This is a genomic window from Streptomyces sp. NA02950 (genome assembly GCF_013364155.1).
Taxonomy (GTDB): domain Bacteria; phylum Actinomycetota; class Actinomycetes; order Streptomycetales; family Streptomycetaceae; genus Streptomyces.
This window is the reverse complement of the sequence record NZ_CP054916.1, coordinates 7,617,810-7,675,480: the sequence shown is the minus strand read 5'-3', so window position 1 is coordinate 7,675,480 and position 57,671 is coordinate 7,617,810. Positions and strand designations below refer to the sequence as shown.

The 57,671-nt window shown below is 69.4% G+C and carries 6 protein-coding genes (2 of these 6 cut by a window edge); all 6 read right to left on the bottom strand.

All coding sequences use genetic code 11. From position 1 onward, the window contains the following. Positions 1-1,178, bottom strand: partial view of a hypothetical protein gene (locus HUT19_RS33445; RefSeq protein WP_176184014.1) — the start only. It extends 1,771 nt beyond the left edge of the window; the window shows 1,178 of its 2,949 coding nt (coding positions 1-1,178); its start codon is at positions 1,176-1,178; its stop codon lies beyond the left edge, outside the window. A gap of 131 nt (positions 1,179-1,309) precedes the next feature. Next, positions 1,310-2,362 (bottom strand): type VII secretion system-associated protein, encoded by a 1,053-nt coding sequence (locus HUT19_RS33440; protein WP_176184013.1) that lies wholly within the window; start codon positions 2,360-2,362, stop codon positions 1,310-1,312. An 802-nt stretch (positions 2,363-3,164) separates the two neighbouring features. Then, the gene (locus HUT19_RS33435; protein ID WP_176184012.1) at positions 3,165-54,068 is read right to left on the bottom strand and encodes a lonely Cys domain-containing protein; all 50,904 of its coding nucleotides are present in this window, start codon (positions 54,066-54,068) and stop codon (positions 3,165-3,167) included. 145 nt (positions 54,069-54,213) lie between these two features. Next, the gene (locus tag HUT19_RS33430; RefSeq protein ID WP_176184011.1) at positions 54,214-54,555 is read right to left on the bottom strand and encodes a hypothetical protein; all 342 of its coding nucleotides are present in this window, start codon (positions 54,553-54,555) and stop codon (positions 54,214-54,216) included. 2 nt (positions 54,556-54,557) lie between these two features. Continuing rightward, positions 54,558-55,058: a YbaB/EbfC family nucleoid-associated protein gene (locus tag HUT19_RS33425; RefSeq protein ID WP_254885918.1), complete on the bottom strand. Its 501-nt coding sequence runs from the start codon at positions 55,056-55,058 to the stop codon at positions 54,558-54,560. Positions 55,059-55,140: 82 nt separating this feature from the next. Next, positions 55,141-57,671, bottom strand: the 3' portion of a protein-coding gene (locus HUT19_RS44070) for an AAWKG family protein (RefSeq protein ID WP_176184010.1). Its footprint extends 958 nt past the window's final position; only the last 2,531 of its 3,489 coding nucleotides appear in the window; its start codon lies off the right edge, out of view; it ends in the stop codon at positions 55,141-55,143.

Sequence of the window (57,671 nt, the reverse complement as noted above, 5' to 3'; positions counted from 1 at the left end):
ACCAGCAGGGTGCTCCTCGCAACGCTCTGGGGGCCGAGGCTGTCCAGGAGCCGCGAGAGCGCGGGAAGCACCGAGTCATCCAGCGCGGTTCCCGGCGTGCCGAGTTCGACGGACAGGGTGTCCGGGTCCACCGGCACCTCGCTCCGGGAGGGCGCGGGTCCGTCCTGTGCTCCCACCGCCACACCGGCCCTGGTCGCGACGGCGTACCACCGGCCGGTGAGCGGCAGGGTCCCGTCTTCGGTGCCGGTGCGTCCCGGGTTGAGCGGATGGCTGTGCAGCGGGCGGGGCTCCGGCGTCGTCCCGTCCTCGCCGGTGGGCCCGCACGCGACGGCCGTGACGTACGGCTGCCAGGTCGGCTCTCCGCCGGCGCCCACCAGGGTGGGGCGGGCGGTCGCGTCCGCCAGGGCGTTCCCGGGCAGCAGCGGCATGCCGGTGAGCACCTCCACATCGCTGTCGAGCATGTCGGCGACCGACTGGGCGAGCGGCAGCAGGTCGCGCCGCCCGCCGGGCGCGAGTTGGACGCGGGAGCGCTGTGCGGCCGGGAGTGCCGCGAGCACCGCGGCCACTTCGTCGGCCGGGACGTCCTCGGCCTGGAGAGCCCCGACCAGCAGAACGGGCCGTTCGGGATGGACAGGCATCGCGAAGCACAGGTCGTCCCCGCGGAGCTGGGACGCTTCGGCCGGGCGCATGTGGATACCTGCCGGAATCTGATCCACCACGCAGCCGCCGGCCGTGCGGGCGGGCACCCGGCCCAGCGCCCCCTGCCATTCCGGTACGGGCGCGCGGAGGCCCAAAGGCCGAGGCGGTGTGCCGGGCGCGAACCGCCACCATCCGCGCGCCGGCCCCGGGTTCCCCTGGACGAACAGCGCCCCGCCGGGGGCGATGAGTACGGCCCCGTCCGGGGCGATGACCTCCATCTCCCACGCGTCGGCGATCCGGCGCGCCAGGCAGGGCCGGTCCGGCTGGTCGTCGCCGGCACCGGACATCACCAGCCGCACGCACGACACGCCCTTGTCGCGCAGGGAGTCCAGGAGATCACCCAGACGCGCACTGTAGTCGTGGGCGTGGTGCCCGGCCTGGTCCGCCGAGCCGACCATCACCGTGACGACACCATCGTCCTCGTGGACGGCACGGGCCACCTCCGCCACGTCCGCGACACTCGGGACATCGTCCTCCAAAGACCTCAGGAGAAGGACGCCATCGATATCCTCCACGGGCACCGGCCAGATGCCGCCGTCGACCGGCCCTCCCCTGCCGTGCGCCGATCCGGACCTACGGCCTCTGCGTGAGAAGACAGAGGTCCACCGGCTCACCCTTCCGTCCCCCGGGCCGGACCGCTTCCCGCCAGGACCGATGCGACGTCGGTGCTACCGGCGCCTCCAGCACTTTCGGTGCTGCCGGTGCTTTCGGTGCTGCCGGTGCTTTCGGCGCCCTCGGTCCCTTCCGCGCCATCGGTCTCATCGGTGGCCTCGGCCTCGTCGGTCTCGTCGGTGGCCTCGGCCCCCTCGGTCTCGTCGGTGGCTGCCTCGTCGATGCCGGGCGTGGCCCGCGCTTCCTGCTCAACCTCGCCGCTGACCGTGGGCACGCTGGCCGCACTGGGTACGGAGCCATTGGCGGACTCGATCGCCGAGCGCAGGGCGTCGGGCTCCAGGGTCATGCTGACCGGGGCGGAGGGATTGAGGTAGAGCAGATGCCCTTCGGGGATCTGGTCGATGAGGTCGTCGGCGTTCACCAGCTCAAAGGCGAGACGGCCGGCGGTGTGCAGGAACACCGGTGAGGTGAACAGCGGGATGACAGCCTCACCGTCCGGGGCCGCGGCGGACAGCACGCCACCGTCCGGCTTGACCAGCACCGCCACCTCCCGGCCGACGAGGGCCTCGCCGACACCTTCCCCGGGTCCGTAGCCGGTGGCGGCGAGCTGGATGGCCTGGTCCACCTCGTCCTCGGGTTCCGGCCAGCCCATCGCGCTGGGCGAGGGCCGGTACTCGGGATTGTCCTGCCACTCCTCGATCTCGCCGTCCGCTCCGGAACGCCACTGGCCGACCAGCGCCCAGTCCGGTGGAGCGCCCTCGCCTGACCACGTGGGATCTACCATTCCCAGCCAGTGGTCCGGGGCGAGCCTGGCCGCCTCACGGATCTCGTCCGGAATGGGCGGCGGTTCGTTGTCCGCGTCGGTGGTCGTGGCGTCCGTCTGGCCGCCGTCGCCCCCGGCCGTTTCGCCATCGTCGCCCTGCGCGCCGACCGGTGTCGAGGGAATGCTCTCGTTCTGCGACTGGCTCACCGGCTCCTCAAGGGGCTCCTCATCCGGTGCTGGGGGCAGATGAACGGTGGTGGCTTTTTTGGGGGTCTTCTTGGTGGCCATTGCTGTCCTTGCCAGGTGAGTCGGATCGGCTGATCTGCGTGCTGTCCCGCGCGACGCGAGCCCTTCGCGTCTACCGGAGATGAAAGGTGTGCGTTACCCGTCGACGAACCGCGACCGATGGATCGCGCTGATTCCCGCACCTGCACGCGAAGAGCCGACAGAGCGCAACTGGGTTCCACCGCCCGCGGATGAGATATCAGCGGGCCGACGCAACCAGGTGGCCCATGTCAGCCCCTGCGCGCAAGCGAACGCGGTGCCACCGCACGAACGCACGTCGAAGAGCGCAATGAGAACTGACGCCATGACCCGGCCGTCGACATCGTGCAGGGTCACCCAGCCATCGGAGTGCCGTCCGAGGCCGACCCGTTGAGCACTGCTGGACACCTCGGCCGCACCGGGCCGGGACCAACATCGACGCCCCACTGCTCCAGATACTACCGGCCCGAGCGTGCTGCGCATAACGTCGGCCCGACCAGGTGTCCGATGAGATGGTCCGCACCGTGGGTCAGGCGTGTGGGCACCGGGCACGGGGCCGCAGAGCGTAACCGAGACGGAGACAGTCGAGGTGCTCGCCGCGCAGGCAACCGCGTCTGCGGCCACGACCCTGCACGGCACCGTTGGTCCGCCAGGGCCAGTACCGGCGGACGAGCCGTGCGGGCGGCTCCTGCGCCGGATCGATGTACGCGGCGGCCCTCGGTCATGCTCGGATCCGGAGCGGCGAGCAGTGTTTCATGCCCTGCCAGGGGTCTGCGCAGGAGCGCGTCCCGCCACCGTTCGTCCCCTCGGCTTACAGGCCACCGGTTCACGACATGATGAGCATGATGAGGCAGGGCACGTACGTGTAGCCGAGCCGCAATGCCGCGCCCAGGCGGTGGTTGCCGTCGAGGATGACGATCCTGCTTCCCGAGAGCTTGATCCTCACTGGCGGGAGTGCCGCACCGTTCCGCATGCCGGCGGCGATGTTCCGCACTCTCTCGTCGTTGTGCTCGGTGCGCCCGCTCGCCATCCCCAGAACGCGGACGTGCACCTCCACCAGATCGCCCTGGATTATTCCGTACCGGTCGAAGTCGCCCAAGGACTCGACCTTGTCCCTGCGGACATTCCCTCTTTCCGGACTGAAGTGGTAGGTCGTGTCGCTCCGTGGGGAGAAGTGGCCGGTGAGGTTCGCCTGAGCCTCGTCGGGCCCGATCTCATTCATGGCGAGTGCACTGAAGGTCCTCAGGTCCTCGTCGACCTTGATATAGCCGTAGCTGCTTTCCCGGTCGAAGAGCACGACAGCCTCGGAGCCGGCGATGCGGTAGATGGGCTCGTAGTACTCCTCCGACAGGCGCTCGTCCATGATGAGGTGAAGTCCCGGGTAGTCCGGGTCCACGTGTGTGTACTCCCCCTGATCGTCCGCGGGTTTCTCCCTGGGCCCCCGCTCCGGAACGAGGGGCATGACCACGAACGCGTCCGCCTCGGCCTCACTTTCGCTGTCGTCAGGGTTGTGCGGGGGGCTCAGGGGCGGCGGGTGCGGGCTCGCGGGCATGTGACTGGTATGCCTTCGCCGCCTGGCGGTAGAAAACCCGGTCTCCACAGGGTTCGCCCGTCCGGCTACCCCGGACGGCTCGGTGACGGGGCCGACGGGCGGTACGGGTACCGGTGTCGCCTCCTGCCGGACCTCCTCCAGCCGTACGTGCTCGTACGGCTTCCCGTCGGCGTCGTTGAGCACCCGGCGCGAGAGGACGCGGAAGTCCGCGGGCGAGGGGTAGCGCACCTGCGCCCGATCAGGATCCGGCGCGAACACCGACACATCCCGGCCCGAGGAGTTGACGACCTCGAACAGGACGCGACGCCGGCCGTCCCCGCCGAAGGTGCCCAGGCCGACGAGCGATGCCAGCGCCGCCCGCTGGTCCAGCGTCGCCTCGTGGAACTCCGGTGTGGCGATCGCGTCCAGGCCGTCCGGCTGCTGGTCCGCGTTCTGCTCGGGCAGCGCACCCGGAACCGACGCGGCCCACCACACCGGCCTGTTCATCTCGGGCAGCCGCCGCAGCGCGTCCGCGGCCATCCCCAGATGCTCGGGAATCTCCCTGCTCAGCGGCTCCGCCAGGGTGCCGGCCCGCGCTTGGAGCTGCTCCCGCAGCCCGGTCAGCTGCGCCCGGTCGGTGGCCGCGACGCTCCCTGCCTGCTCCGCCAGAGCACGGAACCGCTCATCGCGCATCAGTGACAGCGGGAACGCGAACCGGCCCGAGTCGACCTCCCGCCCGACGATCGAGCGGGCCCTTTCCGTGAGCGTGTTCCCCGGCTCGGCACCGCCCGCCACCGGCCCGCGGTCCCACAGCAGCGCGTCGGAGCCGGAGAGCAGGTACAGCGCGGTGACGTGTCCGCCCTCAAGACCGAGCACCGGTGAACCGCCGTGGCGGGCGACCCAGGCGCGGACAGCCTCCTGCCGCGCCGCCCAGCTTCCACGGGGAGCCAGTTCGTCACCGCGCGGCGCGCCCGGCGTGCCACCGGCGTTCCCGGCTTCCGCGGCCACGGCCACGACGGCGCCCCAGATCCCCTCCGGAACCAGACCGTCGCCGGTGACCTGGGGACCCAGCCAGTTCTGCCGCCCGTGGTACAGCACGTGATGTGGGGGGTTCAGACGGCTCAGCAGCTCGCGGGGCAGGTTCTTCTCCCGCGGGGCGAAGGCGGCGTCGGCCCATTCGTACAGGTGGACGGCGTCGCCGGACAGGGCCACGCGCTCGGCCGTGTCCCGGTTTCCCGTACCGGCCCTGTCCCGGATATCCATACCGACGTTGTGCGAGGCCCGGATGACCTCGAACAGCGAGTAGATCCCCTCGGGGAGCGCCCAGGCGAGCACGGCCTGCCGGAACAGCAGCTCGTCTCTTGCGGGGATGTCCCACCCCCGGTACGCGGCGAAGAGGGCGGTGAGCCGTTGAGACCCGCCTCCCACGATGCGCAGTCCGCGCTCCTGACGCAGTGTCGGTTCTTCGAAGGCGCGATGGGCAAGTGCCGGCCCCAGCAGCCCCTGGGAGGCAGCGAGCGCGGTCATCAGCTCCTGCAGGCCGGCGCCGGAACCCTCGTCCAGCAGGCGTTCGATGAAGGCGTTGACATCGGATTCAGTCGCCGGGCCGGTGCCGGGTGCGAGGAAGCTGCGCTTCGCCGCGCGGGGGCTGTGCCACACACTCAGCTGCTGGTACTGCGCCTTCACAGCCCTGCGGGCCGCGTCGATGACGGCCGGCTCCTCCGCGAGCGCCTGGCCCAGGGCCCGTTCGTACTCCTCGGTCAACCGGTCCCACCGCGGGTCGGCGTAGTGGGCGCTGAACCGCGCCGCCTGGTCCGCGAGCGGCCGGCTGCTGCCCGAGCGGGCCACCGTGCCCCGGTCCCGTGCACGGTCCTCGCTCCAGGACGGCACCGGCCTGCCCGGGGCTTGGTGGAGCTCCAGCTCCCACGGCTGATCGCTGGCTGGCCGATTCCCCAAGACCAGGGGCGCGTCGGCGCTGATGGTGCCGTGCGTACTCCAGTCGGCCACCACCTGGGCCACGGTGTGGGCGCCGCTGCGTTCGGCGCCCACAGAGCACGAGAGCATCACGAGGCGGATGTGCGCGGGCACACCGCGGCTGTCGAGCAACCGCTTGAGATAGTCGCCGACCTGCTCGGGCGTCGCCAGTCTGCGGCCGTGGCGCGACATGGTCAGCAAACCGTGCTCGTTGCCGTGCCCGAGGTAGTAGAAGACGCGGCCGTCCCATGGCAGGTCCCGGCTGCCGGCCAGATACTGTTGGGGGTTCTCCGGCGTGGGCTGCCAGATCCGGAATTTCCGTACCTCTCGCAGGTCCGAGAAGTGGCTCTGCCGGAAGTGCGCCAGACCGCTTGCGGTGTGGCTGCCGATGCCGACGTCCGCGCCCTGCGGGCTGTCCCAGGTGACGATCTCCCGGTCCCATGCCGCGCGTGGGAGCGGCGTTCGCACCTCCGTGACGGCGACCTCCACATAGGGCCGGCCGGTTGCTGCGTCGAGGACGATCCTGCGGCCGGTGACCCGGACAGACATCCGCGACGGGTAGAACACGGGGCGTTCGCGCGGCTCCCGGGCGAGCGGGGAGACGTCCCGGGCGGTGGAAGTCTCGACCTTCCACACCACCGGGTACCCGTCGCGCCGCCGTGCCCCGGGGACGGTGGCGGAGGACAGCGCCGCCTCCCGGCTCGCCGTCCCGCGGTGCAGGCGCGGCAGGGTGAGGACATGCCCCGGGGCCGTCACGGCATCCGGCTCGTTCGGCCCTCCGTCCTCCCAGGTGCCCCACCAGACCGTGCCGTACATCGGAGGGAGCAGTTCCACCGCCTCGGCGGCCATCTCCGCATGGGCCTGGAGCTCCGCCCCCAGGCGGTCGGCGAGCTCCTGGGCCCGGCGCACGAGCCGCTCGACGTCCGCCTGCGACGGCGAACCCGACCTGTTACCGCGCTCCACCGCTCGGGCCGAGTTGTTGAACCGGTAGTCGCGGTTGAAGACGCGGGGCAACGACGTGAGCGGGGCGGCGGTTTCGGCGTATCGCCGGACCAGGGCGCTCGCCTCCTCCCGCAGCCGCTGCGCCGCCGCTGCGTCGCCCGGTTCGCCGACCGAGGCCAGCAGCTGGGCGTCCGGGCCGTCGGCGAGGTACAGGGCGGCGACGTGCTCAGTGCTTATGTTGCGCAGGAAGCCGGGAGCGCGATGCCGCCAGAGCCACTCCCGCAGCGCCTCGCGCCGCTCCCGCCAGGCTTCGACGGAAACACCCGGCAGGCTGGTGTGGTGGCCGACACCGTCGACCGCGGCCTTTCCGTCCTCCAGCCCGATGAATTCCGCGATGACCTCGGCCATGGTGCCGTCCACCGACTCGCGCACGTAGAGCTCGCCGTACATCCGCCGGTGAGGCTGTGCCAGGTCCTCCCGCAGTCCGCGCTGGGTGAGTTCGTCAATCCGGCCCTGGGGGTCGAGGTAGGCGTCCGCCCAGCTGTAGAGCAGGGAGGCATCGATCGCCGACGGGTCGGGGTCCACCTCACCGCGGACCTCCGCCCGGTGCGACGCTTCCAGGAGTTCCACCAGCGAGTGCTGACCGGTGGGCAGCAGAAAGCCCATCAGCGCGTCCCGGAAGACCAGGACATCGCCGTGGGGGTCCACAGCCCGGTAGACCCGGAGCAGCCACTCCGCGCGGGCTGCCGGGCCACGGGCGGTGCGGAAGCCGCGCCGGTCGTGCATCTCGCGTTGCCACTCACCGTCCCGGTCGTGTGCGTGCACACTGCGGGGGTTCGCCCGCAGCCCCGGAACGGTGCTCGGCAGCACCTCGCGCCGGTCGCTCCACAGCTGCCTCAGCGTGTAGGGGATGTGGTTGTTGGCGTACGCGGCAAGGACGAACGCAGCCATCAGGCGGTGCAACCCGGCCCCGGGCCGGGAGCCCGATCCGGCATCCAGAAGTCCTCTCATCGCCTCGGGGCTCGCGTCCTGGCCGGGCTTGAAGAACGCCTGCCGCGCATTCTGCTCGCCGAAGTGCGCGGACAGGTATTCGTACAGCTGCCCGACGGCGCGGCGTGCCGTGTCGACCACCGCCGGATGGGCTGCCAGCGCCTGGCCGAGGGCGTGCTCATAGAGGGTGCTCAGCTCGTCCCAGCGTGCCCGGTGCTGCTCCCCGTAGAACGCGCTGAACCGCGGCCCGGTGCCGGCGTGGGCGGGCCCGCCCGCCTGCGTCCCTGCCTGGCTCGACGGCGCATTCCAGTCTTCGGGGCGGGGACGGGGCGGCTGGGCGGCGGGGATGCCGCCCGGGGCCTGGTCAGGATCCGGTTCCGGGTGGTGGGCGGCTTCGGGAGCCGGAGCCTGTGTGGCGGGCCGAAGAGGCTCGGTGTGCCGCAGCAGCGTCTCGGCCATCTGCCGTACGGAGTAGCCGCCTTGGAACAGCGACCCCAAGTCCGGGGTGACCACCGGCCGGAATCCCTGCTCCATCAGCAGCCTGTGCAGGAGCAGGTGGACGTTGACACGCCGGTTGGTGTCCTGGAAGGGGTGGATGACCTGCAGGGTACGCACCACCTTGGCGATGGCGGCGAGCTTGCCCAGGTCGTTGTGCGCCTGCGCGGCCTCGGCATAGTAGCGGTCGAAGGCCGCATCGACCAGCCTGGCCGCCTCGCCGACGGCGTAGTTGGTATGGAGGACTGCCTGCCCGTTTCTGGAGAAGGTCTCCAGCACCGTGACCGGCTTGGGCCCAGTGGATGACCAGTCGAAGGTCCTCAGGTCGAGGACGAGCGGCCGGCCGTCCAGTTCCTCGTCCAGGATGTCCGGGCTGAACTGGGTGTTGCGCAGGGGGAAACTGGTCTGACGCCCTCCTGACCAGCCGGGCTGCTTGTCCAGATGGGCACCCACCAGGTTGTGCGTATGGAGATACCCGGCGGCGTTCATCCGCTGCGCCAGCCCCTCCGGCGAGTCCAGGAGCGCGCGATAGGCGTCGACCATGCCCCGCTGGAAACCCGGGGACCGGTCCCGGTCGTAGATCTTTCCCGGATCATCCGGGTGTCGCTCGAGCGCCCGACCGTGATCCCTGGGATCGATGTAGAGCTGCCACCAGTCCTTCTCCGGCATCAGCTCCGACAACCGCGGTGCTCCGGGGCGCGGCACGGCCCCACCGTCGGCACCATGGACCCTGTTGTCCGCTGAGGGAGGCGGCGGTACCAGGACTCCCGGTGCGGTGCTGTCCCCGGCCGATGGCGATCGGCCCAGAACAGGGTCGCTTGCCCGGGCGGCATCAAGGGCGACCACCGACGCCTGCCCATCCGGCACTGGCCCGTTGGTGCCGCCGAGCAGCCGCGGGCGCTGCATGAATGACCTCTGCTGCAGCTCGTCCAGTCTCGTGGCGATGCTGTCGGCGGTGAGCCCGTGCGACCCGAGGAAGTGGTTTTCGGCCTGGGCAAGGGCGTTTTTCGCGGCGTCGAGGTCCGCCTGGAGCCGCTGCTCGACCGCCGCGGCGTCCGACGGGCCGTCCGGGCGGGTCCGGAATGCGCCGAGTTCGGCCTGCGCCGCGGTGACGTCGTGCCTGGCCCGCATGACGTCGGCCCAATCTTCCCTGCGGGCGCTGAGGGTCTCCGGGGTGTCGCCCTCGATGCGGAACACCTCGGCCCTGGCGGCCTCCTCGCGCTTCCAGATGTCGGTCATGCTCTTTGTGCCGCGGCCACCTGCCGGCTTGGGTCCCTTCCCATGACTCCTACGGCCAGGCTCTGCTCCCCGGGCCGGCGCCGGCATGCGCGTGTTCCAGTCATCCTCCGACGGGTAGCTGAAGGACACTGCGGGAACCGGCGCCTTCGGCCCCTGCTGGGGCGGGCCCATCTCCACCTTCCGCCACGGGGCGGGACTGCCGTCGGCCTGTGCTCCCAGATGGACAAGGGGTGTTCTGCCATCGTCGGCGAAGGTGACGGCGACCGGCCCGTCCGGGTAATAGACCGTCATGCCGGTGATGGCGGCCGCCCGCCGCGCCCGCTGCGCAGCGGTTCTGCCCGTGCAGGCCGCGATGAACAACTGGGTGATGCCGGACAGGTCCAGCATGGCGAGGTACTGGCCCACCTCGTGCACATCACCGCGCCGCTCCCCTCCCCCGGGCTCCGCCAGGGAGAAGGCGCTGCCCCCAGGAGTGCTGTGCGAAGCCCAGATTGCGGCTCCCATGAAGGGCATGGCCTTGATCGTCGCCCTGGGACGCCCCCTTCTGTCCAGTCGCCACTCCACGTAGTGCTTCACCCTCGGCAACTGACCGTAGGCAGCCTGGCGTCGGGCCCAATCGCGCGGGGTGAACGACGCCCAGCCGAACCGCCGGCCGTCGTACGCGATCTCATACAGCATGGTCTGTGTGTTCCACCACGTGCCGGGGCGGCCCGGGACCGGCACCGCCGGCGCGGGCTGCCCGCCACCTGACGCGTGCGGAGCCGGATTGTCCGGGGCGGCGGCGGACGACGGCAAGGCGATGACACGTCGGCGGATCTGGGGTACCGGCTCGGTCTCCTCCAGCTGGACGTACAGGTAGCGCTGCCGGGTCTCCTCGTCGTACCGGACCTCCCGGCGTCGCTTGCTCAAGACCGTCTCCGCCGGATACAGCACCTGCTGCCGGACTGGGTTCTTGGAGATGGGGGCGATGTCCCGGGCGGTGGACCTGGGCACCTCGAACAGGATCGGGTACCGGTCGCCGGACGCGGGCTCCTGGCGGAGCAGGCGGGACAGCACTTCCTCCCTGCTGCCGCTCGCCTTGTGGAACTCCGGAACGCTGACCGCGTCCAGCTCCGGCAGCCCGTTGGACAGATCCCCCGTGGTCCAGGTGCCCCACCACACTGACGCGTTCACCGGCGGAAGCGCCATCAGGGCGTCACCCGCCATCCCCAGATGCCGGGGAATCTCCGCCGCCAGCCCTGCGGCCAGCAGGTCGGCCCGCTCCAGCAGGATCCGCAGGGCCTCTGCCCGCTCACCACGGTGCCTCTCCCCCTCGGGGAGGGACCGGATAGTGGCGGCGGCTTCGTCGAAATCCGCGTCGCCCAGAAGCAGCAGCGGGAAGTCGAAGCGCCGCGTCTCCACCGCACGCCGCACCGCCGAGCGCGCCTTCTCCCGCAGCAGCGCCGTCCCGTCCGCGTCGAGCGGGTCGGTGAACCGCCCGCTGAGCAGCGCCGCGTCCGGGCCGGAGAGCAGATACAGCGGCAGGATGTCCCCACGCCGGAGGATGTCCGGCACAGAACCGCCGTGGCGCTGCTGCCAGCGCTCCAGTGCCGCACGCAGTACGTCCGGCCCGGAGCGGGGAGCCGGCGCCCCGTTCAGCCGCTGCCAGATGTCCTCGACCGCAGCCCCGGTGGCCTGTTCGGTGAGCGGCCCGGCGGTCTGGTGATACAGCGCGTGATGCGGAAGGTAGAGCGTCTCCATGAAGGCGCCCGCATTCCGGTTTTCCCGCGGCGCCAAAAGCGCGTCGATCGAGCTGTACACATGTGCCGCGTCACCCTGCAGCTCCGTGTCGCTTTCAAGAACCCCGGCCTCGTGGGAGGCGTCGATGATTTCGAACAGCGAGCGGGTGTGCGTGGGAAGGTACCAGGCGAGCAGGGCCTCGCGGAGACGCAGCATCTCCTCCTCGGACGCATAGGTGTCGTCCCGGTATGTGCGCAGCAGGTGTGCCACTTTCTCGGCCTCGCCCGTGACCAGCGGGAAACCGCGACTGCCGCGGGTTTCGCGGTACCAGTCGCTGTCCTTGTCGAGCGTCCGCTTGCGGAACTCCCGAGGATGCTCCGAGGCGACGGCGGTCCACAGGGCCCTCATGAGCTCGTCCAGCCCGGCCCCGGAGTGCGGATCCAGAAGGCGGAGCATGCCCTCAGCAGCGGTGTGCCGGGCCTCGGCCGGGAAGAACAGCCGTGCTGCCCCGCGACGGCCGAGGCGCTCGTAGTGGTCCTGCAGGGTCCTGACGGCCTGCCGGGCGGTGTCGACCACCGCCGGATCCGCAGCCAGCGTGTGACCTACGTGCTTCTCGTACGCCACCGCCAGATCCTCCCATTGGGGGTCGGCGTACGAGCCGCTGAACCGGCCGGCCTGCCTGGCAAGATCCGCGAGAGCCGAGCGGGCCTTCTCCGCGGCGAGAACACTCACATCCTGCGGCTGGAACTCCCCCCACTTCGGCTCCGGCTGACCACGGCGGCCATATTCGAGCGCGAGTTGTGGACTCCCAAACCTGGTTCCCACTACGGACGAGGAAGCGCGACTGCGACGCCCGCTCCACGTGGCCACCCGCTGAGCAGGAGCGTCCGGCCCCTCCCTGCCCGCACGACACACAATCGCCAGCACAGGGTAGCCCGCGGGAGTTCCCATACTCTCCATCAGCTGCCGCATGTAACGGCCGACCTGGGTACCGTCCACTTTCTTGTGGCCGTAGCGGGACATCACCGTAAAGACATTGCCGTCGCCGTGTGACAGGAAGAGGGCCGTGTTCCTGATCGGCCAGGGCAGCGGCCGGGTCTCTGCCGGATGGCCGGCCTGGGGTTGGTTCAGGCCGTAATGCCGCGCTTTGGGCAGAAGAGGGATAATTCCCCTGGCGCGCAGCCCGTCCGTCACGTCATGAGCGACCACTCCAAAAGAGTTGCCCTCCGTGGTGTGCACCACCCGGGCGATGATCTCACGGTCCCACTCCCTCGCAAGCGGCTGCGGGACCTCCTCGAGGGTGATGTGCACGTAACGCTTGCCGGTCGGCTCATCGAGGCGGAGCTCACGGCGAATCTCCCGCAGCGTCGTCGTGAAGGCGTACAACGCGGCGCGCTCAGCGGGCTTGCGGGCCAGCGGGGAGACGTCCCGGCTCGTGGAGTCCACCACCTCCCACAGCTCCGGGTGCCCTTCGTTCCCCTCGGTGTCCGGCCCCAGCAGGGACGCGAGCGCCGCCTTCCGGCTCGTCGTCGCCTGGTGCAGCCTCGGCACGGTCACCGTCCGCCGCTCCCCGGGCCGCGTACCGTCCAGCGGCCCGGACTCCCACGACGCCCACCACACCCGTCCACTGACCGGCGGAAGCAGCGCCACCGCCTCAGCCGCCATCTCCGCATGCGCCCGCAACTCACCCCGCAGGCCATCCACCAACTCGACGGCGCGCTCCGCGAGACGCATGCGGGCCTCCGTCCACAGGGGCCGGCGTGCGGGGTCTGCGCGGAACTCCGCGGCGCGTCGTACCAGTTTCCGTACCAGTTCCCGGAACGGCTTGTCCCGCAGGAACAGCAGCGGCAGGTACGCCATCGGATCGCCGCCCTCGGACGCCTGCCCCGCCAGGGACCACGCCTCGTCGAACAGCGCCCGCTGCCTCTGCTCGAGCGCGCCGGGGGCGTCGGGACCCGCAGTGAACCGCTCGTTGAGCAGCCGCACGTCAGCACCACTGGCCAGCTGAAGCGCCGCCGCATGCCCCGCCCCCAGGTTCCGCAGCAGCCCGAGCGTGTGATGGCGCCGCAACCACCCTGCGAGGGCCTCGCGGCGCTGCCGCCGCGCCGCCACCGCCGGACCGCTCATGTCCGTGCCGCCCAGGGAACCCCCCGGCCGGAGCAGACCCTTGATCTCCTCGGATCGGCCGTCTCCGGTGACTTCCGGGGTGAACCAGTTCGCCCGCGCGAGGTACATCCGCTCATGAGGCAGCCGCAGGGCCTTCTTCAGCTCGCTGGAGCTCGATGTGAGCCGTCCGACCGGGTTGATGGCGGCGTCCACCCATGCGTAGAGACGGGAGGCCTCGACGTCCGTCTCGGGCTCGGTCTCGTCGTGCACCCCGGCCCGGCGCGAGGCCAGCCAGATCTCCACCAGCGTGTGATCGTTGTTTTCGGTCAGCATCCACCCCAGCAGCGCTTCCCGGAACCAAAGCACCTCACCATCGGGCACCTCCAGCGACTGGTAGACCCCGAGCAGCCACTCGGCATCCTCGGCCGGGCCCGGCCCCACCGGGAAACCGCGCCGGTTGTGCATCTCCTCCCACGCGTCCAGGTCATGCGGCCGCACATCCCTCGGCTTGCGGGGCAGGAGTCGCGAGTTCAGCCCGGGATGCTCCCTCCACAGCTGACCCAGCGTGGTCCTCCCCGAACCGGTAGCGGTGCGCAGGAAGGCATCCATCAGCTCCCGCAGCCCGGCCCCACCCGCGGGGTCCAGCAGGCTGTCCATCGCGGCCCGCGGGTCACTTGCATCAGGAAGGAACGTCGCCGCCACATCCTCCTGCAGGTAATACCTGCTCAGCAGGTTGTACAGACGCTCGACCGCCCGCCGCGCCTCCGCGATCGCCTTCGGGTCGGCGGCCAGCACCCGCCCGAGGGCACGCTCGTACTCGCTACTCAGCTTCTTCCACCGCTTATCGGTGTAGAAGACGCCGAACCGCGGCGGATGGGAGTCTCCGTCCCTCTGGGGCGAAGGCCCGGTATTCCTGCCCGTGGACCCCTCGGCCATCGACGGCGGCGCAGTGGAGGCACCTTCGAGGGCAGAGGCCTGGAGCGCCGGGGAAACGGTCTCCTCCTGGGGATCCGGCGAAGTCTCGGTCTCGACAGCGCCGTGCGGCACCGCGGGGACGGCGGGCGCGGGCTCGTGGGCAAGCGGCCGGTAGGCGTGCTCCACCTGGTCCCAGAAAGCCCGGTAGCCGACGTACAGCTCGTCGCCGTCCTCGTCCTCCCCATGAACCTGGTTCCAGAAATCCCGGTAACCGGCATACCGGCGGTTCTCGGCCGTCGTACGCTCCACCGGATTCGCCCGGTTCGGGCCATAAGCCTCCGGATCAGCGCCATACAGCGCCTCCAGAAGCGGCAACAACGTCGGCTCATGACGCCGCACCCAGTCGGCACCATTGTTCCGCGGCTGATTGGTGTAAAGATCCCTTCCGTGATTGGTGCCGAGATAGGCATTGGTCACCTGCGCGAAGTATTCTTTCTCATTCAAAGACGAGTAATTGGCGACACCCGGCCTGCGGCCGTACAGCGGACCATCCGGCCAATGAGCATCCACGCCCTGACGTACCTTCTCCTGATACGCGCGCGTGATGACCTTCCGGTCGGCATCGATAAGCCCGAGCCCATGAATGAGATGCGCGAACTCATGCGTCGTAGTGGAATATCCGCTATGGTACCCATTTTCCCCCAGCAAACTGGTGGACTCGCCAAGGAGGTTCTCCTCAGTCACGGCCACCGCCCAACCCGCGCGCAGCCCTCGTATCGAGTCCAGATTGCGGCCGGAAACCTCCACTCCCTGATAAGGGCGGAACGGCTCCAGCGAAGTCATCGCCTCATCCTTGGGCACGACCCACACACGCGCACCACGCAGCAGCAGCATCGCCACCACATTGGGATCGCGCAGCATCCGCGCCAGCTGCGCCTCGACCTCACGCCGCGCCGATACCGGGCGATCCACCCCCTCCGGAACCACCACCATCAACTGCAGGGCCAGCAACGCGAACTCATCCGTCGGCAGCGCCGTAAGCAGACCCTCGACCAGACCCCGATGCGACGCCAGCGACTCCCGCTCGGCAGCCGACAACGAAGCCAGCTCCACGGCCCGCTCGTCCACCGCCATCCCGGGCAATCGCACCGCCAGATCCCGCACCGCAGCCGACACCCCCTCCTCCGGCTGCGAAGCCGCTGAAACCTCCGACGAACCGGCCGCACCCCCGGTGGCCCCCGGCGACGAGGTACCGCCCTCGGCGGCCTCCTGGGACAGGGTCGCACCCTCCTCGGTCAACGTCGGCGGAGCGAGAGCCTCGGTCTCACGCATCCGAGCAGACCGCCCTTCGGTCTGCGAAACACCACCGGCGGGAACCGCGGCGGCTGCGAGGGAAGCGGGGTCGTTCTGCTGCGCTCCATAGGAGGAGAGGAGATTCCGGTAGTGGGCCCAGACCGTATGCAGGCCCGACCCCGGGGCACGGGTCTTCTCATCCTGCGTGAGGTGGCTCAGTGTGTAGAACCGTTGCCCGGCTCCTTCACCGTGTTGCAGGGGTGCGAAGAACCACGAGTCGAAGTACCTGATCGCCTGGTCGATTCGCTGCCGATACTCCCTCTGCTCCGCCGGGATGCGGTGGACCAACACTCCCACGTAGTACCGCACAGCGTTGTACTTCCGCTGCATGTGCTGGAGCCGGTCTGCGTCGAAGGCTTCGCGCTCGGGTGATGGCACGGCCAGATAGGAGCAGATCTTTTCCATGTCGTCATAAGTGAACCCGCGGTCCTGGCTGTAGACCTCGACCGGTTTGCGCCACACGGCATGAGCCGCAGGCGGCTCATACACAGGATCGTCGCCTTGCGGCTTGTCGGGGAAGTACTGGGCGTACCTGCCCGAAGCAGTCGCCGACCCGGATACGGTGATGCGCTCGTAGCCGGGAGCCAATGCTCCCTTGCGGGTTGTCCCTTGGCTGCCGCTGGCATGCCAAGCGGCCATGCGGCCGCCGCCTGGCGCCTGCTCCTCCTCCAGGTAGCGGACCTCATGCCCTATCAGCGCGATGGCCTCGAGGTTTCCGGAGCGAAAGCCCAGGTGCTTGAGATCGTACTTTCGGTGCAGGTAGTCATACAGCCGGAACTGGCCCACGCGGGTGTGCCCGCCCCAGCTGGCCAATACATCGTGATCGTCGCTCCAAAAGCCAGTGATCTGGTGGACAGAGGCAATCTGCAGCTTCCCCCGCATTTCCTGGACGAATTCGTCCCACTTCCCCTGCTTCATCGGGTGGGGATCACCCGTGATGACCACTGCCTGAAAATGGCGAGCGGCGGCGTCGAGGATCTGTCGCACTCCCTGGAAGCTCGTGTCGTTCTGCATCCGGCCGCGTAGGTTGCCCCAGTTGGCCCCCTTGCCCGTGAAGCGGGACCAGAGCACCAGGACACGGCCGTTTTCCGGCAGGACGATTCCACGTGTGGCCAGCCATGCACGGATCTCGTCATCGCGGTGCTCGTCCAGGCCCCAGTGGGTGCGCAGGCGGTCACGCAGGTCGCTGGAGAAGTACCGGGTAACGTACTCCGTTCCCCCCTCGTGAGGCATCACGCCCCATCTCGCGAGCCTGTTGTCGCTCCAGTCCGCGGGCGCTCCCCACCCCGTAACGATCGACTTGCCCGCCTCGCTCAACACCGCCCACACGTCGTTGGTCCGGGAGCTCACAGCGGGGCGTGTGAAGTGGATACGGCTGTCCTCGATGCCGACGCTCCGGTAGAACTCGGCGATGGCCTCGGACTGATCCTTTCTTCCCAAAAGCAGGTCGGGCTGCTCCGGCCCACGGCCGATGAGAACGTGCGAGTTGGGATCCCCGAGGAGCGCGGCCGAGACAGCGAACTGGTCACCGGAGGCGTAACCCGGCTGCTTGATCAGCCAGCGCGGGTCCCCGTGCGGGGGCGCGGTTCGTCGATTGCTATGCATCCCGCTGCCCTGACGGCTGCCGCCCCGCGACGAACCCGGCCGGTCAGAGGGACGCGAACGCGGACCGGCGCCAGGCCCGCCGGGCGGGCGATGGCCGTCCCGCGACGAACCCGGCCGGTCGTAGGGACGCGAACCCCTGCGATTGACGCCCCGAGAGGGCTGGGGAGCACCTCCCAGCAGCCCGCCGCGCTCGGTGAAGATGTTGCCGGTGACGATGCGGATCTGCTCATGCGTTGCTTCCGGATCGACTCCCAGAGAACGCAGCGCGGACTCGACCTCGACCAGCACGTCCTGCGCTCCCCGCAGATCGGCAACCGCCGACCGATGAGCAGCGGTAGGCCCACTCGACGCCCCCGTACCCTCCGGCGGCACCACCCGATCGATCTGTTGCTCGGCACTGGCGAGATCGGCGAGCGCACGCTCATACGCCTCCCACGCCCGCAGCCTGGCATCGGCTTGCGCACCGGAGGCATCCCCCACGATGAGCGCACGCCGAGCCTCCAGGCGCTGGTTCACCACCTCCGCCGCCTCATACCCGCCGAACGTGCCCCCGGGCGACAGATCCGCCCCCAACAACGCAGCCGTCTCCCGCTCCTTGCCCTTGCCCTTACCCGGGGAAGCCGGAGCCCCATCGGCGGGGGCCGGTGCGGTGTAGGGGGCAGCGGCCGCCTCCGAACCCGGCAACTCCACCGCATCAGCCGACGCCTGCAGTTCCGCCCCCACCTCCGAGGGCAACTCGACCACATCGGGGGTCGTCGGCAACTCCCCAGCAGCCACCTCCGACACCAACTCCGCAACCTCCTGCGACGGCGACGTCGGCACAGGCCGGACTGGCGCGGTCTCAGGAAGGGACACGCCGCGGAAGAGGTCACGCAGCTGCCCCTGATCCGCCAGGGTCATCAGGGCCGCCCAGACCTGCCGGCTGTCCGGCCCGTTCGACAGCAGTCGCAGTCGCTGAAGCGGGGTGAGGTCAAGACCGGCCGTATCGACCAGCCCGCCGCGCAATCGGGCCTGGATCTCGCGATCGGGGTCCACCACGGCGCCCACCCGAGCCAAGTCCGTCAGCGACGCCGTGCCCGGCCCCGCCAGCAACCCGCCCAGCAGTCCCGAATCGCCGACGACCTGCGCATGCTCCTCGGTGAGGGTCCCGTCGAGCCACGCCGCGAACTCGGCCTCGGCCTGCGACCACGGAGCACTCACCACCTCGTCGGCCGCACCGCTTTCAGGGAACCCACCGGGCGTCGGCATTTCCATCACCGTGCCCACCGCCGGCCACTCCGCCGACGGCCCCCGACCTGATACCTCATGCAGAGGCGATACGGGTGACATCAGGAGTTCCCCTGGTGTGCGCGGTGACATCGGCGAAAGTGCCGCCGGACCACGCCGGTCATCGACCTCGATGGTGGCCTGCCGGCCACTCCGGGCATCACCAGTGCCCTGTCGGCCCAGCTGGACCGTGGTGATCTGCCCCTCGAAGTGTTGGGCGGTCAACCACTGGAACGCGCTGTCCTGACGCTTGGCGAGGGTGTCCGCGAGCCGTGTCAGCAGCGCTTCGCGGACCGCGGTCGCCCGCTGCAAGGCGACCGAGGGGCCGACTACGGGGATGGGCATCCGCCGATTACCGCGCCCGGTGATCGTCACCTGTGGGAGCGGGAGACCATTGCGCAGGTTCCACAACGCCGTCGAGGCCAAGGACCGCGCGACAGAGTTGATCTTCGCCATCTCGTCCTGGGAGACGGTCTTGTCCCCTTCGGCGAAGTCGATCCGCTCGGTGGCCGGGCGGTGGCCTGCCAGGGCCACCACGGTCAGGGGATTGCTCAGTGACGTCAGCCCCCGCTGATCATGCATGGTTTCGCCCGGACGCGCCCCGTACATCCGGAACCGCCAATGATCCTCGGCCGGGGGCACCGGAGCCTGCCGGGTCAGCTGCTCTCGCGCACTGAGTTCGGCCTGATCGAGCGCCTCCCTCGCGGCCTGCCATGCGTCGGAGCCCTCCTGCTGCCCGGCCAGCTCCACGCGCGCCGCGGTCACCCGGTTCAGCGCTACGACCAGCTCGAGCCGCCCGCGCAGGAGCTTCAGCTCGGCATCCGCGCCCTCGCCGCTCTGCTCCAGCTCAGCGATCTGTCCCCGCAGCGCGTCCTCGGCGTAGGCCAGGGGAAGGTCGCCGGAGAGGTCGATGGCTGTCCGCACCGCGGTGTTCATGGCCCGCTTGCGCGGGATGTTCTCCAGCGTCAGCTGCCAGTGGCCGTTCTCGCTCGTCATCACCACCGCGGCGAAGTGGTTGGCCGCACCCGACGGCGCCCCGCCGGACGGGCCCGGCTGCACCACGTAGACCTCTCCCACGTGGGCCCAGGCGGCCTGATTCAGTCCGATCGACAAGCTCGCCCGTTGTATCCGGTCCTGGATGTCCTGCCGCGCGTGGGGACTGAGCATCCGCCCGTACCGCTCGCCTGCCGAAGGCCCGTCGGCCCCGCCCGCAGGCCGGTCACCCTCACGCACGCGCATCGCGGCCCAGCCGGGCCCCAACGCGGGAGGCACCACGCCCTCCGTCACATCCGCCAGCGCCTCAGCAAGACGGTGGGTGCCCGTCACCTCCCCCGAGCCGGAAACGTTCACCGGCGCCGTGGAGACCTCACCCCACGGGCCACGGAAGAGCAGGTGCGTGATCGCCGCGCCCAGGACATTCTCCGCGAACTCCCGGGCATCCTCCGCCTGCGGCTTGCCCGCAACGAACTGCGGCCGCACCGCCCACAGCATGTCCCGGTTCTCATCGCCCCCGGGCAACAGCACGTACACATCGGGATCGGCGACCAGTCGAAGATCACTGCCCGCCTCCGCCAGCGACCGCGACGCCTGCTCGATCACGTTCAACGTCGCATACGCCTCTTGGGTGTTTCCCACCGGCACCGCCAACGTCCGGTCGTCGGAAACCTGAAGCACAGGACGGGGAGTGTGGTGGGGATCCTGAGCCGGCCACATCACCGAGGCATCCCTGGGAGCCCCGTCGAACAGCGGTCCCGAAGAGCGCACCGTCAACGGGCCCACGAAGCGGTGCAACCGCGCTTCGCCCGTCAGTCGCAGGTCCCGCAGACGGTAGTCGGTCGTCAGGAAGGGACCACTGCTCGGCACATCCTGCGCATTGGCCGCCACGGGTACCGCGGACAGGTCCCGGTCGTCGAGATCGAACGGGATGGGCACCGGCCGCTGCCGATCCGCCTCAGGCAGCCTGGCGCCGTCGGGCTGCTCCTCGCTGGTCTCACTCGTGGGGTACGTCGGCGCCCACTGCTGATCGGGACCATCGGGGCCCGCGAGCGCGACGGCGAGGATGTGCTCCGTCGTCCCGGGGCCGGTCGTCCGCACACTGAACACACCGCCGGTCGACCACACGATCGCCCCGGCTCCGTCGCTCACCGCCGACGCCTCAGGCGAGAGGGCAGTCACATGGGATGCGGCCAGCACGATCGGGGTATTCAACGGTCGCTGGGGATCACCTTCCACCACCAGCGCGAGCTCCAGCACCGAGTTCAGCCGCAGCCGCGTCCGGCCGACTGCTGCGACGAAGTACTCCCGGTCCTGGTTTTCCTCGCGGTCCACCATCACCACATGAACATGTGATCCGGCGTCCGCCCACGGCGCCGCGGCAACCACGAGGCCACCGTCGGCACCGATCACGCCCACCACCTGGATGTTGAGGTCAGCGACCGGCGTGCTGCTCCAGTTGCGTCCTGTGAGAGGACTGCCCTCTCGGGCAAGAGACGTCCCATCCCCATAGAGTCCCTCCGTGGCCTGCAGGGCAAGCGCGCCCAGCTCCGCCAGGTTCTGCGCCCACCCGCCGCTCAGTGCCTCCGCGGTCAACTCGATCAGTTCCCGGCGCTCGCTGCTTCCTACCGGTCCCAGATGCTCACGATGCAGCAACCTGTGCACGACGGCATCGAACTGGCGCGGTCCCCACGGCAGCTGCCGCCCCGGCCCGGACACATCGCGCAGGCCCTCCCCCCGCGCTGCACCCGCGACCCACGTCCGAAGCGTCATCAGTGCCGAGGTGTATTCCGCATGCCGTGGATCCTGGGGCGAGAGCTTCGGAAAAGCCTCGCTCACCAGGGCGGACGCCCAGCCACGGCGCGCGTCGACGGCATGGCTTCCGCCAGTCAGCACGGTCTCGATCATTCCTGAGATGGGTGCGGTGCCCACGGGGTCGTACCCGGACGGTGCGGCCGATGCGGCCGACGGACTCGCCGGTGCGGAAGGCGTCTGGGCCTCGGCGGGCATCCATGCCTGTACGGCGCGGTCCTGGCCGGGCGAGAACAAGAGCAGCGGTATCCCCCGGTGGCTTTGCACGATGGTGGTGTAGATGTTCTGGCTGAAGGGCGAGCGCGGCGACGCCCAGTACATGTGCGCACCGTGCGTCACCCCGATGTCGGAGCTGATCAACGTCCCAAGGAGCCGTTCGTATCGATCAGAGGGCAACCGCAAACCATCGACGGTCGTGATGTCGAAGATGTCGTAGTCACTGGCAAGCGGCTGCCACTCACCATTCGGACCGACCCCGAGCACCACCCCGTCCCGCACGAGGAACTCACCGTCGTCAGCAAGGTGCTGCATGGTGTCCGACAACGCCGCGAACTCATCGAGACGCTGCTGATACCGGCGCTCGATCCGCTCCCACAGCTCCTGGTCGACATCCGGAAGCTGTGACCGGTCCGGCAACACCGGCGAGAAATACCCGACCAGGCCGACGTTCTGCTCAGCGGCCCCGATGTGCACATCGAAATCGTTGATGATCTTCGCCTTGATCTTCGGCGGCTTCGGCAACGCCCCGCGCTCCAGCCACGGCACCGACGTGCTGTTCGACGGCCTCACATAAATCCGCAGCTGTTCCTGGTCAGCGGCCTGGCGGAAGGCGTCATGAGCAACCGACGACATTCCGTAGAGCACCACGGCCTGCTCCAGTGAAATGGCCTGCCCGAGCAGCACCTTCCCGCGACCGGGAATGTATACGGAAGCGATCGGCGCCAAGGACGCGGGCCTGGGTGAGCCGGTCATCTCCTGCGGAGCCGCGGCCGGAGCGATGGCGGTGCCCGCCTGCGCAAGGAACGCGCTCAGCTCGATGTGCGGATCAGCGGCGACCGCCTCCGCCGCCTCGTTCAGGACGATACGCAGAGCCTCGACGCTCGACTCGGGCTCCTGCTCGCCGCGTGCCTGGATGTAGTCACCGACGAGGCGGTCGAGGAAGGCGCCGGTCATGGGGCCTTCGCTGCCGCTTGTCTGGCGCATGGTTTCCAGGGCGGCGAAGCCGCCGATCAGCGTGGCGAACTCGGTGGCCCGGTCGGGGTTTCCGTCGATGCCGGGCCCGAACGCCTGACGCATCGCGCGGAACCAGCGCAGGACACGCTCGCGCCGGTCGGAGAGGAAGGGGTCCAGTCCGTACTGCTGTGCCACCAGATCCACATCGGTGTCGGTGGGCTCGGGAAGGAACCTCTCCCATCCGTTCGGATCGTCGGCGTTGTCCTTGAGCAGCAGGATACGTGCCGGTTTCCCGCCCTCCGGCCCCTTCACCGAGTAGTTGCCGAGCGGGGCACAGGCAGCGCGCCTGGCGTGGTTGGCGGCCTGCTGCGCCACGGGGACGGTCTGGAGACGGTCGGCGCCGCGGGGCAGCGAGCCGGCTCCGTTGAGCAGCAGCACGACGGAGGCCGTCTCGCTGAGGCCGGCCGCGCTCATACGCCGGTGGAGGTAGCCCGCGTACTCGTCGCCGCTCAGCTCGAGCGGTGAGCCGTCGAGGTAGTGGAGGGTGACCACATCTGCCGTACCGCCGGGGACGGCGAAGTACGCCTCGTTCCATGGCACGTTCTTCAGCTCGCCGTGCTGTTCCTTGGTGGCCTGGTCGTATTCGGCGTAGCGCTTGATGGCGGGCAGCCTGCGGTAGGCGCCTTCCTCCCGCGCCCATGCGGCCGGCGCGGCCGACACCCGCCCAGCTCCGGCCGTGCCGTCGTCCCGGACGAGGGTGTAGGTGAGCAGCTCCCGGTCCGGTACGAGGCTGCCGTCGAGGGTGCGTACGGCACCGTCGGCGGGCGGTGGCAGGTGAGCGGGGGTATGGATCCACCGGCCGGCAGGCTGGTTCTCGGCGGTCTGCCGGTACAGACGCACCCTGTCCCTGCCGACATCGGGGAGGAGGGCCACGTCGTCGCCGAAGGACCATACGCCCCCCTTGCCGGTCCGGTGCGCGAGTGTGCGGGGGAGGTTCAGGCCCAGCGCCCCGGCGCGCTTGATGACCAGGACGATGGGGGTGTTGGGCGGAGCGGACGCCAGGGCTGGGTCGTGGGTGATCAGTTCGGCGAATTCCGCTATCCCGACGCGTATGGGTGTGCCGTCGGGTGTGCGGACCACGACATGCTCGGCGCTGCCGTCGGCCACCACCACGTACGGCTCCGCATCGCCCCAGGGCGCCACCTCGACGGACGAGGTGATGGTGCGTTTGCCCTCCCTGTCCGTGACGCGATGTCCGACTGTCCCCGTATCGATCTCGGAGATCGGCTGACCGCTGAAGTTGCGGCCCAGGCCCTTGTTGAAGGTGCGTCCTTGCGCACTCGACAACACGCCCAGGGTCTGCAGGTGCAGTGCGGCGATCGCGGCCAGACTGTCTGCGCGGCCGACTCCGACCGCACCGGCCACCAGCTCGACCAGCTGATTCCAAGCGGTGGCGTCCATGGGTTGCCGGTCGCTTCTGTGCAGCAGCATGCGGCCTAGTACGTCAAGATCGAAGGGGCCCTTGCTCAAGTGCGGGTCGGCCAGGCGCAGAGTCTCCAGACGCTCGATGACCTGCTGCTCCACAGCAGTCCCGGAAGGCTGTGCGGCATCCGCTGTGCTGACCTCCGGCCACGTGGTGAAGTCCGAGCCGGGATCATGGACCGCGGAGGGCTGAGGAGCGTCGGTGCCGTCGGGCGAGACGGCCTGCGGAAGGGACGTTTCGATCCCGGCCCCGGATGACTCCGGGTCGGAAGCCTGCGGGTCAGAAGCCTGCGCGTCGGAAGCCTGTGGATCGGAGCTGGGTGGCAGCCCGGGAGCTTGTTCCGGCGAGTCAGAGCCATCAGAGTCAACGGCCTCCGGCCCGTCCATGGCTGCAGCCGGTAGTTCCGCCGGAGCTTCGGGCACCGGGAGTTCCACCGCCTCGGCCGGCTGCGACAACTCCACCGGAACGTCAGCCGCAGGAAGTTCCGCCGGAGCTTCGGGCACCGGGAGTTCCACCGCCTCGGCCGGCTGCGACAACTCCACCGGAACGTCAGCCGCAGGAAGTTCCGCCGGAGCTTCGGGCACCGGGAGTTCCGCCGCCTCGGCCGGCTGCGACAACTCCACCGGAACGTCAGCCGCAGGAAGCTGCACCGCCACGTGCTCGGGAAGGGGGGCCCCGAGGAAGACGTCACCCAGCCGCTGCTGATCCGACAGGGTCCTCAGTGCCGCCAAGACCTGCCGGCTATCGCGCCCGTTCAACAGCAGGCGCAGTCGCTGAAGGGGGGTGAGGGCCAGACCGTCCGTATCGAGCAGCCCACCGCGGAGTCCGGCCTGGATCTCCCGATCGGGATCCACCGCGAAGCCGACCCGATCCAGGTCCGCCAACGATGCCGTGCCCGGCCCCGCCCACAATCCGCCCAGCAGTCCCGAATCCGCCACCACCTGCGCATGCCACTCGGTGAGACGCCCATCAAGCCACGCCACGAACTCCGCCTCGGCCTGCGACCACGGAGCACTCGCCGCAGCGGGCGCGTCGCTGTGAGGGAAGGGGCCGGACGCCGGCTCCTCGGTGACCGTGTCCGAGCCCGGCACCTCCGCCGGAAGCTGCGTCTCCCCCATGTCGTGCGCGGGCGACGCCCCTGGAGGAGCCGACACAGCAGTTGCGGATGGGAGGTGCACCGGACCGCGCTGGTCATCGATGTCGATGGTGACCTGCCGGCCACTCCTCTCGTCAGCGGCATCCCACCGCACCAGGTGAAGCGCCTTGATCTTGCTCTCGAGATCTTCGGCGGACACCGATCCGTAGCTGTCCTCCTGACGCTCGGCCAGGATTCTGTCCAACCGGATCAACAGCGCAGCACGGACCGCCTTCGCCCGCTGCAATGCGAGCGGTGCGGCCAGCGCCGGCAGGGGCACCCGCCGGTTTCCACGCCCGGTGATCTTCAACCGCGGAAGCGGGAAGCCACGCCCGGTGATCGTCACCTGCGGAAGCGGGAGACCATTGCGCAGGTTCCACAACGCCGTCGAGGCCAAGGACTCAGCCACAGAGTCGACCTTGAACATCGCGTCCCGGGAGACCGTCTTCTCCCCGTCGGCGAAGTCGATCCGCTCAGTCGCGGAGCGGTGGCCTGCCAGGGCCACCATGGTCAGCGGGTTGGTCAGCGATGCCAGTCCCCGCTGGTCGTGGATGGTCTCGCCCGCACGCTGCCCGTACATCCGCAACTGCCACTGGTCCTCGGCCCGTGGCAAGGGAGCCTGCTTGCTCATCTTCAGACGCGCATGGCGGTACGCCTGGTCAAAGGCGTCCTTGGCGGCCCGCCACGCCTCCGACCCCGCCTGCTGCCCGTCCAGTTCCTCCTGAGCCGCCTGCACCCGGTTCAGCGCCTCGACCAGGTCGAGCCGCTCCCGCAGAAGCTTCAGCTCGGCTTCCGCGCTCCGGCCGTCCTGCTCCAGCTCGGTGATCCGTCCCCGCAGCGCGCTCTCGGCCTGTGCCAGGGGAAGGTCGCCGGACACATCGATCGCCGTGCGCACCGCGGTGTCCTTGGCATGCCTACGCGTGAAGTTCTCCAGCGTCAGCTGCCATTTCCCGTCCTCACTGGCCATCACCACCGGGGCGAAGTGATGCGCCAAACGCGACCGCTTTCCGGTCTCATCCGGCCGCGCGTAATTCACCGCAATCGCGGGCTCGCCGTTCTCATCGGGGTGGTGCACCGACTGGACCACATACGCCTCACCCGGCTGCGCCCAGGCGGACTCGTTCAGACCGCTCGATGCACTCGCGTGCTGTCCCCTTGCCCGGGCATCCCCCTGCGCGTCCGGACTGAGCATCCGCCCGTATCGCTCACCCGGCAGCGGTCCGCCTACCCCGCCGACCAACCGGTCATCCTGGCGCACCTGCTCAGCAGCCCATATGGGCCCCAACGAGGCGATGGACACGGTGCCCTCAGCCACATCCGCCAGCGCCTGTGCGAGATGGTGCGTGCCGGTCACCTCCCCGGTGCCCGCAGCGTTCACCGGCGCCGTGGACACCTCGCCCGAAGGCCCACGGAAAACAGCGTGCGTGATCTTCTCCCCCAGAACGGACTCCGCGACGTCCCGAGCACCTCCCTCCGGCGCCCTGCCCGAGATGAACTCCGGCCGCACCGCCCACAAGATCGTGTCGTCGTCCCCCAGCTGGATGAACACGTCGGTGTCGCGGACCAGCCGGACATCACTGCCCGCCTCCGCCAGCAACCGCGACGCCTCCTTGATCACATTCAACGTCGCATACGCCTCCTGGGTGTTCCCCACCGGCACCGCCAACGTCCGGTCGCCGGACACCTGGAGCACCGGGCTCTCGGCGTACTCCACACCCTGTGTCGGCCACACCACCGACACACTCTGAGAAGCACCCTCGAAAAGCGGTCCCGACGGGCGTACCACCATCGGCCCCATCAAACGGTGCAACCGCCGCTGCCGCCGGTCCTGATAGGCCCTCAAATCCCGCAGACGATAATCCGTTGTCAGGATGGGGCCATTGCTGGATGCGTCCCGTATGTCCTCCACCACCGGCACCGCGGACATATCCCGGTCACCAAGCGCGAACGGAATGGGCACCGTGGGATCCCGGACCACCTCGGGCAGTCCCGGGCCACCGGCGTACTCCTCGATGACGCTCAGCTCACTCGTGGGATAAGTGGTCCCCCACGGCCCGGCGGGCCCATCCAGAGCAGCCGGATCAAGGGAATCGGCGGTGACGGCCAGAACGTACTGCCCCGAACCCGCCGGATGCTCCAGCAGCGCAAACCTGCCCGCGGTCGACCAGACCATCGCTCCCGACCGGTCACTGATACCGGCCGCCTCCGGCGAGAGAGCACTCACATGCGAGACAGCCAAGACGATCGGGGCATCCCAAGGCCGCTCAGGATCCTCGGACACCACCAATGCCAGCTCTTCAACCGAATGCAGCCGAAGCCGCGTCCCGCCGACCACGGCGACGAAGAACTGCCGGCCCTCGTCATCCTCCTCACGATCCACCATCACCACATGAACACGCTGCCCGGCATCCACCCACGGCGCCGCACCGGGCACCAGGCTGCCATCGGCACCGACCACACCGACCACATCGGCGTTGAGACCAGCAACCGGCCTGCCACTCCAGTTGCGCCCCGTGACAGAACTGCCCTCACCAGCAAGAGACGTCCCGGCGCCATACAGCCCAGAGGTCTGCTGCAGCTCAAGCGCACCCAACTCCGCCAGACCCTGCGCCAACCGCTCGCGCAGCGCCTTCGCGGTCAACTCGATGAGCTCCCGGCGCTCGCCACTCCCCACCGGACCCATATGCTCACGATGCAGCACACTGGCCGCTACGAGATCCAACTCCCGCCGCGTCCACGGCAGCCGCCGCCCCGCAGCGACCCCCCGCACAGGCTCCCGCCCACGCGCAGCATCCGCCGTCCACGCCCGCAGCACCATCAGCGCCTGGGTCAACTCCGCATGCCGCGGCTCCGCAACCGACAGCTCCGGAAAGGCATCAGCCACCAGATCAGCCGCCCACGCACGACGCACCTGGACAGCTCGATCGCCCCGCAGCAATGACTCCTCGACACCCGACGACGCACCGACACCGAACAGACGTGAACCGCGGTCCGAAACGGGGGCGGTCGGCGGGGGCGGGGAGAGGGCCTCGCGTTCGGCGGGCAGCTGCGGCGCGGACGGGGTGACGGTCTCGTCCTGCGGAGCCTGGGTCTCGACAGCCCTGTGCGGCGGCTCGGGGGCGGCGGGCGCGGGCTCGTGGGCCTGCGGCTGGTGGGTCTTCTCCACCTGGTCCCAAAAGGCCCGGTTGGTCCCGCCGAGCAGCCGCGGGCGCTGCCTGAGGGACCTCTCCTGCAGCTCGGCCAGCCTCGCGGCGATGCTGTCGGCGGTGAGCCCGTGCGAGCTGAGGAAGTGGTCCTCGGCCTGGGCAAGGACGTGCTTCGCGGCGTCGAGGTCCGTCTGGAGCCGCTGCTCGACCGCCGCGGCGTCCGACGGGCCGTCCGGACGGGTCCGGAATGCGTCGAGTTCCGCCTGCGCCGCGGTGACGTCTCGCCTGGCCCGCATGACGTCGGCCCAGTCGTCCCTGCGTGCCCTGAGGGTCGCGGGGGTGTCGCCATCGACGCGGAAGGCCTCGGTCCTGGCGGCCTCCTCGCGCTTCCAGATGTCGGTCATGCTCTCGGTGGCGCGGCTGGTGACCCCTGGCCCGAACGCCCGGGTGAGCACAGCAGCCCGATCCACCGACCCGCTCCCGGAATCAAGAAGGTCGTCCGTCGGTTCGGGGGAGGGCGTGCTGTGGTCGGATGTGGGGTCGGCTGAAGATTCGGTCTCCGGGTCGTGGATCTCGGTCCTGCCACCGGGGTAGGTGATGACCCAGCGGCCCGCTTCGCCGTTGGGACCATACCGCAGGTGGATCTGCCCGCCCTCGAGGTTGGCTCCATAGAGCGGATGCAGGACCGTCAGGCCCGTGGCATCGGCGACACGGCGTGCGGCCATCTCGTCGGCGGGCCCGTCGCCGCAGTACAGCATCACGATGACCGTGCCAGGAGCCAGCCCCGCCAGACTCGGCCGCGACAGCGCCCAGTCCGTGACCTCGGGACCGCTGATCGTCCGGACTCCACCGCCGGCCAACGGCACCTTGATGGAGGCCGTGCGGCCGTGCCCGGCCAGGGTGGACCGGGGACGGTCCGCAAGCGGCATCTTCCGCACGGTGCTGATCTCGGCCCCGTCAGGAGTCCTGCGCCACTCCCGGTACACGGTCGCCTGGCTCGCCTGCTCCAGCGCGGGACGCCGGCGCGCGAACTCGCTCGAGGAGAACGACGCCTCGCCGAGCCGCTTGTTGTCCGTACCCGTGATCTCGTGCGCCAGGATCTGCTGATGCCACGCGCTGTCCAGAGACCTGGCCGGCGGCGTCGGCAGCCCCAGACGGGAGTCCGGATCGCTGATCAGGCCCGCCATCGCCAGACGGCGGGCCGACCGCAGACCCATACGGACCACTACCGGCTCGACCAGCGGCACCTCCGCCGTGCCCCGGGCCGGCTTCTGAACCCCCAGCGCATACCTGATGCGGTCGCGCAGGCTTGGCTCCAGCCGCAGATCCACATCGAAGCTCACCAGGACCGACGCGTCGCGCATCTTGCCGGCCGGCGAGTACGTCCAAGCCGTCGAGGAGTCCGCCCCGGCCCCGTGGCCGATCTTCCGCTCGCCGGTCACCGGCAGATCGCCAAGGTCCTGCTGCCGGTACCGCAGCCAGCCGCCACTCACCGTCGGCGGGCCTCCCGCCTCGCTGGAAGCGACGGAGGTGGACGCCGAGGTCTGGGTCAGCCGGGGAGCCCCCGCTGTGTTCCCAGCGGTCCACTCGAAGTCCATCCGGTCACCGACGCCCAGGACCTGCCCACCGGCGAACCGGGCACTGACCTCGATGTCCAGGTCCTCACCACCCAGCAGCGCCGAGACGAACTCGTTCGGCAACCGCCCGCCCACCGCGGCCAGCATCGGCAGCGCCGAGACCAGCCACTCGTGGGACAGCCCCTGCTCGCGTACCCGCGCCGACTGCTCCGTGGTGTGGAATTTCCGCGACGCGCCCAGACCTTCCGTCAGCCCCTGCAGCGCCGCCCACACCGCCGGCGTCCCCTGGAAGGGGTTGACCTGTGCCTCCGGCGGCAGTGGTGTGCCCTGCGCACGCCACTGCGGCGACGACTGCGCCTGCGCCATGGAACGCCAGCCGACGGGCGGCAGAGCACGCCCCGGGCCCAGACGCGCCAGGGCCCGCAGATCCGACTCCAGCATCCGGAACACAAAGAACCGGTCGTCCGGCTTGCCCCGGGGAGCCTCAAGCCGCACCGTGGCGAACGGAGCACCGCCCAACGGCTCGCCCGGACGGTACAGGTCCAGCCGCGCTGTCACCGGGAACCGCGTCTTCACGGCGAGGGCATCGGCCGACGTGGCGACCTCCACCTTGAACTTGTGCTTCCAGGCACGCGCAAACGACACCGAGTCCGCTGATTCAGCCGATGACACAGGCGCTGGAGCCACGGCTCCCTTCTTGTCATCGGTGAAGCCGAAGACCGGCAAAAACGCCACACTGGTCGAACGCGCGGTGGCGAAGCCCTTGGACTCCTGACGGGTGAACGACGTACTGGTGCCGTACCTCATGTGGCGCCGCTCAGTGGGACGGCTGTCGAAGGTGCCCGCACCGCGCGTCACGGCGAAACGCACCACGTACTCGGCTTCGCCGTTTTCGCCATAGAGCACGACGGGGGACCCGCCGTCCATCGCACTGCCGATCAGCCCCTGGCTGCCCACCGGACCGAGCAATGCCATAAGCCGCTGGGTGTTGCGATGGCGGTCCTTGACCACATGCTTCGGCAACACCTCCGCAGCCAGCTTCTCACCGTCCAGCTCCCGCAGCCGCGTCCGCAGCGCGTCCAGCAACCGCGTGAAATCAGGTGCGTGCTCAATCGTTCCGAGCCCCGGCGGACCCGCGCCCTCCATGCGCAGCCCGGCGGCCGGGTCCGAAACAGCCGGAACGGGGGCGGGCGCGGGTACCTCGCCCCGCACGACCGCGCCCGTGTCCGTGTCCGTGTCCGCGACCGCATCTGTGACCTGGCCCGCGGCCGAGTCCGTGGCCTGGACCGTGTCCTCCTCCGTGTCCGGCAGTTCCTCGATCCGGGGCACGCCGGGGGGCAGGGAGGGGGCGGCCGTCGACACGGTGGAGGGGGACAGATGCGCGTCCAGCTCCGGCCCGAGACCCAGCGCCCGCACCTGCTCCTCGCTCAGCCAGGCCATGCTCCCTCGCGGTATGCGCCGTCCGCCACGCGCGACACCCGGCGTCTTACCGCGGACGGAGACCTCTGCCACCATCAGTACGTCAAGGTCACCCTGGATGAGCACCATCCGGTCCTTCAGCGCGGAGACCGACGTGCGCTCCACCGTTCCCGAGACCGCGTACGAGGACCCCTTGGTCCAACCCCAGCTGCGCCCCAGAGTGGGCCCGCCGAGCAGCCACCACTGCGCAGCGGCATCACCGGCGCCCGCGATCATCAGCGACGTCGACACCGACACCCCGCCACCGCGGGCGCTGGCCGCCTGACGCCCCCCGGCGAAGGCCGAATCCACCCCCGGGCCCGACGTCACATGGATGATCTTGGGGTTCACCGCGCGGAACCTGGCACCCACGGCGCCCTTGAGTCCGTTCCAGCGGCGGTCATAACGCAGCTGGTCCGCCAGCCACATGCCGTTGGTGCCCACCTTGAAACCAGCGGTCACCGCGGCCTGATTGAACGTGTCCTCGATCCGCTCCCGCGGGTCAAGACCTCGGGTGGCCAACGCGGCATCGCCCCCGCCCGCGGCCTGCTCGAGCAGTTCCAACGCCAAGTCCTGCGCCGTCTCGCCGACACTCAGCTTCTGCAGCAGAAGCCAGTCGGTGACGTTGCGCTCCTCCTGTGGTGGCGCCGCCCAGTTCTGGTCGTACAGCGACGTGGTTCCCGTCACGGCCGGGATGTCGATCGGCACCGGCTCCCCGACCGGCTCCAGCCGAGCGCGCTGCTCCGGGGTCAACGTCACAGAAGTCGGCTCCATGAACATCACCGGCGCGTCCGGCACGGTCAGCGGAGCAACGCCCTTGCCCCGGCGCCGACCGGTCCCCGCGATCGTAGTGACCTCGATGTCGTCCGGCTCCCGATCAGGACTCGCGACCGTGGAATCATGCGGCTTCGCCTCGCCGTTGGCGATCGTGGCCACCGGGGGCGTGTGCCGGCCCGGGCGGAGACTGGGGAGCAGCGCGCGCACCCATTTCCTGGTCCGCTTGACGGAGGTGAGCTCAATGTCCCAGACCAGGTTCCCGTCGAAGGCGCTGGTCGAGGAGTCCACCTGGTGCAGAACACCGGTCAGGTTCCCGGCACTCGGCCCGCCCTGCGCCTCGCGGACACTGGAACCACCGACACTCGCGGCACCGATGACATAGAACTTGCCGGGAATCGGCTTCACACTGAACCGGCCCCGCAGGCCGCCACCCTGGCTACTGCCCGCCCCGTCCTGCGCGCCGGCCTCCATCCCGGAGCCCTGCAGCACCGCCCAGCCATCGACGTCACCCCGGTAATCAACCCCCCGGTCGGCCGCCTTGACCCGGATCGTGACAACCTCTTTGGTGAAGAAGCGCTTCCGCCGCAACCGGACCTTGACACCAGAAGTCAGCAGCTCGTCCTTGCGAGTCTGCAGATTCCCCGGCGACAGCTCGGTCGTCAATGCTCGGTAATTCGCCTGCTGCGTGGCCTCGTCGGACCGGGAGGTGCGCCACGCCGGCTTCCTCTTTCCCTCGCCAAAAGACGGCAGGAACCCGGCCAGCCGGGAATCGGATCCGAACAACTTCGTCAGTGAGGACAGCAACGGCGCCGTGTCCAGCCCCGTCATCTTGGCAGACTGACCCGTCACGCCCGCAGACAGCGTCCGCTCAACACCAGGGGTTTTCTTGAACATCGGACCCGGCCGTGCGCCTTCCGGCAGCGGCAGCCCCAGCTCGTTGGCCTCCTCCTCGCGCAACGAGAACCAGCTCTTCACCATCGTGTGAGACGGCGCCTGACGACTGCTGTCGACCCCGGCCTCCCCCGGGCCAGTGCCCTCCGTCTCGACCCGTACCCACGCCTGGTAGCCCACGTGGTGCCCCTCGATCTCCGCCCCGGTCTGGGTCGAGACCGAGGAGGACACCGAGGTCGCGTTCTTCCACCCGGATTCCGCAGCGGGTGTCAGGAACGCACGCCCCCGTGGCCCGCCCTTCATGGCCCCGAACCCAGCGCCGGGTCCCAGCGCCACGGAGCCGCCGTGCCGCCGCTCCGCCTTCGAGGCATGGCTGATACCGGCATCCCAGAAATCGACCACCGTCACCGGCGCAGGCTTCTCCCCTCGCCGACCGCGCGCGCTCTCCTTCCCGGTCACGTCCGCGGCCCGCGTCCCGGCAGCACTGCCGGTAAAGGGCATCGGAGCCAGAGCGGTGATCGTCGCGCGCCGGCGGAATCCACCAATCGACTCGCCATGAGCACTGGCCATGGTTTCCGAGGGCACCCAGCCCGCCAGCATCCCGGGCAGCTCCCGGATGAAGTTGGCCTCGGTCACCGCGTCCAAGAGCACCGACCGCCCCGGTGCCTCAGGGGCAACCAGCGAGGGATGGACCTGTTTCCGGATGGCTTCGAACAGGCCACCGCCTCGGTGCGGCCGCCCCAGATCGGCACCATGAGGTGCGAACGACTGGGCATGGGCGATACGACGCCCCAACTCCTCATTCACGGTCATGTACGGACCGGGCCGCCGAGTGGCCTTGTCCGGCACAAGCTCCTGCACCGGAACCCGTTGCACGGCGCTGCTCTCCCCGCTGAGGAGCCGCGAGGCCTGCACGCCGCTCTTGCTCACCCGCAGGGTGATAACGAGCTTACGAGGAACATCAACAGTCCCCCTGTCGCCGATCACCTGTTTGATCCGCGTTCCGCTCTGTTCCCTGCTCGCCGTCAGAGCCCGCTGGCGTACGCCTACGTTGACCGCATAGGCGAAGCCCGCCAAAATGCCCGGTTTAGGCGTCGGGAACAACACCTGGCCCGCGTGATTGATCGCATAGCCGCGCTGCTCGGACGACGCGGTAGAAGTCCCTCTGGTTGCCGAACGCGTCACCGACGTCTGCGATCCCGCGCCCTCGGGGGCACCCAGCAGATCAATCCGCGGCCGCCGCTCGTCCGCATGACGACCGATCGCGACCGTGACGTCGTACCAGCCGTCCCTGCCCCTGACCTGGAAGGGACGGCCGTGGCGAAGGAAACTCTCCGGATCCCTCCGCAGCGCTTCCACGATCTCCCCGGGAGAACCCCCAGAGGTCAGGGCACGAATCTGCTCGTCAGCCCAATCAATTGACGTCAGATCATGCATGGTCGCCGAGCCCGAGGACTGCAGCGTCTCCAGATGCCGAGGCAGCCTCCATGGGCCGGAGCGCCGCACGGCGGACGGCAGCAAGGACACCTGTCCCGCGTCGACGACAGCCGGCCCCGGCAGCGGCGTGATGTCGGCGAGGTCAGGTTCCGTCACGGTGATGTGCGGAATCTGCGAGGCGGAGGTGTCCGCGGCGGTGCCCGGGGTGGCAGCGCCGTCGGTGGTGTGCGTGTCCTGCGAGTCGGCCGTGCCGCTGCCCTGAGGCGCGACGCCGGACAGGGACCGTACCGGCTCCCAGACATCGGCGCCCATCACAGGGAGCACGGCGAGAGTCGCAGCCGCCTCGGTCTCCGAATCACCCAGATCGTTTGCCGGATCCGGGTAGGGCGTCGCGTCCCCAGGCGTGGGGCCGGCGACGGGTGTGCTCCCGGCTGGGCCGGCCGAATCGGCCTGCCCGGCCCTCACGGACTGGCTGAAGGCGGCGAAGGTGCCTCCCACGGCCTGGGCGCTTACCTGTGCAGCGGGCAAGGCGGAGTTCGTTGGCGGTGGCGGGACCGGGAGCGGGGCGGCCCCCGGGTTCAGGGAATCGACAGGCGCTGCGGACTGCCAGTGCGCGGCGGTCGGGTTCGGCACCTGAGCCGTGGCGACCAAGCCGAGGACGGGGTAGCCATTCGGGCCAGATGTCTGCACGACGTCGGTGCCGGCGCTGGTGAACCACACCTTGCGGCCGAGCCGCTGGGCCAGACGCTGCGCCAGGGATGGGTTGATGACCCCCAGCTCCGATACGGCCAGCACTACGTCCTTGGTGAGGTCATGCTGCTCCAGCTCCGCATCGTCCGCCACCAGCTCCACGAACTCACCGCCGGGCACCGTGTAGGTAACACCGTGCAGGGTCACCGACAGCATGCCGGGCTGCCCCGCCACCCGGGATGCCCTCAAGAGATAGGGAGCAGGCTTGTTGCCTGCGTCTTCGTTCTTCCCCGACCACGGTGCCGCTTCCAGCCCGCCCGGCAGAGCGATCTCCGACATCTCCAGCGTCCCGGGCCGCGGTCCGGAGGAGAAATCACGCCCGGCCGGCTCGGGTGACAGACGGTGCTTGACCTGGGTCGCGGAGCCGTAGGCCCCGTGCGTCGTCAGATAGAAGGCGGCCAGCACATCGGGGTTGGCGACGTCACGGCCACGGGCGAAGCCGGTGACGGACACCAGGACCGAGCGCTTACGCGCATCGTTGTCCACCGCGGCGGGATCCATGTGCAGCACCCGAGCGGTCAGCGCGTCCCGGTCCGCGGTCCTCCCCCACATCTCGTAGGCCTTCACCGACGCCCAGAACACCCGGGACCGCTCCGCCTCCCCCACCTGGTCAAGACCCGACAGCATCAGCATGTCGACGGCGTGCTGATCCAGCGTGCTCGTGCCCGCCGCGCGCAGGGTCTGTGCGGTGAACGCCACCTCGGGCAGGGTCACGAACTGGCTCAGGGGCCAACCGGGCCGGGCCGTGCGCGCGTCCTGGAACACGTCTCGGTACGCCGCGCGAGTCGGCTCGCTCTGCCCCTGCGGCAACCGTGCCTTCACGACCCTCTGCAGCAGGTCCAACGTAAACGGACCCAGCCCGGCGAAAGCCGGATCGGATCGCCACATCCGCTCCAGAGCCGCGATCCCCCGCAGCAGATCCGCATATCCCGGATCCTGAGCGACCTCAACGCCATCATCCACCTCATTACCCAAGACCAGCTTCAGCGCCCGCACCAAAGCCAGCGTCCGCTCCCGCACCTGAGCCAGCGTCCGCTCCCGCACCGCCTCCGGCGCCGAATCCACGGCCGCGTACAACCCCGCCACACGCGCCCGCCGGTCCAGCTCTTCCACCGTCGGCTCCGGGAAAAACACCCCATACGGCACCCGACGCCCCTGAGCATCGGTATCTGCCAACCGCCTCCATCGGCCTCTATGCCGCCCCAGCCCTACGGGCCGTATGTGAGCGCGTGTCCTACGGCGTGTGGCGTTCGCAAAGTGCTGCCCGACCGAAACATCCCGGAGCGGGTCGGCAACGAACACTCCAGGGGATGCCTCGCTGGCGAAAGACGCAGGCACGGCATCGCCCTTGGGCGAGCCGGACCAGCAGATCACCAGGTCCAGCCAGTGGTGCCGGGGCCGCCCGGACAGACTCCGCCGCCGCTTGACCCATTCTGCCGCCTCGTGAGCCGGCGCCACCCTGTCACTACCGTCCCGCATCGCGAACACGACATAGCCCGGGTAGCCGTGCATGACCAGGTAGTACGCCTCCGCGTCCGGCTCCGGCAGTTCCTCGGTAAATACAATGCGTCTTGTGGCGGTATTGAGATGCCCAATCTTCTTCATCTCGTCGAGACGGCTGAAGGCTTCATATCTCACACCCAGTTCGGGACCGGAGTGCGAGCTTCGGCCGATCTGCTCCGCAGTCGTCATACTGACAATGGCCTTGGTCAGCACATCGCGGAACCATCCAGGAGCGTCATCATCCGGATCGGGCGCCATGCCGGGCTCGCTGCGAACGAAATCCCCCGCCTCCCCATCCTGGCCCACAATCTGACGGATCGAGACCATCTGGCTCCCGGCCGTCGGAATCCACGCACGCCCGGTCGGCGCCCACACAACCCGCCCAAGCCGCTCGGCCAGCTTCCGCGGCAACTCCAGATACCCGTCCCCGGCAAAAGGAATGGCCAGCACCACCGGCACATCCTGCCCAGCCAGCTCAGGATTGTGCGCCATCAGCTCAACAAACTCATCGATCCCCAGATCCCGCCACGAACCATCCGGCCACGGGACCCCCACCCAGTCATGCCCCCCATGAGCCCCCACCACATAGGCCCCGCGCGGCCACTTCGCCGCCACCCGGCTGCGCTGTCCCTTGCCGTCCTTGTACTCCTCCAGCTCGACGAGGACAGTGTCCAGCTCAACAGTGAGTTGCGGCCCCCAGTTCAGGCCACGGACGGGCTTGCCCCTGACCGTGAAACGACGCGAACGGCCCGCGTCGAACACACCCTGCTGCTGCACATGGAACGCGGCCAACGCAGCCACACTCCCCGCACGCCCCTCCGCCCACGCATCCCGCACCAGATCGAACAGCTCACCCCGCACCCCCTCATCCACCACCGCACCATCAGCCAGATGCAGCACACGCCGCGCCACCACATCCACATCCACCGAGCCACCCAGACTCGGATCACTACCCCCCAGCCTCGCCAGCACCTCCGACGGCGACGGCACACCACTCGCCGAACCACCCGCCGCCTCCAGCGGCTGCGGACTGTTCCAATCCGCCGCGTCCGGCTCCGCCTCCGGCCCCACCTCATCGATGTCGGTGTCGGCGTCGCTCTCCGTGTCGACGTCGCTGTCCAGGTCCTGTGCCTGGTCGACGCCGTGGATGCCGAGCGGTTCGGGGAACTGCCCGATCGGCTCGCCCTCGACGACCCGCAGGTGCAGATAACGGCGTCCGTCCGCGGTCTGCTCCCAGGAGCGGTGGACCACATCCAGCTCCGCCCGGTCCGGATACCGCGCCTCACGCCGCTCCGGGTCGACTGCCACGAAAGACACATCACGCGCCGAGGAGTTCTCCACCTCCACCAGCACCGGGAACCCCCCCTCACCCGGACCCGAGTCGGACAGGCCCGCACGGGCAACGCCCTCGTCCAGGCTCGCCGTCGCGAAGCCCGGGACCGTGAGACTCTGCACGTCCTGCGCCCCGTCAGGCAGCCGACCCGCCCACCACACGGTCGAGCTGACCGGCGGCAGGGCACGGAGGGCCTCCGCCGCCATACCGAGGTGCTGCGGGATGCGGTCCAGCGCGTCCTCGACGGCGCCTTCGAGCTCTCGGTGCAGGTCCTCGCGTACGTCGTCCCACCAGCCCTCGTCGGGCTGCGTATGCGTTGCCGCCGCCACGGGGGTGACCAGGTCGCGGAAGCCCTCGTGGCCCATCAGCAGCAACGGGAAGGCGGGCTTGCCGGTCGCCCTGAGCCCGTCCACCCCCTGGTCGACGGATTCCTGTGCCGCCGTGAGCAGCAGGTCCGCGTCCTGCCGGGTGTCGAAGAGCGCGCGGTCGCGCGGGCTGGTGAGGAGATGGAGCGCGGTCAGATGCCCGGGGGTCAGCGCGTCCAGCGGCGAGGCGCCGCCGTGCCGGGCCGACCACGCCACGAAGGCCGTCCGCCGCTCCGCGGGCACAGCGGCCGCACCACCGCGGGCCATGTCCACGAGATCACCCGGCACGGCCACACCGCCGGTCACCTCAGCGGTCAGCCAGTCGTTGCGCAGCGCGTACAGCTCCTGGTACGGAGTCTGCCGCCGACCCCGACCCACCGCGGGCAACTCCGCAAACGCCCACGCGTACAGATGCGCCGCGTCACCGAGGGATACCGCGGTCTCCACGGGCGACTTCAGGACGGGCATGGAGCCGAGCAGCGATTCGAACAGGCTGTCGGCGAGCTCGCTCAGCAGCCAGCTGAACAGGGCCTTGCGTGCCGCGGGCATCGAGGCGGCAGGCACCTTGTCGCCATGGGCGGTGAGGAACGCCGTGGCGGTATCGAGCCGGTCGGCATTGAGGCTCAGTCCTCGTACCTCGCTGAGCACGCGGAACTTGTCGCTCTGCGGGTCCACGCCCGAGTTCTGGAGGGACATGCCGTCGAAGACCGCGGCGTTGACCGCGGCGTCGACGAGGACGCTGGTGGCTGTCCTCTCGGGATACTGGGCCGCCTGGTCGGGCAGCCAGATATCGATCATCTCCCGCGCCGCCCGGCGAACCTCGGGATCCGCGGCCAGATCCTCGCCCAGCGCCCGCTCATACGCCTCGCCCAGCGCGGGCCAGAGCGGATCCCGGTAGAACGCGCGGAACCCGTCGGCGTACGGCGCGTACACCCGGGCAGCAGCCCGCCGTGCAGCCACCGGCCGGGGACGCGACCGGAACTCGACAAACCGCGGCTTTGCCCCACCCGGCTCCGGTTGGAGCACGATCGCGACGGCGCCTCCGTATCGGCCGAGTTGCGTAACGGTCGTGGGCGCATGGGCGGGGTGGTCACTGGCGTCTGTGAAGTCCTGTCCGGCCGGGTCGCCGCCGAGGACGTCGGCTCCTGCCCTGCACGCGTGGAGCACGATGCGGGTGTCCGCCGGCAGGCCGCCGTCCCGCAGCACGTTCTTGAGGTGCCATCCCCACTCCGTGCCGCTCACCGCGCGGGTCCCGTACCGGGAGATCACCTGGAAACCTTGGGGTGAGCCGTGCGATTCCACCGCGACGGTGTTGGTGCTCCATTCGACGGGCTCCCACTCCAGATCCCTGGCCTCGTTCCCCGATGCGGCGTCTTTCTTGTGGACCCAGTAGTCGATCTCGTCCCAACCCCTCATCAGCTCGATGTTCGCGCGCCAGTCGTAGAGGGACTCGCTGCAGAACGCCACGGTGCGGCCGCGGCCGTCAACGGGCCAGGTCAGGATCTCCGGTGCCCAGGAGGCGTCTTGCTGCCCGGTCTCCTTGAGCACTACGTGCCGGTACGTCGTCCCGGTCGCACTGTCGTAGCGCGTGGCGGTCGATTCGATGCGGAACGAGCTCGCCTGCGGGAAGCGCACCGTCCTCTCTCCCGCTCTCCGCGACAGCGGAGAGACATCCCGGCCGCTGGAGCGGTCCACCGACCACACAACGGCCCGTTGTCCCGCGGGTCCGGCAGGAACCGGACCCAGCCCCGCCAGCGCACCAGCGGTACTGGTCGTCGCCTGGTGGAACTGCGGCAGCCCGAACTCCGCCCCCACCGCCGGCAGATCGGCCTCCCACGTCGCCCATGCCACCGGATGCGGGACCCTCGGCAGCATCATCAGGGCTTCCGCCGCCATCTGCCGATGTCCCGTCAGCTCACCCCTCGCCCCCTCAGCAAGGTCCGCCGCCAGGTCCCTCAGCACCGCGGCCTCCGCGTCACTGCCCGCGAACGACTCCAGCAGACCACTGAAATCCGCATCGCGCAGGAACAACAGCGGAAGATGCGCTCTCGGCGACTGTTCTCCCAGGGCCCGCTGCACAAGGCCCGCGGCGGCGTCCCTCAATCGCGCCGTAGCCCCCGCGTCGTCCGCCGTGAACGCCGCGTCCAGCAGCCCCGCGTCCGCACCACTCGCCAGTGAAATGGCCTGGATGTACGCGTCATTGAGATTCCGGGTCAGCAGTGCGGGCGAGCCATGGCGCAGCACCCAGTCCGCCAGCGCGGCACGACGCTCCCGCCGGTCCTCCAGAACACGGTCCTCCAGTGCGCCGGTGTCGGCCTCCGGCCAGAGTGTCTCCCGGATACCGTGGACGACGATGCTGCCTTCGGCCAGGCCATGGAACCAGCCACGGTGGCGCTCGGCGTACGCGCGGTGATGCGGGAGCCTCAGATCGGCACGGACGGTCCCGGACTCCAGGACCTGCCCGACCTCCGGGGCGGCGTGCGCTCGGCGGTGGGGGTCGAGCACGCTGAGAGCCCAGGCGTACAGCTGCGACGCGTCCGCCGTCGTCATGTCCGGCTCAGGCCCGTGCCGGACACCCGCCGCATGCGAACCCTGCACCACCTCGGCAAGAGTGAACATGGGCAATCCGGCGAGCAGCACCTCCCGGAACAGCAGCGGATCGGCGCCGGGCAGGTTCAGCGAGGCGTACGCCCGCAGCAGCCACCGCACGGTCGCGACCGCTTCCGGCCGTGCCCGGATACCGCGGGCAGCGCCGGCCGCATGGCCTGCGTGCGGGGGCACCACGGGGGGCGACTGCAGGGGCACATCGTGCGGGTTCGTTGCCGGATCGTCGCGCCACATGTCGCTCAGCGTGGAACCCGAGGTGCTCCGGAAGGCCGCCATGCTGAACATGGAGACCGCCATGGCCGGCCCGATGCCCGTGTCGCGATCGCCTGTCCACGCCAGGATCCGGGAGCGCAGACCACGCCAATCCATGCCGGTGCCCGACGAATTGAAGGCACGCACGGCGGCCTCTTGGCCGAAGTGCCCCTCCAGAACACCCAGGAGCCCGCGCACGGAGCCCTTCGCCGCGCGGACCACATGGGGATCGGCGGCCAAGACCTTACGCAGCGCCCCCTCGAACCGGTCAGCGGCCTGCTGCCAGGAGGGATCCGCGTACAGATCGGGGAACCGCGCCCCCTCCGGCTGCTGCGGACTGTTCCAGTCAGCCGCGTCCGGCTCCGCCTCCGGCCCCACCTCGTCCACCGACGGAGCCTCCACCGTCGGCAGCTCCGCCGCGGCGGCGGCCGGTGCGCCCTCCGACGACGTTCGTGACGGGCCGTGCGCGGAAGGCTCCGACACCATCGGGGCCTGCCGCAGGATGACGGGCGTTTGCAGGTCACCCAGCCAGGAGGTCGGCTCTCTGCCCGCGGCAGCCGGGGTGTCGAAGTCCAGCAGGGCCAGTGCGCCCGGCGGCACATCGGCGATTCTTACGCCACCGGGTTCCAGACTCCGATCGGTGACGGTGCGGACCCTGGGGGCAAGGTCCGCCCGGTCCGCGATGAACCGGAGCGCCGCCTCCGTGATCATTTCGCGCTGGGGGTGGTCGCTCAGAGCGTCGGCGACCTGCATCAGATTCAGGTCCCCACCACGGTTGTAGATGTCCCGCACCAGGGACTGGGTCACCATCCGCGCTGTGCGGAGCGTGTCCGGACGGGGCGGTTGGACGAGGGCCGGCACGCTGTCGGCCGCGGAGCCGACCCAACTGTGGACGTGCCCCAGGACGACTCCGTCGAGGCCCGGCAGATCCTCCGATACCATGCCCAGCCGCAACGCCACCGCGTTGATCACCGCGGGTCCCGTCCGCTCCATCACCGAGTTACGGCGGATCATCCCCACTGGGGTGGCGAACTCCTCAGGGGCTATGTCGCTGTAGCCGAGCATCAGGTCCCGCTGGACACGCTGGTAGCGGTGTCGGATCTCTTCGAGGTATACGCGTGCGAACGGATGCCCCTTGGCCATGGCGAGAGCGGAGTTCCCGACCTCCCCGGGCACCCTCTCGACCGCGAATCCGTGCGAGGAGTCGGCGACAGCGGCGACGTGGGACGGGTCGGTGAGCACGTTGTCGCCGTCTATGTAGATGCCGCCGAACCTGTGCATGATCTCCAGGCGGAGGATGTCGCTGGCCGCCGCGTATCCCCTTCCGATCTGCTTGACCATTTCCGTCTGGAAGAACTCGTGCAGCCTCATCGGTGATCCGGCGTGGAACACCTCGTGGACATTCGCGAGGCGCACTCCGTTCTCCCGCGCCCAGTCGAGCATGTCCCGCGCTTCAACGAGGGCCGCGTCGTCGGAGGCCGACGGAGGTTGCTTTGCCCGGTCGAGGAGCGCTCGTGGCACGTCGGTCCACAGCACCATCGACGCCATTCCCCGGTAGCGCCGGGCCATGAAAGCCGTCTTCTCGCGGAAGTCCGCCATCTTCCCGGCGTTCCGCAAGGGCCCGCCGAGCCAGATCTGGTGAATGACGTTCGGCAGTTCGGCCCGCGCCGGAAGGGGTGGCATGCTCCGATTCGGTGCCCACGCCCTCCGCTCGGCCTCCGAACGCTCGGTCACCAGCGCCGTGCCCTCGGCTCGCGGCAGTACCCGCGGGTCCATCTCATGGTGTGTCGGTGCGCCCCGCACCATGTCAAGCCGGCGGAAGAACGTCACCACCTGCTCGCCGTGCAGTTTCCTGTGATCGTGACCCGCCATGAACCCGGGTGCTGGGAACGGCTTTCGCACACCGAACAGGTCCGGTCCGAGCAGTTCCGTGCCACGGACCGGACGGTAGCCTCCTGCCGGGACCACCACGGACGCTCGTAGGTCGGCCAGGATCTGCTCCGCGTCGACATACGTCCCCACGTCACCCGGCTCGCGGCTCGCGAGGAACGTCGGCCCGGAGTCCAGCGCGGACGTGGATGGCGCTCCCGCCTCCTGCGACTGCGGACTGTTCCAGTCCATGGAGTCCGGCTCCGCCTCCGGCCCCACCTCGTCGGCGTCGGTGTCGCTGCCGGCGTAGTTCTCCATGTCGACGTCGCTGTCCAGGTCCTGTGCCTGGTCGACGCCGTGGATGCCGAGCGGTTCGGGGAACTGCCCGATCGGCTCGCTCTCGACGACCCGCAGGTGCAGATAGCGGCGTCCGTCCCCGGTCTGTTCCCAGGAGCGGTGGACCACATCCAGCTCCGCCCGGCCCGGATACCGCGCCTCACGCCGCTCGGGGTCGACCGCGAGGAACGCCACATCACGCGCCGAGGAGTTCTCCACCTCCACCAGCACCGGGAACCCGCCCTCACCCGGACCCGAGTCGGACAGGCCCGCACGAGCGACGCCCTCGTCCAGGCTCGCCGTCGCGAAGCCCGGGACCGTGAGGCTCTGCACGTCGCGCGCCCCGTCAGGGAGCCAGCCCGTCCACCAAGCGGCCGAGTTGACCGGCGGCAGGGCACGTAGGGCCTCCGCCGCCATACCGAGGTGCTGCGGGATGCGGTCCAGCGCGGCCTCGACGGCGCCTTCGAGCTGTCGGTGCAGGTCCTCGCGTACGTCGTGCCACCAGTCCTCGTCAGGGTCCCACAAGCCGTCGTGGGGCTGCGTATGCGTTGCCGCCGCCCCCTGGGCCACCAGGCCGCGGAAACCCTCGTGGCCCATCAGCAGCAACGGGAACGCGGGCTTGCCGGTCGCCCTGAGCCCCTCCACCCCCTGGTCCACGGCTTCCCGGGCCATGGCGAGCAGCAGAGCCGCGTCGTGCCGGGTGTCGAAGAGCGCGCGGTCGCGCGGGCTGGTGAGGAGGTAGAGCGCGATCAGATGCCCGGGAGCCAAAGCATCCAGCGGCGAGGCGCCACCGTGCCGGGCCGACCACGCCACGAAGGCCGCCCGACGCTCCACCGACACACCATCAGCCCCGCCACCGCGGGCCAGCTCCACCAGGTCACCCGGCACGGCCGGACCACCGGTCACCTCAGCGGTCAGCCAATCATTCCGCAGCGCGTACAACTCCTGATACGGAGTCAGCCGCCGACTCCAGCCCGTCGGGGGCAGCTCGGCGAACGCCCACGCGTACAGATGCGCCGCGTCACCGAGGACCACCGCCGCCTCCACCGGCGACTCCATAGAGGACACGGAACCGCGCACCGACTCAAACAGGCTGTCGAAGCCCTCGCTCAACAGCCAGCTCAGCAGCGCCTTGCGCGCCCCCGGCATCGAAGCCACCGGCACCCTCTTACCATGGGCGGCAAGGAACGCCTCCGCGATGTTGAGCCGGTCGGCGGACAGGCGCAAACCGCGTACCTCGCTGAACGCGCGGAACCCGTCGCTCCGCGGGTCCACGCCCGCGTTCTTGAGGGACACGCCCACGGCGACCGCTGCGTCGACCGCTGCCTGGACGAGGCTGGTGGCTGTCCCGTCGGGAGACTGGGCCGCCTGGTCGGGCAGCCAGATATCGATCATCTCTCGCGCCGCCCGGCGGACATCTGGATCACCGGCGAGATCGCGGCCCAGCGCCCACTCATACGCCTCACTCAGCGCGGGCCAGCGCGGGTCCCGGTAGAACGCGCGGAACCCGTCGGCGTACGGCGCATACACCCGGGCAGCAGCCCGCCGCGCGGCCACCGGCCGGGGACGCGACCGGAACTCAACAAACCGCGGCTTCGCCCCACCCCGCCCACGCTCGAGCAAGATCGTGGAGGCGCCTTCGACTTCCGCAAGTTCCGTGCGCGTCGTGGGTGCATGGCTGGGGTGTTCGCTGGCGTCCGCGACATCCTGTCCGATCGGGTCGCCGCCGAGGATGTCGGCGCCTGACCTGCACGCGGCGAGCACGATGCGGGTATCCGCCGCAAAGCCGCCGTCCCTCAGCAGATTCCCGAGGTGCCAACCCCACTCCGTACCGCTCACCCAGCGGATACCGTAGGGAGAGATCACCCCGAAAACGGGCTCATCGGCGTGCGATACGGCTACGACAAAGTCCCTGCCCCATTCGGCGGACCCCCACTCCAGGTCCCTGGCCCGCAGGTCTCGGGACGCGATCCCCGAAGCGAAGTCATTCCGGTAGGCCCAAAAGAGGGTCTCGTCCCAGCGCTTCATCTTGTCGGCGCTGTCGCGCCAGTGGGGGAGCGGCATGCTGGAGAACGACACGATGCGGTGGGGGCCGGCAACGGGCCAGGTCAGGATCTCCGGTGCCCAGGAAGTGTTCCGCTGCCCGATCTCCTCGAGCACCACATGCCCATACGCCAGCCCCGACGCGCCGTCATACCGCGTGCTCTTCGACTTCACCCGGAAGGTGGCGGCCTGCGGAAACAGCACCGGCCGCTCCGCCGGCGTCCGCGACAGCGGTGAGATATCCCGGCCGCTGGAGCGGTCCACGGACCACACCACGGCCCATTGTCCCGCGCGTCCGGCAGGCGCCGGATCCAGTCCTGCCAGCGCACCGGCGGTACTGGTCGTCGCCTCGTGGAACTCCGGCAGCCCGAACTCCGCCCCTAGCGCAGGCAGGTTGGCCTCCCAGGTCGCCCAGGCCACCGGATGCGGAACCCTGGGCAGCATCATCAGCGCCTCCGCAGCCATCTCCCGATGCCCTGTCAGCTCACCCCGCACTCCCTCAGCAAGGTCGGCCGCCCGCCCCACCAGATCCGCAATCTCCGCCTCGCCGCCCGAGAACGACTCCACCAGCGCCCGGAAGCCGGCGTCGCGCAGGAACAGCAGCGGAAGCCGCCCTCGCGGCGCCGTTCCCGCCAGCGCCTCCCGCACCACGGCCGCGGCCTCCTCCCGCAGCCGTCCCACCGCCCCGGCATCCTCTGCCGTGAACGCCGCGTTTAGCAACCGGCCATCCGCACCGCTCACCAGCGAAATGGCCACCAGGTACGCCATGAAATTGACATTGCGCTTCAGCAGTTCGGGCGAGCCATGACGCAGCATCCAGTCCGCCAGCGCGGCACGACGCTCCCGTCGGTCCTGCAGAACAGGCTCGGCCAGTGCGCCGGTGCCGGCCTTCGACCAGAGGATCTCCCGGATTCCGTCGTGGACAGTGCGGCTGTCGGTCAGGCCCTCGAACCAGCCCTGGTGACGCTCGCGGTACAGGTGGTTCTGCGGGAACCTCAGATCGACGCGGACGCTCCCCGAATCCAGGACCCGCGCGACCTCCGGGCCGGCGTGTGCGCGGCTGCCGGGAGCGAGTACGCCGAAAGCCCAGGCATACAGCTGCGACGCGTCCGCCACCGTCATGTCCGGCTCGACCCCGAACCGAACACCCGCCTCATGCGAACCCTGTACCACCTCGGCAAGGGTGTAACCCTCTTCCTCGGGCAGTCCCGCCAGCAACACCTCCCGGAACAGCAACGGATCAGCGCCGCGCAAGTTCAGCGACGCGAAGGCCCGGTGCAGCCACCCAACGGTCGCAACGGCCTCCGGCCGGATCCGCAGACCGCGTGCCACCTGACCCGCCGAGGCCTGTGCGTGCGGGGGGACAACCGGGGGCCGCAGGGGCACACCGTGCGGGTTGGTCTGCGGATCGGTCGCCCACATGTCACTCAGCGTGGAACCCGAACCGCTCCGGAAGGCCGCCAGAACGAACAGGTCAACCAACGCCCGAGGTCTCACGGCCTTGTTGTTGGGGTCCGTCCACGCCACGAGCTGGGAGTACAGGCCCTGCCCGTCCCCCGCGAAGCCGGACGGCGCGAAGGCACGCACGGCCGCCTCCCGACCGAAGCGCCTCTCGAGAACCAACAGGAGCCCACGCACGGAGCCCTTCGCCGCGCCAATCACGCGGGGATCGACGGCAACGACCTTACGCAGCGCCCCCTCGAACCGGTCAGTGGCCTGCTGCCAGGAGGGATCCGCGTACAGATCGGGGAACCGCGCCCCCTCCTGCGACTGCGGACTGTTCCAGTCCATGGAGTCCGGCTCCGCCTCCGGCCCCACCTCGTCGGCGTCGGTGTCGCTGCCGGCGTAGCTCTCGTTGTCGTTCCCGGAGTTCCGCCACCATTCGACGTCGTTCTCATCCACCAACTGCGTGGCGAAAGGCAAGAAGGGCAGCGGCGCGGCCTCGTCGCTTACGGCTTGCACGGCCTGAGCGCTTCCCGCTGAAGCCGGCGAAGCGGAATTGGTGGGCGGGGGCGGGACCGGGAGCGGGGCGGCCCCCGGGTTCTGGAGATCCACAGGCGCTGCGGACTGCCAGTGCGCGGCGGTCGGGTTCGGCACGAGCGCCGTGGCAACCAGGCCGAGGACGGGTTCTCCATTCGGGCCGGACGTCTGCACCTCTATGTCGGCGCGGGTGAACCACACCCTGCGGCCGAGGCGCTGGGCCAGGCGCTGCGCCAAGGAGGGGTTGGCAACCCCCAGCTTCGGTACGGCCAGCACTACATCAGTGCTCAGCTCAGGCAGCATCAACTGCGGATCACCCGCGAGCAGTTCGATGAACACCTCGGCGGGCACCGTGTAGGAGACGCCCCTCAGCGTCACCGACAGCATGCCGGGCTGCCCAGGCACCGAGGATGCCCGCACAACGTAGGGAGCGGGCTTGTGGTTGCCGGCCTTGTCCTTCTGCCACGGCGCCGCTTCCAGCCCGCCAGGCAGACCGACCTTCGACGTCTCCAGCACCCCGGGCGGCCCGGGGGTGAAATCACGCCCGACCACTCGGGATGACAGGTCCTTGGTCAGAATTCCGGTGTCGTAGCTCCCCAGCGCCTCCAGATGGCAGGCGGCCAGCACATCGGGGTTCGCCGCGTCACGGCCACGCGCAAAGGCGGTGGCAGCCATCGCCAGCACGTAGGCGCGCGCCGCATCGACCACCGCGGCGGGGTCCATGTGCAGCACCCGGGCGGTCAACGCGTCCCAGCCCGCAGTCCTCTTCGACATCTCGTAGGCCTTCACAGTGGCCCAGAACATCCGGGACCGCTCCGCCTCCCCCACCTGGTCAGGCCCCGACAGCATCAGCATGCTCACGGCGCGCTGATCCAGCGCGCGTGTGTCCTTGCTGCCCATGACCTGTGCGGTGTCCGCCACCATGCGCATCTTCGCGAACTGGCTCAGGTGTGTGCCGGACGGGGCGTTGAGCGCGGCCTGGAACAACTCCCGGTACGCCGCCCGGTCCGGCTCACTCCGCCCCTGCGGCAACCGCGCCGCCACCACCCGCTGCAGCAGATCCAACGTAAACGGACCCAGCCCGGCGAAAGCCGGATCCGCCCGCCACATCCCCTCCAGAGCCGCGATCCCCCGCAGCAGATCCGCATATCCCGGATCCTGAGCGACCTCAACGCCATCATCCACCTCATTACCCAAGACCAGCTTCAGCGCCCGCACCAAAGCCAGCGTCCGCTCCCGCACCTGAGCCAGCGTCCGCTCCCGCACCGCCTCCGGCGCCGAATCCACGGCCGCGTACAACCCCGCCACACGCGCCCGCCGGTCCAGCTCCTCCACCGTCGGCTCCGGGAAAAACAGCCCATACGGCGCCCGACGCCCCTGAGCATCGGTATCTGCAAACCGACCAAATACGCCATACGGCCGGCCGAATGTGCCTACTGATCGTATGTGCACGCGCGTCTTACGCCGCGAGGCGTTCGCGAAAGCCTGACCGACCGAATCAGTCCGGAGCGGGTCGGCAACAAACACACCAGGGAAGGCCTCGCCGACACCTGGAGGCGCAGGCACGGAATTGTCCTCAGGCGAGCCGGCCCAGCAGATCACCAGATCCAGCAGGTGCTGCGGGGGCCGCCCGGACAAACTCTTCCGCCGCTTGACCCATCCCGCCGCCTCGCGAGCCGGCACCCGCCGTACACCACCACCGCGCATCGCGAACTCGACACGGCCCGGCGCGCCGTGCATAGCCAGGTAGTACGCCTCCGCATCCGGCTCCGGCAAATCCTCGGCCAGCGAGTAGCGTCCGGTGGCGAGATTGTAATGTTCAAATGTCCTTATCTGGTCGAGGCGGCGGTAGTCCTCGAACCTGTCGGCCATCTCGGGGCCGCTGTGCACGCTTCGGCCGATCTGCTTCCCGTACTTCGTCTGCTTCAGACTGACTATGGCCCGGGTCACCACATCGCGGAACCAGTCAGGAGCACCATCATCGTCATCGGGCGCCATACCAGGCTCGCTGGCAAGGAAATCCCCCGCCTCCTCATGCGCACCCACCACCTGACGGATCGATACCGCTCCGCCCATGCCCTCCGGAATCCACGCACGCGCGGTAGGCGCCCACACGACCCGCTTCAGCCGTTCCGCCAGCTTCCGCCCCAGCTCCACATAACCGTCCCCGGCAGAGGGAATGACCAGCACAACCGGCACACGCGCCGCAAGACCAGCCAACTCCTCATTGTGCGCCATCACCTCAACAAACTCATCGATCCCCAGATCCCGCCACGAACCATCCGCCCACGGCACCCGCACCCAGTCATAACCGCCCACACCCCCCACCACATACACCTGCCCCCGCCCCCACCGAGCCGCCTCAGAGGTGTACCGGGGCGAGTTACCCCCCTCATGCCTCTCCAGCTCGACATGGGCCATGTCCAGCTCCACAGTCGGGTTGGACCCCCAGTTCAGACCCGGGACGGGGCTGCCATTGGCCGTGAAACGACGCGAACGATTCGCGTCGAACACACCCTGCTGCTGCACATGGAACGCAGCCAACGCAACCACACTCCCCGCACGCCCCTCCGCCCACGCATCCCGCACCAGACGGAACAGCTCACCCCGCACCCCCTCATCCACCACCGCACCACCAGCCAGATGCAGCACACGCCGCGCCACCACATCCACATCCACCGAGCCACCCAGACTCGGATCACTACCCCCCAGCCTCGCCAGCACCTCCGACGGCCAGACCACCGCGAACGTCGCCCGCTGACGCAACGTCGTAAGACTCGCGTTCCCAGACCCCCCGTCCGCCACGACATCCCGCCCACGGCTACGCCAGACAACACCAAAGTCCGCAGCCGTCAAACGACCCTGCCCCGCGGGCACACCCGACTGAAGCGCCCCCAGCCTGGAATCCAGGAGCCGCACGAACGCCTCATGCGCCGCCGTCGCCCGCCTCCCACCCAGCGCAAGCGCCTGCTCCTTCCCACTAGGCCCCCGACCAGGGCCATACCCCGTCACCACCACACCAGGCAGCACCGCCCCAGTCCGCCACTGCGCAAGCCCCTCCTCAGCCACCTGGTTGGCCAACTGCTCAATAGACGTCCTCGCACCAGGAGAGAGCACGTCGGATCCCGACTTGAACGCCACCCAACTCAGCGACGACACACCACTCGCCGAACCGCCCGGCCCCTCCTGCGCCTGCGGACTGTTCCAGTCCGCAGCCGTCGGCTGCTCAGCCGGACCCACGGCGGGCCCCTGCAGCCCGGTGTCGGGTACGGAGAAACCCCCGGCGGTGGGCGTGTGCCCGGCCGACGACGGCCGGGGCAGGAACGTACGCCACTCGGTCGCTTTGCCCTGCTCGTCAGGTTCGAGGATGATCCGGTCCTCACGGCCCCCCCTCAGCTTGTTGAACGCGACTCTTCCGGTGGGGGCGTGGACAACGAGGCCGGAGATGTCGGCCACGATCTGGGCGTCCGCGAGCGCCTGCTCGGCCCCGGCGTTCGGGAGCCGGCCCTTTCCCGCCGTGCAGGCGAACAGTGTGATCGCCTTGAAGTCCTTCAGCTCGGATCTGAGGGAGCGCAACAGCTCGCCGAGCTCCTCGGCGCTCATGATCAGCTCGCGAGTGTCCTCGGGGAGCGCGTTGACGACCGGGTTGTCCTGGTCGTCGCCGACGACGACTCTGAACCCCTTGTCGTCGTGGTGCAGGCCAAGGAAGAAGGAGTCCTTGAAGTTCTTCGGGAGGTTCCTCCAGGTGCCGTTCCACTCGCCCTGGTCGTTGCGGTAGCCCGCGACGAACCGGGTCTGCTCCGACAGCTTTCCGTAATGCTGTCGCCTCGCCAGGTCTTTGGCGTTGAAGGAGAGCGCGCCCGTGCGCCTGCCGGACGGGTCCTTGACTTCGCTGACCAGCACTCGCGGGTGCTGCCACGCGCTCTTCGACGGTTTGGCGTACTTCTTGGGGGCCGGCTTCGGAAGCTGGGGCAGGACCGCGGCCAACGGCACCGGGCCGGAGTCGGCGCCCGGCTGGGGCGTGCCGCCTGCGGTGGCCGAGGCGGTGGAGCCGGTGGGCACCTGGCCGGGTGCGGGCGCAACGAGCGGCGCGTCTGTGGATTCCTGTGCCGGTCGGCTGAGGACCTGGGCGTCCGCGGATTCTGTTTCCGTCTTTTTCGCGGTGTCCGGAGTTTCTCGGCTCTCAGTTTCGGTGGTGGTGTGTGGGGTTTGCGTGGTGGCCGTGACGTCCGGCTGCTGGGCCGGCGCGGAATCCGCCTGCCGGCCGTCGGCGGGGTCGGCGGGGGTCGTGCCCCGCCCGCCCGTGCCCTGCGCCGGCGGCTGGCCCGCGACAGGGGCGGGTCCCCGGGACGATGGCTGACCGGTCCCGGCAGCGGGACCGTCGAGGACCGGTTGCCCCACAACCGACACCACGGTCTCGGAGGCGCCGGGCACGTCGGAACTCTCGGTCACCGGGCGGAACTCGTCCTGATCCACCGCCTGCTGGTGCGGGGCCTGCTGACCGGATACGTCGATTCCGTCGGCGGACAGCGGCGGCGCGGTAACCGGGTCGGTCTGCCCGGCGACCGGCTGGATGGCAGCCGGACCGCTCTCCCCCGGAACCGGCTGGACCACGGCCGGGCCCGTCTCCCCGGCAACCGGCTGGGCTGTCGCCTGATCCTCGGTCCCGGATGCCGATCCCTCATCCGATTCCGCAACGGTCTCGTCCGGATAGGAGGACGTGGACTCGCTCGTGGAGGGGGTGGTAACGCCCGTAGTCGGCCGGCCTGTCGGCGCCGCGGGTTGATCCACGGTCGAGGAGTTGTCCGTCAGCCGGTCACCGGACTCGGCGTCGGCATCGTCGGTGGTCGCCTCGTGGGCCGGCAGCCCCGCTTCGTCGACGCCCGGGTCGTGCTGAACCACGCCCGGGGTGTGCTGAACTGCGGGGCTGCCACCTCTGTTGGGATGACCGAGGTCGGAATGGGCTGGTGCCTCCGGGGACCCTGCTCCCGAGGCGAGGGAGGTCCCCGGAGGCAAGCCGGTGGCACGGGCGTCGAGGAGGCCATCGGTGCCCAACGGTGCGGAGGGGTCGGACACCGGCGGGGCCAGTGTGGACTGGACGATGTCGGCCAGCGGACCGTCGGCGACAGGCCCCTCTTCGACATCGGTGTCCTCGGGGCCGGTGACCGGGGAACCGGAAGCTGCGACGGATCCCGTTCCCGTGACCGCACCCGGCCCTGGGCCCGGGTTTGAGCCCAGCCCCGGGGCTGGGCTCAAACCCGGGCCCAGGGCCGGGTCGGCGGCGGGAGTCGGTGTGGCCGAGCCGTCCAGACCGTCGCTTCCCGCGAGCGGTGCGGGGGCGTCGGAGACGCCGGACCCCTTGTCCAGGAGCGGTACGTGTTCCTCGTCGACATCGAAATCCGATAGGGACGAGGTGTCACTCGCAAAGCCGAAGTCCGTGCCGACCGAACCGAGATCGGTGAGGTCGGAGACATCGCTGAAGTCAGAGATCGACCCCACATCGCTGTCGGAGACATCGCTGACGAACGACGCGGTGTCGCTGTCGGGCAGGGGGTCCGGCAGGGCATCGGGACCCGGCACGAACTCTGCCACGGCATCGGCGCCTTCGCCATCACCGATGGTCAACGGCGGTTGGGCGATCAGGTCGGACGGGGGCACGGGCGCGGGCGGTGGGACGGGCGCGGGGACGGGCGCGGGCGCGGGCGGTGGGGCCCCATTGACCGGCAGGTCCGGCGTGGTGTGGGAGACCTGGTTGAGCAGGGGCGGCGGGGCCGTGACGTTGGTGGGAACGCCGACGCCCTGATCGAGTCCGGAGTTCGTGGTGGGCAGGGGGGTCTGGGTGTTGTGCTGGCCTCCTGCCCCGCTGCCGCCACCGGGAGGGCGAAGCAGGAGGTTCTTGCCGCCGAAGAGGTTGGTGTTCAGGGATGTACCGAAATTCCTGGCGACGTCCTCAAGCCTGTTGTTTATCGCGCCGCTGAGTCCGGACCGCCAGAAGTTCTCGACATCGAAACGCCACTTGTTATCAAGTACGCCGCCGACGAAGAATTCCGCATTGCTTTCGGAAGCCCCGTCGTTGACGAAGGAGTTGGCAACGTTGAACGCGTCCTTGTTCCAGTCCGGACGGTCTTTGAAGTATTTTCCAACGCCCTTCCACACCACATCGTTGGCGGCCCCGCCCAGGAGCCCGGCGATGAGCCCGACGAACGTGGACCTCCCGACATCGTCCCAGTTCATGTCCTTCCGCCGCACATCGGGATCCGATATGAAGATCATCGAGGACAGTTGGGCGGCGACCGAGGTGAGGAATTCCTCGATGGCTTCGATGACGCCGGAGAGAGGAGTGCCCCCGGCCTGCGCCATCCGCTCCATGATGAGAACAATGGCCAGGGCCGTGCGGGCCCTTTCCAACGCGACCTGTGATGCCATGAGCCCGCCGGTGAAAGCCGACAGGGCAATGATGGCAGCGATCATCGCGAGCATGGTCGTGAACTCGATGATGGCCTCGACCTTGCCCTCCAGCAGGGCAAGGGCTTTCTTGATCTGACTCCGTCCTTTTTCGAGGGCTTGTGCGGCCAGCTCGTCGATGGAGTCCACGATTTGCTGGACCGTGCTGACGAACCCATTGCCGATCTCAGCCGGGAGCGCAGCGCCGACGGCGGCTATCGCCCCGTTCATTCGCTCCTTGAGATCGTGGAGAAGCCTCGCCAGCGTGTCCTCAGCACCCTTACTGGCGAAGCCCTTCTCCTCATCACCGTCACCAAAATCTTCGCCTATCATCACCACCATGAGCTCGTGCAAGCCAGCAGGAATGTCGATCATTTCAACGCCTTACATTCCCCGGGTTCTTGGAAGCCTGGTTCTGGATGTCCTCCAAGGCCTGGTTCTGCGGTTCCTGGACGGCGGAGATCTGTGCGACGAAGGCGTCGTAAGTCGCGGTGAACGCTCCGGTGAGGGCCTCCACCGCGGCGACTATCCGCTGGGTGTCCCTTTTCTCCTGAGGTCCCACTGATCTGGCGAAAGAGCCCCTTGTCCCCTCCCAGCCGTCGGTTTGCGATTTGACGTTCAGGTACTTACCGGCGAGTTCTTCGCCCATGGACAAGGCCGCAAGAGCGTCCTTGGCCCGCAAGAGCTCATCGATGTCGACGGAGTAGTTGTCTGGCATCGCTATGCACCCGCCCGCTTCCTGGCAGCCGTTCCGTTCTCGGCGGGCGCGGCGGTCTGTTCTTCGTCGTCTTCATGGATCTCGTCACGGAGCCGGCTCATGGCTGTGGGCTTGTGGGCCTCGGCAGAGTCACTGAGTATCGACCCGAAGATCTTGTCCCAGTCGACACCCATGCGCTCCGAAGTGCCGCCGCCGGGTACCTGTTTGATGATCGGATCCACCACGCCGACCACCCGACGCGCCATCTCGGCACGGGCCTTGTTCGCGGCCTCGAGCACTGCGGCCGACAACTGCGCGGCCGTCATGTTCTTGTACTTGCCGCCGAGGAACTCCAGTCCGGCGAGCTCGCCCTTCGCACCGACCACGACCTGAACCGACTTGTCCGCCGAGCGGGCCGTTTCCGATGCTTGACTCAGTTCCGCCTCCGCCTTTTCCACGGCTTCTTCGGTCGCCTTCAGGTGAGCCATCGCCTGCGCCACCCGGTCTTCCATCGATCCGTCCAACACGATCTCCTCACAGACTCTTCATTCCGATCGGTCCAGTGGGCCGCAACGTCTCCAGAAGGAGACGCGCGGGCTTACACCCTTATCGGCCCAAAGCCTGTGGGGCTCCGCCCCCTTCAGCTCCCCAGACGTCCTCGTCCTCGGTCAGCCAGGCGTTCCGCACCCGGTCGCCGCTTTGGGTCTGCTGCTCCCCTCCTCCGGGCATACCGCCCATCGGAGGCATGAACGGGGCGTTGTTGCTGGTGGTCTGCACGCCCCTGGGGGCGATTTGATGTTCCTCTTCCTCCACAGTCGGCGCCGGGCTGATCCCCCGGCTCGGCCGGGTGACACCGGTCTCCAGGACGTTTCGGGTCCGCTCGCCCGAAGAACTGCCGGACTCACCGCCGCCCATGCCCCGCATCGGGGGCGGGAACATCCCGGGTGATGCTCCCTGGGAACCGGGCTGGCCACTGATGCCTGACCCATCGGCTCCTTCACCGCCCAACGCATGCGCCAAGTCGTCCTGGTTGTAGAGGTTGTCGCTGAAGCTGGCCGCGTACGGCGAGTTGGCGCCGGCGTGCTGCGACGGGACACCCGGGGACTGCGGAAGGTCCGCGATGCGCTGGCGGATCAGGTCCTCGATGTTCTTGCCATCACCGTGGGCGCGGTCGTAGTCGGCCCGAATGTCACCCATCCGCTGGTCGTATGCCGCCCTGGCGTCTCTGCGCGCCTGCTCCGCGTTGGCGCGGGCTTCATTCCGGTCGGCCTCGGCCTGTGCCCTCTGGTGGTCGTACTCCTCCTTAGCCTCGGCCTCCGCGGCGTCAGCGTGGGCCTTGGCATCCTGCTCGGCCGCGTTGATCTGATCGAGCCGCTGGTGCAACTCCTGCTGCCCCTGCTCCGGACTGAGCTGACCGGAAGCCACCTGTCGTTCGATCTCGTGCCTGGCCTCCGCCCGGGCCCTGTCGGCCTGCTGCTCGGCCTGGTCCCGCTGCGCCTCGGCCTCCGCCTTGTGCTGCTCGAACTCCCTCTTGGCGTCGGCTTCCTTGCGATCGGCCGCCTGCTCGGCCGCGTCACGGTCCGACCGGGCATCGTCGAACTGATGCTGGAGGTCGGCCTTCGCATCGGCCTTGGCCTGCTCCGCATCGGCCGAGGCTTCCGAGCTGTTCCGCAAGGCCTCCTGCCGGGCCTGATCGGCCTGCGCCTGCGCCTTCTTCTGCGCCGCCTCGGCGTCCGCCGAAGCCTTGTCCTGCCGCGCTAGGGCCTCGGCCTCAGCCCTCTTCTGATCCGCCTGCTGCTGCTGACGATCCGCCTCAGCCTGCGCGCGATCCGCCTCGTTCTGCGCCTCCGCCTTCTTCTGCGCCGCCTCGGCGTCCGCCGAAGCCTTGTCCTGCCGCGCTAGGGCCTCGGCCTCAGCCCTCTTCTGATCCGCCTGCTGCTGCTGACGATCCGCCTCAGCCTGCGCGCGATCCGCCTCGTTCTGCGCCTCCGCCTTCTTCTGCGCCGCCTCAGCGTCCGCCGAAGCCTTCTTCTCCTGCGCCTTCTGCTCGGCGCGGTCCTTCTTGGCCTCAGCTTGCTGCTGCTCGGCGAGCCTGGTGGCTGCGGCGGCCTGGGCAGCCGCGTCGTTCTTGGCCTGCGCGCGATCCGCCTCGTTCTGGGCCTGCGCCTTGTTCCGCGCCGCCTCGGCGTCCGCCGAAGCCTTGTCCTGCCGCGCTAGGGCCTCGGCCTGAGCCTTCTTCTGATCCGCCCGCTGCTGCTGACGATCCGCCTCAGCCTGCGCGCGATCCGCCTCGTTCTGCGCCTGCGCCTTCGCCTGAGCCGCGGTGGAGTCCGCCTGCGCGGCCTTCTGCGCCCTCGCCGCCTCGTCCTGCTGCTCCTTCTGCGCCGCCGCGGCCTGCGCCTGCGCCTTCTCCTGCGCCTCCTCCTGCTCCTTCTGCGCCCTCGCCGCCGAGTCCTGCGCGGCCTTCTGCGCCCTCGCCGCCTCGTCCTGCTGCTCCTTCTGCGCCGCCGCGGCCTGCGCCTGCGCCTTCTCCTGCGCCTCCTCCTGCTCCTTCTGCGCCCTCGCCGCCGAGTCCTGCGCGGCCTTCTGCGCCCTCGCCGCCTCGTCCTGCGCCGCCTTCTGCGCCCTCGCCGCCTCGTCCTGCGCCGCCTTCTGCGCCTTCAAAAGCTCGTCCTGCGCCTTCGCAGCCTTGTTCTGCTCGTCCCTCTGCTTGTTCAGAAGGTCTTCTTGCGCCTTATTCTGCTTGTTCAGGAGGTCGTCTTGCGCGGCCTTGGCGTCATTCTTTTCCTTCTTCATCGCCTCCTTGTCCGCAATTGTTGAAAGCGATATGCCACCCGCACCCTGCAAATTAATCTTTTTAAGAGCATCTGCCGCGTTACCCATCGCGTCCTGGATAGCCACGATGGCATGTTCAGCTGCGTTGCCGAGCCAGTTGTTTATGCCGGTCTGCCATTTTTTTACGGCTTCCTCGCCGATCAATTTCCAAGTACTGGCTTCATTGGGCGGACCGTAATCGGTTCCATAGATCCTGACGGTGTTCTCAAAGCCGGGCAATGCGTAGGTATACGTGCCGCTGCCCGGCTTGCCCGTGTCTCCCGAAAAAGCAATCTGATCGTGCTGGATGGAGAACGACGTTT

Excerpts from the sequence above, each read along its gene's own strand:
- HUT19_RS33440 (WP_176184013.1), bottom strand. The coding sequence starts at position 2,362 with ATGGCCACCAAGAAGACCCCCAAAAAAGCCACCACCGTTCATCTGCCC.
- HUT19_RS33435 (WP_176184012.1), bottom strand. The coding sequence starts at position 54,068 with ATGAACGGGGCGATAGCCGCCGTCGGCGCTGCGCTCCCGGCTGAGATC.
- HUT19_RS33430 (WP_176184011.1), bottom strand. The coding sequence starts at position 54,555 with ATGCCAGACAACTACTCCGTCGACATCGATGAGCTCTTGCGGGCCAAG.